47 protein-coding genes, 1 tRNA gene and 2 pseudogenes are annotated in these 54,720 nt (G+C 68.0%); 29 read left to right on the forward strand and 21 right to left on the reverse strand.

What is annotated here, in order from left to right:
- The 5 genes from AC08OU_RS01865 to AC08OU_RS01885 form a co-directional block, all read left to right on the forward strand.
- A partial coding sequence (locus AC08OU_RS01865) for a sigma factor-like helix-turn-helix DNA-binding protein (protein ID WP_476604160.1) occupies positions 1-1,997 on the forward strand: 1,997 nt, incomplete at its 5' end.
- A gap of 89 nt (positions 1,998-2,086) precedes the next feature.
- Positions 2,087-4,135 carry a DEAD/DEAH box helicase family protein gene (locus tag AC08OU_RS01870; protein WP_476604161.1) on the forward strand — a complete coding sequence of 683 codons (2,049 nt, stop codon included), beginning with the start codon at positions 2,087-2,089 and terminating at the stop codon, positions 4,133-4,135.
- 26 nt (positions 4,136-4,161) lie between these two features.
- On the forward strand, positions 4,162-4,344 hold the full coding sequence (locus AC08OU_RS01875; RefSeq protein ID WP_476604162.1) for a hypothetical protein: 183 nt from the start codon (positions 4,162-4,164) through the stop codon (positions 4,342-4,344).
- On the forward strand, positions 4,341-6,401 hold the full coding sequence (locus tag AC08OU_RS01880; protein ID WP_476604163.1) for an AAA family ATPase: 2,061 nt from the start codon (positions 4,341-4,343) through the stop codon (positions 6,399-6,401). Before AC08OU_RS01875 ends, AC08OU_RS01880 begins: the two co-directional genes overlap by 4 nt.
- The gene (locus AC08OU_RS01885; RefSeq protein ID WP_476604164.1) at positions 6,398-6,865 is read left to right on the forward strand and encodes a DNA phosphorothioation-associated protein 4; all 468 of its coding nucleotides are present in this window, start codon (positions 6,398-6,400) and stop codon (positions 6,863-6,865) included. Before AC08OU_RS01880 ends, AC08OU_RS01885 begins: the two co-directional genes overlap by 4 nt.
- Here the strand turns inward: AC08OU_RS01885 and AC08OU_RS01890 are convergent.
- From AC08OU_RS01890 to dndB, 5 genes are read right to left on the reverse strand one after another with little or no spacing between them, the layout of a single operon-like run.
- Positions 6,846-8,309: a DNA phosphorothioation-associated putative methyltransferase gene (locus AC08OU_RS01890; protein ID WP_476604165.1), complete on the reverse strand. Its 1,464-nt coding sequence runs from the start codon at positions 8,307-8,309 to the stop codon at positions 6,846-6,848. The two genes, AC08OU_RS01885 and AC08OU_RS01890, sit on opposite strands and share 20 nt — an antisense overlap.
- A complete protein-coding gene (gene dndE / locus AC08OU_RS01895; RefSeq protein WP_476604166.1) occupies positions 8,306-8,698 on the reverse strand; it encodes a DNA sulfur modification protein DndE in 393 nt (130 codons plus the stop codon). The genes AC08OU_RS01890 and dndE overlap by 4 nt, the downstream gene beginning before the upstream one ends.
- 5 nt (positions 8,699-8,703) lie before the next feature.
- Positions 8,704-10,671, reverse strand: a complete 1,968-nt coding sequence (gene dndD, locus AC08OU_RS01900) for a DNA sulfur modification protein DndD (protein ID WP_476604167.1) — start codon at positions 10,669-10,671, stop codon at positions 8,704-8,706.
- Between the two features lie 2 nt (positions 10,672-10,673).
- Positions 10,674-12,218 carry a DNA phosphorothioation system sulfurtransferase DndC gene (gene dndC / locus AC08OU_RS01905; protein WP_476604168.1) on the reverse strand — a complete coding sequence of 515 codons (1,545 nt, stop codon included), beginning with the start codon at positions 12,216-12,218 and terminating at the stop codon, positions 10,674-10,676.
- Positions 12,215-13,369, reverse strand: a complete 1,155-nt coding sequence (gene dndB, locus AC08OU_RS01910) for a DNA sulfur modification protein DndB (RefSeq protein WP_476604169.1) — start codon at positions 13,367-13,369, stop codon at positions 12,215-12,217. The genes dndC and dndB overlap by 4 nt, the downstream gene beginning before the upstream one ends.
- Positions 13,370-13,473: 104 nt before the next feature.
- On the opposite strand from dndB, the gene dndA reads away from it, so the two are divergent.
- Positions 13,474-14,673: a cysteine desulfurase DndA gene (dndA, locus tag AC08OU_RS01915; RefSeq protein WP_476604170.1), complete on the forward strand. Its 1,200-nt coding sequence runs from the start codon at positions 13,474-13,476 to the stop codon at positions 14,671-14,673.
- Positions 14,674-15,560: 887 nt separating this feature from the next.
- Positions 15,561-17,084, forward strand: coding sequence for a tyrosine-type recombinase/integrase (locus AC08OU_RS01920; protein ID WP_476604171.1), 1,524 nt, complete (start codon positions 15,561-15,563; stop codon positions 17,082-17,084).
- A 68-nt stretch (positions 17,085-17,152) separates the two neighbouring features.
- Here the strand turns inward: AC08OU_RS01920 and AC08OU_RS01925 are convergent, their stop codons facing one another.
- Both AC08OU_RS01925 and AC08OU_RS01930 read right to left on the reverse strand, forming a co-directional pair.
- Positions 17,153-17,992, reverse strand: coding sequence for a hypothetical protein (locus tag AC08OU_RS01925; protein ID WP_476604172.1), 840 nt, complete (start codon positions 17,990-17,992; stop codon positions 17,153-17,155).
- 374 nt (positions 17,993-18,366) lie between these two features.
- Positions 18,367-19,605, reverse strand: coding sequence for a helix-turn-helix domain-containing protein (locus AC08OU_RS01930; protein ID WP_476604204.1), 1,239 nt, complete (start codon positions 19,603-19,605; stop codon positions 18,367-18,369).
- Positions 19,606-20,153: 548 nt separating this feature from the next.
- On the opposite strand from AC08OU_RS01930, the gene AC08OU_RS01935 reads away from it, so the two are divergent.
- The gene (locus AC08OU_RS01935) at positions 20,154-21,506 is read left to right on the forward strand and encodes an HAD family hydrolase (protein WP_476604173.1); all 1,353 of its coding nucleotides are present in this window, start codon (positions 20,154-20,156) and stop codon (positions 21,504-21,506) included.
- A gap of 27 nt (positions 21,507-21,533) precedes the next feature.
- Here the strand turns inward: AC08OU_RS01935 and AC08OU_RS01940 are convergent, their stop codons facing one another.
- Together AC08OU_RS01940 and AC08OU_RS01945 are read right to left on the reverse strand one after the other, a co-directional pair.
- A complete protein-coding gene (locus AC08OU_RS01940; RefSeq protein WP_476604174.1) occupies positions 21,534-22,001 on the reverse strand; it encodes an NUDIX domain-containing protein in 468 nt (155 codons plus the stop codon).
- A gap of 92 nt (positions 22,002-22,093) precedes the next feature.
- The gene (locus tag AC08OU_RS01945) at positions 22,094-22,807 is read right to left on the reverse strand and encodes a DUF5919 domain-containing protein (RefSeq protein WP_476604175.1); all 714 of its coding nucleotides are present in this window, start codon (positions 22,805-22,807) and stop codon (positions 22,094-22,096) included.
- A 2,084-nt stretch (positions 22,808-24,891) separates the two neighbouring features.
- Here AC08OU_RS01945 and AC08OU_RS01950 point away from each other — a divergent pair.
- From AC08OU_RS01950 to AC08OU_RS01980, 7 genes are all read left to right on the forward strand, one after another.
- Positions 24,892-26,466 (forward strand): nucleoside 2-deoxyribosyltransferase, encoded by a 1,575-nt coding sequence (locus AC08OU_RS01950; protein WP_476604176.1) that lies wholly within the window; start codon positions 24,892-24,894, stop codon positions 26,464-26,466.
- A gap of 61 nt (positions 26,467-26,527) precedes the next feature.
- Positions 26,528-27,385 (forward strand): hypothetical protein, encoded by an 858-nt coding sequence (locus AC08OU_RS01955; protein ID WP_476604177.1) that lies wholly within the window; start codon positions 26,528-26,530, stop codon positions 27,383-27,385.
- 22 nt (positions 27,386-27,407) lie between these two features.
- The gene (locus AC08OU_RS01960; RefSeq protein WP_476604178.1) at positions 27,408-28,778 is read left to right on the forward strand and encodes a DUF6271 family protein; all 1,371 of its coding nucleotides are present in this window, start codon (positions 27,408-27,410) and stop codon (positions 28,776-28,778) included.
- Positions 28,768-29,784: a GNAT family N-acetyltransferase gene (locus AC08OU_RS01965; protein WP_476604179.1), complete on the forward strand. Its 1,017-nt coding sequence runs from the start codon at positions 28,768-28,770 to the stop codon at positions 29,782-29,784. Before AC08OU_RS01960 ends, AC08OU_RS01965 begins: the two co-directional genes overlap by 11 nt.
- The gene (locus tag AC08OU_RS01970) at positions 29,781-30,812 is read left to right on the forward strand and encodes a DegT/DnrJ/EryC1/StrS family aminotransferase (protein ID WP_476604180.1); all 1,032 of its coding nucleotides are present in this window, start codon (positions 29,781-29,783) and stop codon (positions 30,810-30,812) included. Before AC08OU_RS01965 ends, AC08OU_RS01970 begins: the two co-directional genes overlap by 4 nt.
- Positions 30,809-31,993, forward strand: coding sequence for a DegT/DnrJ/EryC1/StrS family aminotransferase (locus AC08OU_RS01975; protein WP_476604181.1), 1,185 nt, complete (start codon positions 30,809-30,811; stop codon positions 31,991-31,993). The genes AC08OU_RS01970 and AC08OU_RS01975 overlap by 4 nt, the downstream gene beginning before the upstream one ends.
- Positions 31,994-32,055: 62 nt before the next feature.
- Positions 32,056-33,108, forward strand: a complete 1,053-nt coding sequence (locus AC08OU_RS01980) for a histidine phosphatase family protein (protein WP_476604205.1) — start codon at positions 32,056-32,058, stop codon at positions 33,106-33,108.
- Here the strand turns inward: AC08OU_RS01980 and aspS are convergent.
- Positions 32,995-34,101: pseudogene (gene aspS / locus AC08OU_RS01985) on the reverse strand (aspartate--tRNA(Asn) ligase); the annotation flags it as partial. The gene AC08OU_RS01980 and the pseudogene aspS sit on opposite strands and share 114 nt — an antisense overlap.
- A 626-nt stretch (positions 34,102-34,727) precedes the next feature.
- Here aspS and AC08OU_RS01990 point away from each other — a divergent pair.
- On the forward strand, positions 34,728-35,507 hold the full coding sequence (locus AC08OU_RS01990; RefSeq protein ID WP_476604182.1) for a class I SAM-dependent methyltransferase: 780 nt from the start codon (positions 34,728-34,730) through the stop codon (positions 35,505-35,507).
- A gap of 96 nt (positions 35,508-35,603) precedes the next feature.
- Entirely contained in the window at positions 35,604-35,975 is a 372-nt protein-coding gene (locus tag AC08OU_RS01995; RefSeq protein ID WP_476604183.1) for a nuclear transport factor 2 family protein, read from the forward strand.
- A gap of 168 nt (positions 35,976-36,143) precedes the next feature.
- On the opposite strand, the gene AC08OU_RS02000 is transcribed toward AC08OU_RS01995, so the two are convergent.
- From AC08OU_RS02000 to AC08OU_RS02010, 3 genes are all read right to left on the reverse strand, one after another.
- On the reverse strand, positions 36,144-36,605 hold the full coding sequence (locus AC08OU_RS02000; protein WP_476604184.1) for a PPC domain-containing DNA-binding protein: 462 nt from the start codon (positions 36,603-36,605) through the stop codon (positions 36,144-36,146).
- Positions 36,606-37,000: 395 nt separating this feature from the next.
- Positions 37,001-37,085: transfer RNA gene (locus tag AC08OU_RS02005), tRNA-Ser, on the reverse strand.
- 55 nt (positions 37,086-37,140) lie between these two features.
- A complete protein-coding gene (locus tag AC08OU_RS02010) occupies positions 37,141-38,637 on the reverse strand; it encodes a tyrosine-type recombinase/integrase (protein ID WP_476604185.1) in 1,497 nt (498 codons plus the stop codon).
- Positions 38,638-39,078: 441 nt separating this feature from the next.
- Between AC08OU_RS02010 and AC08OU_RS02015 the strand changes: the two genes are divergently transcribed.
- On the forward strand, positions 39,079-39,357 hold the full coding sequence (locus AC08OU_RS02015) for a hypothetical protein (RefSeq protein ID WP_476604186.1): 279 nt from the start codon (positions 39,079-39,081) through the stop codon (positions 39,355-39,357).
- A 2-nt stretch (positions 39,358-39,359) separates the two neighbouring features.
- Entirely contained in the window at positions 39,360-39,641 is a 282-nt protein-coding gene (locus tag AC08OU_RS02020; RefSeq protein ID WP_476604187.1) for a hypothetical protein, read from the forward strand.
- On the opposite strand, the gene AC08OU_RS02025 is transcribed toward AC08OU_RS02020, so the two are convergent.
- Positions 39,619-39,771, reverse strand: coding sequence for a hypothetical protein (locus AC08OU_RS02025; protein ID WP_476604188.1), 153 nt, complete (start codon positions 39,769-39,771; stop codon positions 39,619-39,621). The genes AC08OU_RS02020 and AC08OU_RS02025 overlap by 23 nt on opposite strands.
- A 622-nt stretch (positions 39,772-40,393) precedes the next feature.
- Between AC08OU_RS02025 and AC08OU_RS02030 the strand changes: the two genes are divergently transcribed.
- Together AC08OU_RS02030 and AC08OU_RS02035 are read left to right on the forward strand one after the other, a co-directional pair.
- Positions 40,394-40,813, forward strand: a complete 420-nt coding sequence (locus AC08OU_RS02030; RefSeq protein ID WP_476604189.1) for a hypothetical protein — start codon at positions 40,394-40,396, stop codon at positions 40,811-40,813.
- A 47-nt stretch (positions 40,814-40,860) separates the two neighbouring features.
- The gene (locus AC08OU_RS02035; RefSeq protein ID WP_476604190.1) at positions 40,861-41,247 is read left to right on the forward strand and encodes an ATP-binding protein; all 387 of its coding nucleotides are present in this window, start codon (positions 40,861-40,863) and stop codon (positions 41,245-41,247) included.
- Positions 41,248-42,500: 1,253 nt separating this feature from the next.
- Here AC08OU_RS02035 and AC08OU_RS02040 read toward each other — a convergent pair.
- The 3 genes from AC08OU_RS02040 to AC08OU_RS02050 all read right to left on the reverse strand — a co-directional run bounded on the left by AC08OU_RS02040 (position 42,501) and on the right by AC08OU_RS02050 (position 44,898).
- Complete coding sequence (locus tag AC08OU_RS02040; protein WP_476604191.1) at positions 42,501-43,805, reverse strand: RDD family protein; 1,305 nt, start codon at positions 43,803-43,805, stop codon at positions 42,501-42,503.
- 240 nt (positions 43,806-44,045) lie between these two features.
- Entirely contained in the window at positions 44,046-44,552 is a 507-nt protein-coding gene (locus AC08OU_RS02045) for an SRPBCC family protein (protein ID WP_476604192.1), read from the reverse strand.
- Positions 44,536-44,898: an ArsR/SmtB family transcription factor gene (locus tag AC08OU_RS02050; RefSeq protein WP_476604193.1), complete on the reverse strand. Its 363-nt coding sequence runs from the start codon at positions 44,896-44,898 to the stop codon at positions 44,536-44,538. Before AC08OU_RS02050 ends, AC08OU_RS02045 begins: the two co-directional genes overlap by 17 nt.
- Positions 44,899-45,009: 111 nt before the next feature.
- On the opposite strand from AC08OU_RS02050, the gene AC08OU_RS02055 reads away from it, so the two are divergent.
- The 4 genes and pseudogenes from AC08OU_RS02055 to AC08OU_RS02070 form a co-directional block, all read left to right on the forward strand.
- Positions 45,010-45,243: a hypothetical protein gene (locus AC08OU_RS02055; RefSeq protein WP_476604194.1), complete on the forward strand. Its 234-nt coding sequence runs from the start codon at positions 45,010-45,012 to the stop codon at positions 45,241-45,243.
- Positions 45,244-45,275: 32 nt separating this feature from the next.
- The gene (locus AC08OU_RS02060) at positions 45,276-45,710 is read left to right on the forward strand and encodes an ArsR/SmtB family transcription factor (RefSeq protein ID WP_476604195.1); all 435 of its coding nucleotides are present in this window, start codon (positions 45,276-45,278) and stop codon (positions 45,708-45,710) included.
- Positions 45,707-46,600 (forward strand): cation diffusion facilitator family transporter, encoded by an 894-nt coding sequence (locus AC08OU_RS02065; protein WP_476604196.1) that lies wholly within the window; start codon positions 45,707-45,709, stop codon positions 46,598-46,600. Before AC08OU_RS02060 ends, AC08OU_RS02065 begins: the two co-directional genes overlap by 4 nt.
- 173 nt (positions 46,601-46,773) lie before the next feature.
- A pseudogene (locus AC08OU_RS02070) lies at positions 46,774-46,914 on the forward strand (IS1380 family transposase); the annotation flags it as partial.
- Positions 46,915-47,123: 209 nt separating this feature from the next.
- Here the strand turns inward: AC08OU_RS02070 and AC08OU_RS02075 are convergent.
- Positions 47,124-47,882 (reverse strand): hypothetical protein, encoded by a 759-nt coding sequence (locus AC08OU_RS02075; protein ID WP_476604206.1) that lies wholly within the window; start codon positions 47,880-47,882, stop codon positions 47,124-47,126.
- An 838-nt stretch (positions 47,883-48,720) separates the two neighbouring features.
- On the opposite strand from AC08OU_RS02075, the gene AC08OU_RS02080 reads away from it, so the two are divergent.
- Entirely contained in the window at positions 48,721-49,125 is a 405-nt protein-coding gene (locus tag AC08OU_RS02080) for a hypothetical protein (RefSeq protein ID WP_476604197.1), read from the forward strand.
- A 20-nt stretch (positions 49,126-49,145) separates the two neighbouring features.
- Here the strand turns inward: AC08OU_RS02080 and AC08OU_RS02085 are convergent, their stop codons facing one another.
- The 3 genes from AC08OU_RS02085 to AC08OU_RS02095 all read right to left on the reverse strand — a co-directional run bounded on the left by AC08OU_RS02085 (position 49,146) and on the right by AC08OU_RS02095 (position 53,381).
- Complete coding sequence (locus tag AC08OU_RS02085; RefSeq protein WP_476604198.1) at positions 49,146-51,101, reverse strand: hypothetical protein; 1,956 nt, start codon at positions 51,099-51,101, stop codon at positions 49,146-49,148.
- Entirely contained in the window at positions 51,098-52,858 is a 1,761-nt protein-coding gene (locus AC08OU_RS02090; RefSeq protein ID WP_476604199.1) for a DEAD/DEAH box helicase, read from the reverse strand. The genes AC08OU_RS02085 and AC08OU_RS02090 overlap by 4 nt, the downstream gene beginning before the upstream one ends.
- Positions 52,859-53,039: 181 nt before the next feature.
- Positions 53,040-53,381 (reverse strand): hypothetical protein, encoded by a 342-nt coding sequence (locus AC08OU_RS02095; RefSeq protein WP_476604200.1) that lies wholly within the window; start codon positions 53,379-53,381, stop codon positions 53,040-53,042.
- Between the two features lie 163 nt (positions 53,382-53,544).
- Between AC08OU_RS02095 and AC08OU_RS02100 the strand changes: the two genes are divergently transcribed.
- From AC08OU_RS02100 to AC08OU_RS02110, 3 genes are all read left to right on the forward strand, one after another.
- A complete protein-coding gene (locus tag AC08OU_RS02100) occupies positions 53,545-53,931 on the forward strand; it encodes a hypothetical protein (protein ID WP_476604201.1) in 387 nt (128 codons plus the stop codon).
- A gap of 76 nt (positions 53,932-54,007) precedes the next feature.
- Entirely contained in the window at positions 54,008-54,196 is a 189-nt protein-coding gene (locus AC08OU_RS02105) for a hypothetical protein (RefSeq protein WP_476604202.1), read from the forward strand.
- A 122-nt stretch (positions 54,197-54,318) separates the two neighbouring features.
- Positions 54,319-54,579, forward strand: a complete 261-nt coding sequence (locus AC08OU_RS02110) for a hypothetical protein (protein ID WP_476604203.1) — start codon at positions 54,319-54,321, stop codon at positions 54,577-54,579.
- Positions 54,580-54,720 lie beyond the last annotated feature (141 nt).

Genomic DNA, 54,720 nt, shown 5'->3' on the forward strand with positions numbered 1-54,720 from the left:
ACGCCCGATTGTCCATGGCCACTCGAGCTCGCAACGTGCTTGAACGCGGCAACTACTACTTGGCGGGGGACCTTCAGGGAGAGGAACTCGGCGACATCCTTGACTGGCCCCAAGTCGGCGTTGGCACCGTGGACTCGATCCTCCGCGCTCTCGCCGACGCCGCGACCGCGTCGGCGGCTCCCGTACTTATGCCCATCCGCGAGCGCGAGCGCGGCCGTCACCGCCAGCCGTCGGTGGTGGAAGACGACCAGGAGCCGCGCGAGGCTGGGCTCATCCGAGACCTGCATCTGATCGCCAACTGGTTCGCTGCACTCGGCCAGCCGAGCGCAACGCTACTCGGCGGCGACCTCCCGACCGATGCCCCGGCGCAGATCGTTGAGGCTCGACATCGCCTGGAGCTAGTGACCGCACGCGACGTACTCGATCATGACCGGGCAGACCTGGACGTCGCCGAACTGCTGCAACTGTCGATCAGTGCACTCGACGAACGGGCCCAGGAGATCCTCGCGCGGCGGTTTTTCGCAGACCGTCCGGAGACCCTTGACGAACTCGGGCGGTCAATGGGCGTCAGCCGGGAGCGGATACGCCAAATCGAGGGCAAAGCCCGCGCGAACATGGTCGACTTCCTCGAACCCGGCGACACCCTGCTGGAGCCGCTGAGCACCCTCAGCCTGGTCGCCTCCTCGGTCCGGGACGCGGTCGGCACCGTGATTCCGTTGGATGACCTCATCGCCCGATTCCCCTCGCTCGTTCAACGGGTGAAGGCTGCCGCCCAGCCGGCCTGGCGCGTGCTCGACCGCCTCGATGGCACTTACGAGATCGAGGATGAGTGGTGCGCCTCACCGACCATCGCCGGCGCACAAGCTCTGACTTTGACCCGGCTTCAGGAAGCGGCTGACGAACACGGCGTGGTGCGCCTCGATGATGTTGAGGCGTTGAATCCGTACCGGGTCGATGACAGCCCCGAGCCCTTCCTCAAGGACTGGCTGACGTACTGCGGGTATCAGCTGCACGGCGACTACGTGTTCACCCGGACGTCGTCGGTCGGAGACTGGGCGGCGTCAATTCTGTCCGTTATCGGCTCACCGATCTCCTCGCAGGAGATCTTGGATCGGATGGGGGTGGAACGGACGCTCGGCTCGCTCAAGAACGCGATGAGCGTTGACGAGCGGTTCGAACGAGTCGACCGAGATCAATGGGCACTGGCATCCTGGGGGCTCGACTCCTACACCGGAGTGAGGGCGCTGGTCCGGGAAGAGGTTGCCCGGAGCGGCGGACGCATCGAAGTCGACCATCTCGTGGCCCGCATCACCGGCAAGTACAGCGTGACCGCCAGCAGCGTGGTCGCCTACGCGAGCGCCGCACCGTTTCGGATCAAGGGCGGCGTCGTCACTATGGACGCGGGTGGCGGCAACGTGCGCAAGACACCCGCGCGAACGAGGCGCCTGTACCGACGGCCCTCCGGATGGGCCTATCGGCTGAAGATCACAAAGGAGCATCTGCGCGGTAGCGGGTTCGTGGCGCCGATGGCGATCGCCGGGCTGCTGGGGATGCAGCCTGGTCAGACGCTCATGCTTGAGTCGGGTCTCGGTCCCCAGTCGGTTAACTGGAACGGCAACCAGCCGTGCTTCGGCAGCATTCGGCGGTTCTTGATGGCAGAGGATGTTGCCATCGACACCGAGGCCTTCTTGGTCATGGGTGACGACCACGGCTTCGGTGTTGAAGTCATCCCACCCTCAACAGGTGTGGCCTTGGCCGACGCCCTGAGACTTGTCGGGGCGCTTGAAAACGACGCGCGCGAACCGAGGCTGCTACTGGCCCAAGCTATCGGCCTACCCGAGGACTCGCCCGCGTCGAGCGTCATCGGCGGCTATCGGGAGCGTGGCGACGCTGACGTAGCCGACCTGCTCCTGACCGCCAAGAGCCAACTCGAAGATGGTGGCGTCGAGCGACCCGCCGTGTCGGCTGACATCGACGAGATCATGGATCTGCTGTGAGCGCGCAGCCGATAGCCCGGGGATTTCGATCCCTTTCCCTGACTGGTCGGTATCGGAGCGACCGTCAGGATGTCGTCCAGGAGTTCTATGTGCCGACCCTGACCGTGGCGCGCACCTACGCGCGAGCGGTGGGCTACTTCACCTCGACCAGCCTGGCGTTGTTCTCGCGCGGCATCGAGGCCTTCTCCCGTCAGGGCGGCGCCATGCGCCTCATCGCATCCCCGCACCTCAACGCCGACGACATCGTTGACATTGAGCGTGGATACGACGTCCGAGCCGTCATCGAGCGGGCAACGCTGCGCGAGCTTGAGCGCGAGGAGCGCGAAGCGGTGCTTACAGGTCTCGGGACGACGGGCCGGCTCATCGCCGAAGGTCGGCTGGACATCAAGCTGGCATTCATAGAGCAGGCCGGTCGGGTGGGGCTGTACCACGAGAAGATCGGCGTTCTCCGGGACGGCGGCGGGGACCTCGTGGCCTTCACCGGTAGCGCCAATGAGACGCTCGGTGGCCTCCTGGCCAACTTCGAGTCCATCGAAGTCTACCGGGGCTGGCTTGATGGCGACGGTGAGCGAGCGCTCCGCATCGAGGCAGACTTCGAGGATCTCTGGAACGACCGCACCCCCAACTTGCGCATCGAGCCGTTCCCGGAGGTGGCGAAAGACCGACTGGTCTCGATGAGCGGCCGACGTCCAAAGGTTGACCTGCCCGGCCGCGACGACGCGCTCGATCCGCCGCGTGTTCGGACGAGCGAACCGGCGCAGCTGGCGATCCCGGAGTGGCTGGGAGTCCGCGGCTACCAACGCGAAGCTGTCCAGGCGTGGCTGGGGAACCGTGGCCGCGGCATCGTCAAGATGGCAACTGGTACTGGCAAGACCAAGACCTCCATGATCGCCGCCTGCCAGCTCGCGCAGGTGCTCCGTCAACGCGAACAGCCGCTGGTCGTCCTGGTACTCGCCCCCATGCAGCACCTTGTCGACCAGTGGATCACCGAGGTTGAGGGTTTCGGCGTACGCCCAGTGGCGGTGTACGAATCAAGTCAGCGTTGGCTCCCTGTCGTCGAGGACCAGCTCGCCGAAGCGCGCCTGGGCCAGCGGCCCGTCGTCGCGATGGTCGCTACCAACGCGTCGTTCGCCGGCGAGCGGTTCCAGGCCGTCTTGTCGCGGATCACTCAACCGCTGCTCGTTATTGCGGACGAAGCACACAACCTGGGTTCGTCAAACTATCGATTGGCGCTGCCGCAGAACGCCACCTACCGGATGGCCCTTTCTGCGACGCCCGAGCGATGGTTCGACGATGAGGGGACCGACGCCCTCGTCGATTACTTCGGACCCGTCGTCTACGAGCTGGGTCTTGGACAGGCGATCGAGATGGGCGCCCTCTGCCGGTATCGGTACGCGCCACGTCTGGTGGAGCTCACGCACCAGGAGAACGAGCTCTACATCGAGCTGACGACGCAGATCGCAAAGCGATTGGCCGCCGGTGACAGCCTCAGCGCCGACGATCCCGACTCGCCGATGGGGTATCTCTTGCGCCGTCGGGCCGGCGTACTCGGGCATGCCGAGGGCAAGCTCGATCAGCTGCGTGATGACCTCGGTGAACGGCGGGAGTCGTGGTTTCAGCTCGTTTACTGTGCCGAGGGCAATCAACCAACGGAAGCAGGCGAGCCACCCGGGCCGAACCAAATCGCACAGGTCATGGACCTGGTCGGCAACGAACTGCACCTCGCTGCCCATTCATATGTGTCGGAGACCCCTCGACCAGACCGGCGGATCCTCCTCCGTCGCTTCGGCACCGGTAACGACCTTCGGGTGCTCGTTGCCATGCGCTGTCTCGACGAAGGCGTCGACATCCCCGACGCGCGGATCGGCTACCTCCTTGCGAGCAGCAGTAATCCTCGGCAGTTCATCCAGCGACGAGGCCGGATCCTTCGGCGAGCCGAGGGTAAGACGATGGCGGAGATCCTGGACTACATCGCCGTGCCGGCCGCTGGCACGCCCATCAACTTCGAAGTCGAGCGAAGCCTCCTCAGCCGCGAGTTGGAGCGGGCTAACGAGTTCGGCAAGCTGGCCGAGAACTACGAGGCGACGTTGGAGTTGCTCCGCCCGCTGAAGGAGCAGTACCAACTCATGCACCTCTGACATCACAATAGTGATCATCATCTGGAGTGAAGGAGCACGACGACGTGGCAGCCGCTCATCGCACTGAGCAGGAGGTGCTTCAGGCACTGTCTAACGAGGAGCGAGCGCTGCTCAAGAAGGTCCTCGAGATCGAACGCGCGCGCCTGCATGCGAGCGCCGCTGATCCGACCGAAGATCTTCTGGCGGCTGTGAAGGAGATCCTTCCGTGAAGATTCATTCGATCACGCTCAAGAACTTCCGACAGTTCAGTGGCGAGCAGACGTTCGACCTTCGCTCTGACGGTATCCGGTCCGTCTCCTTGATCTTTGGTGGCAACGGTGCGGGGAAGACGACGTTTCTCAACGCGTTCATGTGGGGCCTGTACGGCACGATGACGGAGGACATCGAAGAGCCGGACAAGATGATCACTGATGCGGTGTGGCGCGCTCTGCCGACGGGATCGACCGCCGAGGTGTGCGTCGAGTTGGCTTTCGACCACGAGGGGCACGACTACCGGCTGCTGCGACGGGCCGAGCAGCGCAAGCAGTCTGACGCTCAGCAGCGATGCAGCCCTCAGGTGCAGCTCTGGCGGACCTCAGCTGACGGCTCATCGGAGATCATGGAGGCACCCCAGGAGAAGATCTACAGCATCCTCCCGGAGGGCATCAGTCGGTTCTTCTTCTTCAACGGTGAGCGCATCGAGAAGCTTGTGCAGAAGGGTGCCTACAGTGAGGTCCAGCAGGACATCAAGGCGCTGCTCGATCTGAAGCAAGTGGAGCGGGCTCTGGAGCACCTACCCCGTGTCGATCGACGGCTGACCGCCGATCTGAAGAAGCACGGCGGTGAGAAGGCCAGCGCCATCCAGACCGCCATTGACGATCTGCGTGAGGCCGAAGCAACCGGCCGCGAAGAGCTGAAGGTTCTTGAGGGCGACTTGGCAACGCTCCGCGAGGAACGCGAGAGCGTCGTGGAGCTCCTGCGCCAACACGCGTCCGCGGCACCGATCCAGAAGCAGCGCGATGAAGTCACCCAGGAACTCGACGAGGCGCGCAAAGCGAGGGAGGTGGCAACGTTGGAGCGGGCCACGCTCGTCGCCTCACGCGGCTTCCTGGCGTTCACCGACGACCTGGTGAAGACAACGACCGCCGCGGCCAGTTCGCTCTACCAGCGTGGCGCCTTGCCGGCGCCACTCAAGCGCGAGTTCGTTGATCAGCTCCTTGACGACAGGGAGTGCATTTGCGGCACACCGCTGCAAGAGCCCGGCGAGCCCTGGAGGCACGTCACGGAGTGGCGGCAGCGCGCCGGGCTGCAAGCGGTCGAGACTGGATGGCAGCAGCTCAGTGGCCAGATGGCACCCATGGCGGGGGCTCGCTTGGAGCTGCAGGAGGCTCTTCAGGCGATCTTGCGGCGGATCACGACCGAACGCGACCGTGTGACCCGCCTTGAAGAACGGAAGTCCGAGCTTGACGGCCAGCTCCGGGGCAGCCGGATGGAGGGCGTGCAGGAGTTGGAGACCAAGAACATCGATCTCGACTCGCGGATCGGCGTCAAACAGCAGCGCATCGGCTCCGTCAAGACGTCGCTGGAGCAGGTCCAGAAGGAGATCACCCAGAGGACCACGGACCGCAGCAGGGCCGAGGTGACTGACGAGCTGGCCGACAAGGCCCGAACTCGGTCTGACCTGGTGCAGTCCGTGCGGCGTGCTTTGGAGGAGATTCTGACTATCCGGTCAGAAGACATGCGGCGTCGCCTCGACGCCGAGCTCAAGCAGGTCTTCGGGAAGATCACGATCAAGCGGTACGTCCCACGGCTGAGCGAGGGTTTTGAGCTGACGCTGTTTCAGGACGTCAACGGCGTCGAGCTGGCGGTCCCGAAGTCGACGGGTGAGAACCAGATCTTGAGCCTGTCCTTCGTGGCGGCGGTGTCCAAGTTGGCTCGCGAGAATCGCAGGGAGCGGCGCGCTGAGGGTGAGCTCCCTCCGGACGCCGGCACCTACCCCATCGTGATGGACGCCGCATTCGGCTCGCTCGACGAGAACTACCAGCGCGAGGTAGCCAGCGCGTTGGCTCAGATCGCGCCTCAGCTGGTCGTCTTGGTCAGCAAGAGCCAAGGGCTCGGTCAAGTGGTAGGGCAGCTCATGCCGTACGTCAGCCACCTCGGTGTCATCGTCACGCACACCAGCGCCGAGGGCGATGTGAGCGAGGACATCGAGCTGGACGGCGTCAATCACCCCTACATTCGTTCCTCAGCCGAGTCCGACCACGCAGAGCTGCAGGTGATCAAGTGAATGCCTCGGTTGGTGACGTCCGAGTCCGGAGGCCGCATCACCATGAGGCGCTAATGGTGGAGCTGCGGGACGAGGCAGCTTTCTCGACCTTTCGGGACACGCTCCTGTTCGCTGCCGCGGTCGGGGCTTACTCTCAGCGCCGTACACCATTCACGACCGCCAGCGGAGATCCCATCCGTTACGAGACGTTGACTGTGCCGGGCTTCTCCGAGGCGCTGGTGAGCATGATCGCCGCCCATGAGGTCGAGGACCCGGAGATCATGGACGACGCTCGCCTCGAAGAACGGGTGCGGATCTTCGAGGAGTACGCGAACGGCGGACTCAACTACATCCAGGAGCAGGTCAACGTCCGCCACCAGCCAGCCGACCAGGTAGTAACGGCGTTGGTGACCGAAGCGTTGTCTCGAAGCGGCGGAGCGGAGCCGGTGTCGGTGGAGGAACTGCTCAGCGGGGTGAGTTGGTAGGGAGCCGTTCGAGTCGATGGCCGCGAAGTCGCACCCGAGCGTGTTCCAGGGTCGCTTGCCATCCTTGGAGGCTGCCAATGCGTTCCGGGCGAGCGTAGAGTCCGGCGCGCATCTCGGCGCGAGTCAGCCGCGCGTAGAGGTCGCGTCGCAGATCTTCTCGACCAACGAACTCCTCCTTGCGGTGCAGCAGTGGCGGGTTATCGGAACAGCTGTAGTCGCGCCAGCCGACCGTGAGCTTGGTCAGGTTGACGGTCACGGCTGAAGCCAAGGTCGGATGAGCGTCACGATCGAAGCGCGGATAGCTCAGGTAGGAGACCTGAGGTTGAGTCACCGAGAGCTTGATCATGTTGGCCTTGTCCACCGTCCCCGACAGGACCCGCGCGCAGCCCTCGTAGACCTGCAATAGCGGGGGTAGCTCCGCCAGGGCGCTGCGGTGCACGTACAGGGCTGATGGCGTTTGCTTGCCCACCGGTGAGCTGCGTGCCGACACATACACCATCGCCTGATCGCCGCAGGCGAGGAGCAGCCGATCAGCTTGGAGGCAGACCTCCCGGTATGTGCCGAAGAGTGAGCGAATGTCAGCGGCCAATGTCGCCCTCAGCTCGTTGAAGCGCGGTCGCCGGCCGAAGCGCGACAGCGCGACATAGACCAGCAGCTCCGCCCGACGCTGCGCCGCGACCCGCTCCCAGAAGCTCGCCCCCGTGACTTGGCGAATGAGTTGGGTCGCGTTGCCCAGGCTGCCAAGCCCTTCGCGGATCTCAGCCTCGGCAAGGGTGTCGAGCTCCCCGCCTCGGGGTGCCCGGGCATGTGCCGTCAGGAAGTCAAGGAGTGGTGCGAGCCGGTCGCGGTGCGCCTCGTAGACCTCGTGCGGGTCGATGTGAACACGGGGTCGGTAGGTGTAGACACGGTTGACGAGGAACTGTTGGGCAAGTCCCGGATCACGTAGCACGTAGAAGATCCCCGGGGCAGCGGCGTGCGGGCGGACGCCGAGCGTTTCTTCGATCCAGGACGCAAGCTCGGCTTGCTCGTAGAACTTCTGGAAGGTGCCAGTCCTCGTCAGGATGCCGTCACCGAGCGGACGGCCGACCAAGCCCCGAGCCTCCCACGTGAGCCGCACCGACACGATCAGGACCGACGTCGCGAGGTCCCATGCGCTGCGCAAGGTATCGGCACGTTCAGCGGGTCGCTCGATGACATTGATGACGTAGCCGAGATTGACAATGTCGGCCGACGCTCGGTCAGCATTCGGCCGATGCGTGGGATCCCAGCCGTCGGCGGCATAGCCGAGCGTCCTCAGATGGCGGAGATCATCACCTCGGCCGCAGCCGTAGTCGAAGACCGAGTTGTCCGGTGTCAGGAGATCATCCGCGAGGGCGGTAGCAAGAGGGCGCGAAAGGGCGGATCGGGTCAACGCGGTCCGGTGGCGCGCGACCTCGGTGGTCATGCGGCTGGCGGCTCAGCAAGAGCGAGGCTCGCTAGCCCGGGAAGGTCGGTGACTCTCGGATCACCGAAGAGGTAGCCGACGCCGCGGTGGAGGTGAAGTCGGAACTGCTGGGCAAGCGTCTCCTCGTCGAGTGGGAGTCCGTCGACGTGGCAGCGATAGCGCGTCAGTGCCCAGAGGGTGTCGCCCTGTTCGCCTGCGAACACGCGCCAGGTCATCTCCACATTGCTGTCGAGGGTGAGCTTCAGGATGGGCGGAGGTGCAGGTTCTGCAAGGGACCGGCAGAGCGCCCAGCGACACAGGACGTTCCAATGCGGGATGCCCGTCCGACGCTTGAGCGTGATGAGCTGGTCGCGGGCTGTCTGGGACAGACGGATGTGTTCAAGCGGCATGGCTTTCACTCCCAGAAGTAGCCGGACTCAACGGTGGTGGCGTTCGCCCGCGTATCGAACTCCAGCCGATACGAGTGCCCGACGTAGGTAGCGATGCGGTCGTAGGCCTGCTCGTCGATCTCGGTGTCGGTCGACAGGAGGATTACCTGATGGCTGGCGTGCGGGAAGTAGCGCTTCAGGAGGTGGTCGCGGTGCGAGCCGTCGAGTCGCCCCAGGGGGGTGTCGATGACGATGGGCAGCGGTTGACCGGCGGCTCGGGCGAGCCCCCAGAGCATCGCCACCGCGAGAAGCTGCCGCTCCCCCGCTGACAGTTCCTGAGATGGAAGTAGCCGACCATCGATACCAGTCAGCTCGACCGTGTACGAGTCCGGGTCGATGCGCACGCCAGTGATGAGCCTGTCCTTGCGGAGCAGCTGACCGAGCGCTTCGAGGATGAGCTCGGAGATCCGGTCGAGGTGACGGCGAGTCGCTGCGCCGCGCAAGCCCTCAAGCGTCGTCCGCACCCGATCGATGTGCTCGATGAGCCGACGGTCGTCGTCGGCGGCCAGATTGGCCTGGGCGGCCTTGTCCAGCGCCGTTTCGTAGGCGGCGTCGGCCCGAGCGCGTTCCTGGCGCAGGGCGATGAGCCTCTCATCAGCGTGGGACGCCGCTGCCTGCAGTCGCGTAACCTCAGCGGCAATCTCTGCACGGGCCAACCGCAACGGCGCAAGTGACTCGGGGTCTGGGATGGCGACCACGACGCGTTCGGCTTGGTCGAACTTGGCGTGCGTCGCCTGCTGAAGTTCCAAGAGGCCGCGCACACGACGCGTCGCGGCAGGCAGCGTTGAGGCCATGAGCAGATCGATGGCACCCGGGTCGGCCAGGCCGGTGACATCAGCGATCGCTGCGGCAGCGTCCCTTTGGGTACGGTCAGTGGTCAGGAACTGCTCGATGCTTGCGATCGTGGCGGCGCGGACCTTCGATGCCTTCAGCCGTTCAAGTAGAGCCGCATCTCGACCAGCGACCACCTCAACGACGACACGCTCCCGGTTGGCCGTGGCCTCCAACCGAGCCTGTTCTAGGAGTCCACCGAGCAGAGAGGTGACTTGGAGCAGAGGAGCGGCATCTGCCATCTCATCGCGGAGTTCTTCCTCTATCCGAGCCAGCTCGGCCCTGAGCAAGGTGACGCTGGTTTCGGCCGACTCTCGCTGCTCAAGCAGGTCACCGCCGGCCGACCGATAGCGCTCCGTCAGTTCGAAATGCTGCTTCTCGGCTCGCTCAAGCTGGACTCGCAGGCTGGCTGCGGCGTGAGACGCGGTCTCTTCGGCCTGCCGGATGGAGGTAACCGTTTGCTGACGTTCCTGAACGCTCTCGCGTAGCGCGTCAGGGACGTGCTCGCTGCGGTGACGTCTGCGTAGGACGGCGAGGTCGGTGGTCAGACGCTCAACAAGGTCAAGACCGAGCAAGGCCGCTAGCGCGGATCCGAGTACCTGGCGAGACCGGTCCATGTCCGCCAGGGCTTCGATCTGCTCGCCGTCGAAGAAAAACAGACCGGCGATCCCGCGCGGCAAGAACGTCTCAACGTGCTCGTTCCAGGTCGACGCCAGCGCAGGCTCAGGCTTCCCGTTGACGGAGACGAGGAGGATCTCCCTGATGGACGCTCCAGTGCTGCGCCAGCTGCGGCGCACCCAGTACTGCCGCTCTGTGCCTTCCTGGTGTGCGTGGAAGCGCAGTTCGATTGCTGCGCCCTCGGTCTCCGGTACTCCACGGTGGATCAGGCCGCGGAGATAGCTGTCGTAGGTACCGGATCGACGGCCCGAGAGCTGCGCCAGCGAGCCGTAGAGGGCGAGGTGAATTGCCTCGAGCACTGTGGTCTTGCCCGCGCCGTTGAGCCCGCCGATGAGCACGATCGGCCGCTTGGATGAAGGCGGCGTCAGTTTGATGAGGTGGCGTCCGGCGAAGGTGCTCACGTTGTGGAGGACGAGTTCGTCCAAGATCACGGAGCGGCCTCCACGTCGACAAGCTTGATGTAGCCGTTGGCCAGGTCCAGCGGGTCCGGTTCGGACTCGTCGTCGGTCGGCGCAGAACGGTCTATGGCCGACCGGCGATGGTGCGCCCGGGCTGTCGCGTCAGCCTCGTCGTCGTAGAAGCCGCGCTTGAGCGCCTTCTCCAGCGAATCGAAGAGGCCCGCTCGACGGGCTTGAGCGCGGTGGCGCTGCTCGATGTCCAGGAGCTCTCTGACTAGCTCGAAGTGCAGCCGATCGTCACCGACGACACTGCGCAGCACCTCGACCGTCTCGGGCCCGAGCGGAAGGTGCTCATCGAGGGCACGGCCAGGATACGGCTCACCGATCGCTGCGACATAGATGCCCGGTAGGTGATCTTCAAACTCGTGCTTGTCGACCACCCACAGGCGTCGGATCTCTTCGAGTTCGGCCAGGGTTACGAGCTCAAGCCGCTTGACGTGGTGAGGCCCGTTCGTCCGGATCCAGGCTTGGGCCTCCAGGAGCCGACGGAGCCACTCCTCGCGCGCTTCCTGAGTATACGGACCGGGGATCGGGCGGTCGTGGAAGAGCTGGACCGAGCCGTTCATGCGCCGGAAGTCACGCAGGTGCCGGTCATCCGCGACGTCGAGCGCGTTGCGGAGTTCGAGGAGTGGAAGCATCCACTCCTTCTCCTCATCGTTTTGGATCATCGCCGACATGGACTTGTCCTTGTCGACGAGCGTGCAGGTCCAGCAGCCGAATCGGCTATCACCACAGCTTGGAGTGGTGGCATCGACGACAAGAGGGCACTCGCCGTCGGGCGACGCCCCCTGGTACATCGTGAGCAGCTCCTTGTTGGAGTAGCCCCAAGGGTTGGGGCTCTGCATGAGGAAAGTCCATACGTCATCGTTGGACCAGTTCTCGACCGGCGAGTACACCAGGCAGTTGGGCAGTGCGTCGTTGGGACTCAGGAGATCCCGGACCCGGCGCGACTCCAACTCACTCATGCGGTGCGAACGACCGGCACTTTCGGCCTTGCGAGTACCGAGCACCAAGATGGCCTCGCCATGCGATCGCACCATCTCGCGGATGAAGGTGTTCGACGGCTTGATCTTCAAACGCTCCGTGCACCAGCGGAACTTTGGCCGAGGAGCTGGGTAACCACGCCCAATGAGGTTGACCCAAAAAGTGTCGGTGACCGCGGGAGTTAGACGGTGCGGCTTGATCGGCAGGCTCTGATTGGTGGCGGCATCCTGAAGCACTTCGAGCGAGTGGGTGACCCAGGCCGCGACGACCGGGTTCTCCACCAAGGTGTCCGTACTGATGACGTGGACCTCCTTGGTGCGCTTGTCAGGAGCGAGCCCTGCAAGCGTCATCCAAACCAGCTGCAGGACAGCCGTGGAGTCCTTGCCGCCCGAGTAGCCAACGACCCAGGGCACACTGTCAGCGAGGTAGAGAGCCTGCGTCTGCGCCACCAGGGCGTCGATCGTGCCCGCGAAGCCGGCGTCATCGAACGCCGACCGGATGCGGGGACGAATCGGCAGGTTGCGGATCATTTTTCTCCTCGGTTGAACGCGTCTTCGGCTCGCTGCTCCTCGGGGGGCAGCGGTAGGCCAAGTGCCGTACGGATAGCGGCGGTGGTGAGCAGCACGTTTGCCGCACTCTTGCTGACCTTGCCCCCCAGGATGGCGCGCCCTTCCCAGGTCGTGGCGTTGGCGCGATGCCAGTCCAGGTCGCACAGCTTCCGAAGCGTTCGCTGCCAAGTGACGGAGGACTTCTTGGCGATCAGCAGACTGTTCCCGACCCTACCGAGCGCATGGAGGACGATCCCGTGGCTGTGGATGAAGTCGCGACGGATCTCGCCAGCGCTGACCTCGCGGTTGCGTACCTGATGCCACTCCGGGAACTGATCTGCCACGAGGTGCCAGAACTCTGTAGCCAGATCCACACGACGCTCGAGCGAGTCTGGTTCAACGCCGTCGAGCAGGGCCTTGTCTGCGTTGTAAAAGGCAGACAGCGTGAACAACTTGCGAGAGCGCGCCGCCAGGTTGCTCGTCTCAAGCTCCGTGAGGTCGTTGAAGAACGTGGAGCGGAAGATGACGAGCTTGGCAATAGCTGACATCTCGTCGCGGTGGTCGTACAGGACGCCGATCGACTTGGAGGGCCGGATGGCATAGCGGTTGAGGTCGGCAAACATCTGCTGGCAGCGGTCGAGACCTACGTCTAGGAACATGACGATGGCGATGCTCTCGTCGCCCAGCTCGGAGTTGTCAATCAGGGCTTGCTGGATGGCCGCTCGGCGGTGCTGGCCGTCGTTGATGACGAACTTGGCCGACATCGGGATCTTCAGCGTGCCAACTCGGTCTGCAGGGCCACCCCCGCCCCCAAGCGGCTCGAAGTCGACCTCGGAATCCACGGAGGCCGTGAGCGCCGAAAAGACATAACTGTCCGAGTTGTCTAGTATGTAACGGGTCATCTCGGGGATGCGCGCCTTGTTGAGGCTCCGCTGAGCGCGCATCTCGGGAGCCAGCTCCTCCTCGTCGAAGACGAAGAGGCGCGGGATGAGCCGGAGCGGGCACATCGTCACGTAGTACTCCCGACCAGCCTGAACCCCCCGGATGGCTGGGAACACGTACTCGAACACGCCGGCCCGTAAACCGGCAGAACGGGCATCTACCCCGCTCCTTTTGATCTTGGTTTGCGCCACCATCTACCCTTACCAGTTCCGGTCACCCGTACGGAAGGGGAGGTCCGTACTTTGGTCGGTGATCCTCCATACTCATGTCCGAACCTACGCGTACGATCCTGGGTATGACGGTAGCGACACCCACCGACGTTCCCCCCGCGGGCGACGCCGAGACCGGCCCGGAGCGGCCGATCTACCTCGACTGCAACGCCACGACGCCGGTCGATCCGCGGGTCCAGGCGGAAGTCATGACCTGCATGGCCCAGGAGTTCGGCAACGCCGGCAGTCGGACCCACATCTACGGGCAGTCGGCCAAGGACCGGGTCAACCGCGCACGTCAGGAAGTGGCCGACGTCGTAGGGGCCAAGCCCGAAGAGGTGATCTTCACCAGTGGCGCCACCGAGAGCGACAACCTGGCAATCTTGGGTCTAGCCGCCTGCGGCGAGAAGACCGGCCGACGCCACATCGTCAGCACTCAGATCGAGCACAAGGCGATCCTGGAGCCACTCGAGGAGTTGGCGCGGCGCGGCTTCGAAGTGACGCTGGTCCCCCCAACCCCCGGCGGATGGGTTGACCCTCAGGCCATCGCAGCAGCACTGCGTCCCGACACGCTGCTGGTGTCGATCATGGCCGTCAACAACGAGACCGGAGTCATCCAGCCCCTCGATGAGATCGCCACAGTGCTCGCCGGTCATGAGGCCTACCTGCATGTGGACGCCGCGCAAGGCTTCGGCAAGATCATCGAGCCGCTTAGGAACGCGCGTATCGACCTTCTGAGCGTCTCCGGGCACAAGATCTACGCACCCAAAGGCGTCGGCGCACTCATCGCCCGACGCCGCGGTTACACGAAGGCACCGCTGCAGCCACTCATGTACGGCGGTGATCAGGAGCGAGGCCTGCGTCCTGGCACGCTGCCCGTGGCGCTCATCGCCGGGCTGGGGTTGGCTGCCCGCCTGGCACTCAAGGAACACGAGATATGGGCGAAGCGCTGCGAGGCGATCAAGAGCGACGCCATGGCAGAGCTGTCGTCTCTCGGGGTGGTCATGAACGGCGACCCGTCCCGCACGATCGCGAGCACGATCAACTTCTCGGTACCGGGGGTCGATTCAGAAGCCGCCATCGTGGCGCTCAAGGACGTTGTGGCGATCTCTAACGGCTCCGCCTGCACGTCTCAGAGCTATGAGCCAAGCCATGTGCTGACCTCGGCGGGATTGCCCGAAGCGCAAGTGGCCGGCGCGCTGAGGGTGTCCTGGTGTCACACCACCCCGACTGACGTGCCATGGGATGCAGTCTCCCAGCGGCTAGGCAGCCTGGCGCGGCCGTAGCTCGCTGGCCCCATCTCACACCTGCGCTGCCGCATGAGGCCAACGAGTGGAGAACTCCTGTACCGACGTACGCCGCTGGGCTGGTCGCCGCATGCCTTTGCGTCAGGGAAGTCATCCAACACGAGTAGCGGTCAACGCTGCGGCAGGCCTCGCCGCGACTGGCACCCAGTCAGGCTGATCGGGACCTCCGGCACCCCCTTCGGCGCTGGAGGTCACCGCCGTTGAGAGGTTGCCCAACGCCGGTTGGCAGGTCGCGGTCCGCGCGGACTTCGATCCTGCCGGGCTGGCCCACGTGCGCGCGGTACTGTCCGCCTGCCCGCAGGCCGTGTATCCGCAGGCCGTGCCGTGGAGGGATGAGCGCACGCGCGGGGGACCGAGGGTGACGTGTTGAGCCGGCTTGAGGTCTTGGTAGTCAACGACGTGGAGTGAGAGGACGTCGTCTCGGTTACCTTCCGGCGGGACACCGTTGAGGTGTGGACGGATCGGCGCTCTTGTGGCGCGTTCGAGCGCGAAGAGCCGCGCGGGTGGCGGGCTGAGCCGGCCGGCAGCATCCGGACGGATGCTGCCGGTCTGAGCGTCCTTCCGGCGCGCGTGGCGCTCGACGTGGGCGACATGGTGTCGTCCTGGGCGCTTGCACCGGGTGTCCTGTTCAAGCTGAGGGACTCGAACCCCTGACCCCCTCCATGCCATAGGCGTAATCGCGTCTTTCTTTCCCCTGCCTATTGATCTTTGATTCTACTAAACTGCAGGTCAGAGGCACATTTCAGTCCGGCAGGGAACGGCCGGGTTCGCCGGAGTCCGGCAGGGTTTGCTGACCAGCTGCTGACAAATGATCTGGGGAGAATTACATGGGTTGGGTTGTCGCGAAAGAAGGAAGAGACGGGAAGGTGCGGTTTCGCGCCAATTATCGGGATCGTCGCGGACGGCAGCGTTCGGCCGGAACATTCACATCCGAGCGTCGGGCCGAGCGGGCATGGCAGCGTGCGGAGCGTGACCAGGAGGCCGGTCGGATCGGCGACCCGAACCGGGGCAAGCAGCTCCTGCGGACCTATGTGGAGCAGGAATGGTTCCCCAACCACGTGATCGAAGCGACGACACGGGAGAACTACAAGTACGCCCTGGACCGGCACATCCTTCCCGAACTGGGCGACTACCGCATCGGCGACGTCCTGCCCAACGACCTGCGGGAGTGGATCGGCCGTCTGACCGAGACGCCGGGCGTGAACCCGCCCACGATCGTGAAGTGCAAGCTCATCGTGGACGCGATCTTCACGACGGCGCTCAACGACCAGGTCGTGTTCTTCCACCCCGGCAAGGGAGTCAAGACCCCGCCGGTGGCAACCCGCCCCCGCCGGATCATCAACGCCGAGCAATACGGGCGGATCCACGCCGCGCTCGGCGACGACGTGATGCGCCTGCTCGTCGAGACGGACATCGAGTCCGGGCTGCGCTGGGGCGAACTCACCGAACTACGGGTCAAGGACCTCGACGTCGCCACCGGCATGCTGACCGTCTGCCGGGCGGTCGTCCAACTGACGGCCAAGGACCGCCCCGACGGGATCCGGTTCGTCGTCAAGGACTACCCCAAGGACAAGGAGTGGCGCCGTCTGCGCCTCGCCCCGCAGCTCGTCACGAAGATCGCCGACCACATCGAGGAGCACGGGCTCGGGGCGGACGACCTGCTCTTCTCCATGCCCGACCAGACCCGGCACCGCCGCTACACCGTCCCCGAGACCCTCCCGAACCCCCAGACCCTCGGGTGGACCGAACCGAACGACAAGGGCCGGACCTACCGCCACGGCACGACCAGCGCCTACGGACCCGGCGGGTGCCGGTGCCGCCACTGCAAGAATGCCGTCGCCGCCTACCGCGCCGCCCGCCGCGCCGCAGGCAAGGACAACCCTCGCACCCCCAAGCGAGTGGACACCGACGGACACATCGGACGCGGCTGGTTCCGCAACAACATCTGGCTCAAAGCCCTCGCCGAAGCCGACCTTGGCTTCCACGTGACCCCGCACGGGCTCCGGCACGCCCACGCCTCCTGGCTGTTGGCCGGCGGGGCCGACCTCCAGGTGGTTAAGGAGCGACTCGGTCACGCCTCGATCACCACGACCGAAAAGTACCTTCACACCCTCCCGGACGCCGACGACGCGGCTCTGGACGCCCTGAACAACATCCGCACCATCAGCGCCCCAGCCACTCCCCCATCCCGCGAAACCACCACCACAACGGTCCAGACGTCTACCCCCGACCACGCACCGGAGGCACCAGCCGCTGCCTCCGTCGCACCGGCCCCCGAAGTGGACCTCGCCTCGGTGGTCCAGGGCATGGACCCCGACACAGTCCGCCTGCTGCTGACCGGCCTGCTGCAACAGACCCGCAACTCCGACAGCAATGTCTCACGCGACTGATCGACACCCGACGCGACGGGCGCCCGCCTACCTCACATCCGAGGGCACCCGTCCACTGCGATGGAGGTTCAGCGGCCTGGGTCGAAGGAGCGCAGCCAGGCCGAGTCCCCGCCACCGGCTGCCCGCACGGCCCCTGCCGCTAAGTGGACCATCGAGGGCAGCAGACCCCGGTCCAGCAGGCGGGCAGCCTCGTTCGTGTCGAACTCCCGCCCGCTGCCTTGAAGCAGGACGTCCGCGAGAACGGCGACCTGTTCCGCCGATGTCGGACCGCGGTGCGCTGAGGCCCACCGGGCCGCTCCCTCGACCACAGCCCTGTCCTGCTCGCGGATCCCGACCAGCCAGGCGTCAAGGACCTTGAACAGCGCTTCGATCAGCAGACCGGAGGCCGCGGGGTCGCCGCTGGCGTCCGCCGCCGCCAACTCACCGTCGACCACCTGACGTGCCCAGTCGTCATCGGCCCCGACCAGGATCTCCTCGATCACATCACGCAGCCGATCGGCCACCCCCGCCACGACATGGGGCAACCGCAGGTCATCCGCAGCGACCGCGTACGGGTCCGGGACCTCCCCGGTCCCGTCCCATTCCAGGCCCTCGGTCCCGCTGGGCATCGGGGTCTGGTGGCTCTCGACGGCGTCCAGGAACGCCTCGACCTCCAGAGCGGTGAACAGGTGCCGGTTCCGGTCGGTGACCAGGTAGCCGACGTCCGCGGCCCCCAGCGCATAGGCGGGATCCTCCCCGCGCTCAGCCAACCGACGGGCCAGCGCCGACCACATCTCAGCGGCCTTCTCCAATCCGAATCGGCGCGGGTCGTCCGCCTCCGGGTCGAAAGACACCGGATCATCCGGACCAGGCTCACGCCCGAACTCCACCCGGAACGCCTCACGCAGCACAGCAAGGTGTTCAGACAAGGCTTGCCCGGCCTCGCCGGCCGGATCCCAGACCACACGATCGTGGCCTGCGCCATGCCGCCTCTGGACGTACCGGGGGTCACCGGTGCGCTCGACCACAACCCGAGCATGTTCTTCACGCTCGGCCGCACGCTGAGCCACTCGATCGGCCCCGGGCCCGGAGAACGCAGAACCGACCGCTGGCTCCTGACCGCCGTTGCCAGCGCCCTCGGATCCGCCTTGGTTCCTCTCCGCCACCCCTCAACGGTAGGGGGTGCCGGAAGGAGACGCCCACCCTCCCCACGCGTGGGCAGGCCCCACACGTTCGGTCAGTACGTCACGGTGTTCTTGCTCCTGGGGCCGCCGTTGAAGCGACCGGTCCGACACGTGCGTCGCTACACAAGGTTCATCGCGCGCTGGAGAGTGCCGAGACCCGCCTCGATGGCGCTCGGCTGAGAACGGCGCCGCAGTTGGGTGACCAGCGCTCGGGCCATGGGGTGGTTGTGGACGTAGTGCGATGCCACGCTCGCCGCCGAGGTCAGCGCACGGACGGCGTGAGCGTCCTGATCGACCTGGCCGTAGGCGCGGGCGATGTCGATCCCGTGGTGGACGACCCGCTCGCGGGACATGGAGCGAGGCAACCTCAGGGTCCGAGCGCGCTGCAGAGCCGTGTCAGGCTGTTCCAGCTCGACAGCGATCTCTACCGCGTGGATCTGAACGTTGGTGGGCCCGAACACGGTCTGGAAGTCGTTGCGATCGGCGCCCAAGCGGGCGGCAGCGGTCTCCGCCTCGGCCAGGTGCGCCCACGCCGTCGTGCTGTCGTGGCGGCGCGAAGCGGCGACGGCGCAGCGCAGGTGCAGAGCGCCCCACATGGACAGCTCCTGCGGTGAGGGTGTCGCGGCGGAGATTCGGCTTTCGAGGTGACCCAGCGCCGTCTGTGCGACCGCGGCGGTCTCGCCAAGTGACCCGGTATGCAGCAGCACGCCGCACCGGTCCCATGCCGAGGATGCCTGCACGAGCGGATCACCGAGGCGGGCCGCCGCGGTGGCGGCGTTCTCCACGGCGCTCCAGGCCAGGTCGTGGTGGCCGAGCTGATTGAGGACCATGCGCGCGATGTGGCTGGTCTCGACCACCAGCGCATGGGTCGCGTCGAGGTCTGCCCCGGTGTTACTCAGCAGGGCTGTGTTCAGGCCTTCGGCCAAGTCAGGCAGGCCCGCCATCACGGCGGCCAGGTCAGCGGCCTGCCGCAGCCGGGTCAGGGAGTCCGCTCGGCGCCGCAATTGGGTCAGCGGCATCGGGCGAGTGGTCGCAGGCAGGCCTGGATGCCCGGAAAGGATCAAGCTGGTGCGCCTGATAGCGGTACGCATCACAGGGACCGCGCGATGCCCGGCGTCCTGATCGGGAGATTCGGGGGTGTAGGGCTGGCCCAGCAACCAGGCGACGTCGACCTGCAGGACGTCGGCGAGCCGGTCGATGACGCTGTGACGATCCAGGGCCAGACGCCCCTTCTCCACACCCCGAACCCAGGATTCGGAGCGATCTGCCAGAGTGGCGAGCTCCAGCTGGGTCAGTCCCTGGGCGCGACGCGCCAACCGGATCCGGTTCCCGACGTCCGAACCACCAACCCCGCCCATGCTGTCCACTCCAGACCGTCTGTCGCTCGATCCCCGGCACCTCGCAGCCGCCCTCAGCGCGCAGAGGAGATCACTTGCCGGTACGCGGGCCGGGGAGGAAGTCCTCGGCCGCATGTCTTCATGAACTTGATGGTAGGCCAGCGATCGGGGAAGTTGCCCGAACCGTCAGCTTCGTGACGGTCCTGACCGCACGCGCCTCACAGGCCCTGTCCGTTCTCGGCAGGAATCGCGCTCGGGCTGCCTCCAAGTCCTGGCTGCACGCGAGGCCCCGGACGTCCGACTGTAGCCACGAACTGGGCCCTGTGCCGAGCCCCAAAGCATCTCCCCCTATCTGTTCGACAACAGCGTCATGGTCGAGTGCTCCGGCCAGGCCGACCCCCTGCGAGACGTCCTCCACACGTCCCTCCCGGGGGTTTCGCCACCGGAAGACGTTCGATGAGATGGACGCCAACCCACGCATCTCCGGCCGAGATCGAGCGGCTACCCCCACGCCGCGCCACAGGGCGAGTGGATGCGGGAAACGCCGGGCACAAAGGAGCTTGATCATCGTGGGAACTACTGCTGGCACCCAGGCGCTCGTCCTGTGGGACATCGATCACACGCTCATCGAGAACGGCGGCATGAGCAAGGCGACCTACGCCCTTGCGCTCGAACTGCTTACCGGTCGTCGCAACGACGGGCCCGTCGTCACCGAGGGCCGGACCGATGCCACGATCATGGCGCGGCTCCTATCGGGCAACGGGCACTCCGACGGCCGGTTCACGCTGTGGCAGATCTGGGATGCGCTGGTCGAGGCCGGCCTGCGGAACGAGACCCGGCTCCAGGCGAAGGGACGGGCGTTGCCGGGGGCTGCCGACTGTCTTCAGAGGCTGGCGGCCAACCCCAACATGATCCAGTCCACGCTCACCGGCAACATCGAGACCAACGCTCACATCAAGCTGCGAGCCTTCGGGCTGGACCCGTGGATTGACTTCTCGGTCGGCGCCTACGGCGTCCTCCACGATCGGGCACTCCTGGTGCGCGTTGCTCAGCAGCGGGCGGCCGAACAGCACGGCTTCGACCCGCGGTCGCAGACGACGGTCCTGATCGGCGACACGCCCGCCGACGTGGAGGCAGGGCTGTTCGGCGGTGCCCGCGTCATGGCGGTGGCGACCGGCTCGTACAGCGCAGCACAACTGCGAGCCGCCGGGGCTGACGCCGTCGTGTCGAGCCTGGCCGATGCGCCCGAAGTGCAGCGGCACCTCAACGAGTTGATCAAGCAAGGTCCTCCCGGCGTACGGTCAGGCAATCCGAGCGATCAGCCCGCCGGTACCGCTGCGCAAGCGGAGTTGCAGGCCGGGATCCGGTGGGCACGGTCGATTGCCACGCACTTCCTGGATGTCCCGGACCTGCGCGAGCGGCGCTGGCTGCACGTCCAAGCCGTTGCGGCGAAGGCGCAAGCCATCGCGGCTGCACTCGGACCGGACGGCTGCAGGCTGATCCAGGCCGCCTGGTTGCACGACATCGGCTACTCGCCGACGCTGGCCCGCAGCGGCTTCCACCCTCTCGACGCCGCCGACTTTCTCAAGTCCGCCGGCGCGGAGAAGGCTCTGACATCCCTGGTCGCCCATCACACGGGGGCGGTCTACGAGGCCGACGAACGCGGGCTACGGCCCGACCTTCTAGCCCGCCACCGCGACGAGGGCAATGCCATCCGCGACGCCCTGTGGACTTGTGACCTCACGACAGGGCCAGATGGCACACCCGTGACGCTCGCCGAGCGCCTGCAGGAGATCACCATCAGATACGGGCCGGATCATCTGGTGACACGAGCGATCCTGGCAGCCAGGCTGGAGCTCGAAGCCGCGGTCGATCGAACTCGGATGCGGCTCCGGCGCACTGGTGGATACCCCAGCCTGTAACCGGGCCAGGGGTTCGCGAACTTCATCTCAGTCGATGTGGGGGTAGGTTCCCTGGAGGTAGTGATCGAGTTGGCGCCACTGAGTGGGATGGATATCCAGCTCGCCCAGCATCTCGGGCTGGAACCAGGCGACCTCGGTGGCCTCGTCATTCGCTGCCGGGGCACCGTCCACCGGTCGCCCCAGAAGGATCACCTCGTACTCCTGGCGGGTCTCTCCATCGCTGTAGGCGACGATGTGCCCGGGATCAGAGAAGATCCCCAGCAGGCCCGTGGGAACGACCAGAACCCCTGTCTCCTCCTGTGTCTCACGGACGGCGCACCGGGTCGGGGTCTCCCCCAGTTCCATCTTCCCCATCGGGATAGCCCACTGACCCGTGTCACGGCGGCGCTGCAGCAGGATCCGGCCCTCGTCATCCACTGCCAAGACCCCGCACGCCGGAACCAGACTGTTCGGCGCCGGCGCATCCGGATCGTTCCAGTACTCAATCCTGCCCATCGGTCATCCTCTCCTGCCACCCCTGTAGGTCCAGCGAGTGGGACCTACAGCCGTCGGCTACGCGCAGATCACAAGCGGTCGAGGCACACCCACTACGACCAACCCGACCAGGGCAAGGCGCCCTCCCACACGCGCTCGAAGGAGTCAACGTAGTGCCGCGCAACTCGTGCGCCATCCAGCATCCGCAGGTGAAGCGTGGGGTTCGCCGAGGCCGGCTGGCCGTACGCATGCGGGTTGGCCAAGACCTCGTCGTCGTAGCGGAACAACGAGGCGTAGAGGGTGGTCGCGTGCAAGCGCACTTCGCATCCGGGGACGTCGAGAAGCGGCTCGTAGTACGTCAGCGCCGACCGGATCTTGGACGCGAGAGTACCGGCGATCCCCTCCTCCCGGTCACGGATCGAAACCGCCTCCGACGCGGGATTACCGAAACACAGTCTGACGGCGGCACCACGGCTGGCGGCGTCGGTTAACATCCGGGCGACCCGGGGCTGGGTCTGCGCGAAGAAGGTTCCGCTGAAGACCAGCACGTCGACGTGCTCCTGCGCCTCACTCAACAGTCGCAGCCACACGTCACGAGGAACGGAAGCTCGATCCGGGTAGATCTCCAATAGCTCCGACTGGGTGGCGTCCCGCTCGCGAGCAGGACTCCTCGTCAGCACCTGAGGCCACGGGTAGGACTCGTCGACCATCAGGTGCCTGGCAGTGCTCCAGCGGTGGCGTCGATGAGGCACTCGGCCCAGGTGCAGCCAGCGCTCCACCGTCTTGACGTCCACCCCGACGCAGTCGGCAAGGTCCTCCGTGGTCACCCCGGCCCTGATCATGGTGGTCCTCAAGCGCTCATTCACGACGATCAGCACACCGGACGCCGAGGGACGTTTCAAGGCCACCTTAGGACGTTTTGTCACCAAGACGTCCCACGGAGTCCGCGCCAGCCGTTCAGCAATCACCCAAAGTCACAGGGAAGACCAATCTCCGCACCTCGCACTCCGCGCCCTCACAGCGCCCGCGCGGCCGAACGGCAGGAAGCACGCGGCGGAACCTGACGCACGGCAGGCACGGAGGGCCTGGAGACCCACCGGCCGCGTGACCGCGAGCGAGCACGTCTCGGGACGCCGCCGGACGTTGAGGACGTCCCCGATCGTCCCTCCAGGCGGTTACGCCGTCCTCTTCAGGGCGATTGCATGGGCATACACCCAGTTACCGACTCGTCATCCGGGGCTCCACACGCCTACAGCCCTGCAACTTGGCGCCACGGGGCCCTCGCCGCGGAGCCGGCGGCGCCGATCATCTCGTTCGCCGTCGGCTCCACGATCCGCCCACAACATCGCTCGCACTCCGAGGGGTCCGTCCTGATGACCGCACCACCGCCATGTCCAACCCCGCGACGGCACCGCACGAGAAGGAGCTCGGCCTTGGCGGCACACAGCATCCGATGTGGGACCAGCACCATTCCGCCCTCCTCGGCACTTCGCAACCGCGACGCTACGGCAGGGACCAGGGCGCACGTTCGGCTTGTGTCCGACCCCTCAAACCACCACGTGAGCCCCTACGGCAGCGCGAGGAGGGGGCGGAATAGCGGCTCCACCATCAGTCAATATGCCCAAACCGTCATCTTCGTGACGGTCTTGACGGCCGCACCCACGTCAAGATTCCGATCATGACAGCAGCAAGAGGCCGCGAGCCAGGCATGCAGGGGCAGGCCCCCAGGCACTCGGCAGGCTCACCGACGACGGCTGACGTCGTCCGGCGCCCCACCTCGGCGGCGGCGTCGCTGCTCAGAATGGCGGCCCCGCGCAAGGTCACGCACCGCGGTTCAGCCGAACGCCATCACCGTGGAGGAGCGGGGCAGGCCAGGCCTCAACGAGAGCACCCCGGCCGGTCACGGCGCACTCCTGCTCGACTAGGCGCCGGGCATCAAGCCGGCGGGTCCGGCGGTGCAGGGTTCCCCCCACCCCGCCGCCGGCCCCGCCTTCCACACCTTCAGCGGGAACCGGTGCGAGCGGTCGACGCGCTACGGCCCCGCCAGGACTCGCCCGATCCGCATCGATGCACGGCAAGGAGACGTTGATGCACCCGTCATTCGGGCTCGCACTGGGATACCTGCTGCTACCCGATGGCGCCGATGCCGAGGCCTTGACCAATGAGGCCGCCGAGACATTCGCCGGGCATGCCCGTCGTCGAGGCTACGTGGTGGCCGGCATGTTCACGGACACCATGGGGCGGACCGACCACGGCCTCTACGCACTGCTCGGAGCCCTACGGGTGGGTCGAGCCAGCGCGGTCGTGGTGGCATGCCTGGACCACCTGACCCATCATCCGTGCCTCGCCAGCGCCGATGAGCGCACCATCACCCGCTACCTGCGCGCCCGCGTCCTCCCTCTGGACGCCGATGATCCGAGCCCCCGGGCACGTCACCGAGCTGCCCACCGGACCCAGCCGCCACCTCTCGCCACGACGCAGCCACCCGCGCGTAGCCCCCCCCCTGACCCCGCAGCCACCTCGCGACCGCGGCCCACACGCTCTCCCCCAGCCAGCGAACGACCCTCCGCCCCAGGCGGGCAACACCGCCGTCTCCACGAGAGTCTCGCGGATCGGTCGCCCCAGAGTCAGCGCCAGCGCAAAGCACGCAAAACGAACGGGCCCGCGTACGATCTTGTCGGGCATCAGACCTACGCAGGAGTGTTGGATGGCAGCAAGTAAGGCGATCTCGAAAGAAGCTGGCGAGGCACCGACAGGGACGAGCTCATCCGGTATCGGTCCTGACAATGACGCTGCTTCGCGGGCGGAGATCACGTCCCCCGCGGACAGTCTTGGCGACGCAGGCCTCCGGCGCCCCAGGGTTCTGGTCGTTGCGGGGGAGTTCGGCTGGGGAAGCGCCGGGAAACTCCAGATGGTCCTCGAACAACTCCCCGACATCGACGTCCTCGTCCTGGGCTCCATCCTGGGAGGAAACCTTCTCGGAGGGCGGCCGAGGCAGGCCCGGGACGTTCCTTCGACCGTGGCCGAGACGCGGCGGCTTGTCGAGGCGCATGACGTCGCAGCCGCCTTGGTCGTGGGCGAGCCCGTCGCGGCGCAGCGACTTGTCGAGGCTGGCTGCCCCACGGTGTTCCTCGACAGCCTGCCGTTCCTGTGGACGGAGAACGATCCGGTGGCCACTTGCGCCGACACCTACTGCGCGCAGCGCAGCGTCCCCGAGCCTGCGTGGGACATCCTGCACCGTGCCCGCCGGCTCGTCTGGGTGGAGAGCGTCGTCCCCACCATTTCGGGCAGCTCTGCAGCCAACGGCGCTTCGACGCAGCGTCACGGGGTAGTGATCAACATGGGTGGCCTCCACAGTCCCTTCTCGGGCGACAGCGGCCACCACTACCTTCGCGCCGTCCTCCCGCCGGTCCTGCGCGCGGCAGACAAGCATGGCCTCGACGTCAAAGCGGTATGCGGGAACCTCTCGGACGACGACATCGACTGGGTGCGCGGCGAAGTGCCCCGCCTCGCACACGTCGGACCCGCGCGACCCGACCGGTTCGACGCCTTGGTCCGCACAGCAGAACTGCTGATCACTTCGCCCGGGAGCACCACGCTCCTGCAGGCCAACCAGGCGTCGACCCCGGTCATCACCCTGCCACCGCAGAACCTGAGCCAGGTGATCAACGCTGAATGGTTCAACCGCGACCGCCCGGACAGCGCGGTCGGCTGGCCCGAGACCCTCGCGGACCCGGAAGCCTTCGACGCCCTGCGAGAGAAGGGCGAGGAGGCGGCCATGGTGTTCCTGTACGAGGCCATCGCGTCGGCCGCGAACGACACCGTGCTGCAGGAAGCAATGGAGCAGCAGGTCGGCGATCTTCTCGAAGAGTTGGACAGCATTCCGCACTCCAGAGCCCACGTCGACCGCCTCGGCCACCAGGGCGCCCAACAGGTCGCCAGCGAAGTCCTGCGACTTGTGAACAGAGGCCCGGACCGCGTTCTGCGCGAGCGGAGTCCCCAACTGCGCATCTACGTCGGCGGGCCCTTCCAAGCACGTCTGGTTGACGGTGAACTGAAGGTGGACGACGAGTATCGCGCGCTGTACGAGGACCTCATCGACTGCTTCGAGGACCGCGGTTGGCGCGTGTTCAACGCCCACCGCAGGGAGGCGTGGGGCGCTCAGATGCTGCCGGCCCGCACCCTGACGTCGATGGACTTCCAGGATGTCAGCTGCTGCGACGTCTTTGTGGCCACTCCCGGTGCCGACCCGATGTCGCCGGGAACTCACATCGAGATTGGTTGGGCGTCCGCACTGGGGAAGAGGATCTTCCTGCTGACCGAGCATGGCCGCGACTACGCTGCGCTCGTCACCGGCCTGCCCGCCGTGTCGGACGTGACGTTCGTCCCGTTCACGATGGGCGGCCCAGTCGGGACGGAAGTCAGCGACTTGATCGAGCAGGCCGCCAGCCGCCCCGGCGGCCAGTGCTCAGAGGACGCCGACTGACGTGATTACGGTCGAGTGGGCGGACCGATTGCCAGCGGCGCTGGCCGACGATATGACGCACATGGTCGAGACGAGCCGCTGCGCCTACCCGCACAGCCGGATCCTGGTTGCGGCACGTCGTCGGGGCGTCGCGGGGGTGTGGGTCGTGCCCACTGACCACGATGGCGAAGGATGGCATGCTCGCCGCGCCGACCGGGCATTGCCCTACACGGCCCCGGTCCTGCTGGAGAGCCATCCGCAGCGCCGCCGTGACGTCATGGTGCAGATGCTGCGCCTGCTCCAGGGGACCTTCACCTCTCTGGAACTGCCGATGACCCCAGGGTTCCGCGACGCCACGTGTTGCCGTCAACTCGGGATAGCCGCCGAGTGGCGCCACACCCACATCCTGGACCTACGAGGCCCCTGGCGGGAGGGCTACTCCCCGACGATCAAGCAGCATCTCCGGGCCGCTGGCGCCTCGGCCACCTGCCGCAGAGAGGAGGTCGACGCCTTCCACTTCGACCGGGCCCTCGTCGCGCAACCAGAGAGTCAGCGCCGTTCGCGCCGGGAATTCGCCGCCCGAGCCGCCGCCACTGGAGCCGTCACCTGCCTGGCCGCCGTCGCGGACCACGACGTCGTCGGGCAGGCCCTGACCCTGCGCGCGGCGGACACCAGCATCCTGCTGCACGCCTGGTTCGAGCGCTGCGGCCCAAGAGGAATACCCACCCTCTTGATCGACGCCGCCGCCGACAGCGGGCACCGCGACGGCCGGCGCCGACTCGACCTGGAGGGCAGCGTCTTGCCCGGCGTGGACTACTTCATGAGCGGCTTCGGCGGTGAGACAGTGCCCTATCCGTACCTGTACTGGCATCGCGATCCGCCCCGGCACACCGCCCTGATCATGGGCGGGATCGCCGCCGGAACGGAGCCGAACCAGTGAAGACAATCACAGGAAAGAAGCCATGACGAGGATCCTGTACATCCCCACGAACCGACCATGTCTACCGGCCATCGGAAATGGCATGACCGAGTGCTCCCTAATGGCCGAAGCGACAGGCGAAGAGTACGTCTTCGTCCTCGTGGAGCACGTCGACTCGCCGCACGTCCCCGACCATGCGGCCGTCCTTGCCAAGGAAGCCGCCGTCAGCGGGATCCCGGCCCTGCACCTGACCGTGGATGCCTGGGAGAGGATCCTCGAACGGATCCTTCACAACGCCGGCTTCGACGACGGCGACCGTGACAAGGCCCGTGAGCTCCTCACCCGGCAGGGGGTCACTTACGCGTCCGGGCCGAATAAGGCCTTCCTGACCGCCGCAGCACTGGGCGTGGACACGCTGCACCGGCGCGACTCCGACCACCTGCCCGACGCCGAGGAGGGCACCGCTCGGTTCCCCGGAACCATGGAGGTGCAGGCGATCGGACGTCGGGTCCGCGACGTGGCACCGCTGCGGTCCGCTGGCTCCCTGGCACCGCAGGAACTCGACCAGGAGATCCTTTTCGTCGGCTCCGGGATGTTCGGCGACCCCGCGCACGACCGGCGTGAACTCATCGCCGCAGGCGAGGAGTTCGGGGTGCGGATCCTCGGCCTATCGAGCCCGTGGCTCTCGCATGAGAAGCGGCTTCGCGACGTGCGCGGCTACTTCACCAGCGAGGCTTCTGTCCGCTATGAGGAGGACTTCTTCCAGGTCGATGACAGCGGACGCACCGAATTGGGTGTCTCTTGTCTGCGCCGCGTCTTCCTGGATCTGCCCGAGATGCCCATCCCGGACACCCTGGGCTGCGACTACTTCCAGAAGAACCTGCTCTACCAGCTGTCCCGGCCGGTGATGTTCCAGTCCCGCAAGATGCGCCACGACCACGACAGCGAACGTCGGCAGAGCACGATGGCCCAGTTCGTGGACTACTCCCTGCGCGACCTGCGGTACATCGTGCTCTGGCCGATCTGGTCACGGCACAACGAGAACCTGCGCAACGCCCCACCCACCTTCGTCCGCGCCGACGGCTCCCTGGACACCGCCTGGTACGCCGGGTCCTTCCGGCAGGCCCTCGCCGAGAAGAGTCTCGAAGCCAAGGGGACCGCCCGAGGCTTCGCCCAGGTGTTCCGGGACGCTTCGCGCCAGGGCACCGGCGACTCCGCGACTCGGCTGAGCGCCGTCGCCGACGCCGCCGACGAACTGGGCGACAGGGTGGTCGACCAGGTCGCCACTGGCATCGAGGAGTTCTGCTGGCTGATCGAACGCTGGCATGCCCTCGTCGAAGCGGCCCGTTCGGTTGACGACACCGTGGCCTCACTCCTCGTGCGACCCGACCCCTCCGGTGCTCATGGGCATTGACGCACCCACGACGACCTCCCGGGTCCTCCCGCTGTCTGAGATCCCCTCATGGCTCGAGACATGGTGGGCCGGGGAGTCCTCGCCCGGCCCCGTTCAGCAGTTGCCCGGCTACGCCCGAGCCGTCGCGCGTGCCCACCCGGACCGCCGCGTCGACATCGCCGTCCACGCCGGGCTGCTCAGCGTCTTCCTGATCGACTCGGACCGGGCGACCTGCCTGTTCGCGGGCATCCCTGCCCTGGGCGGCCCGGCGGACGAGAGAGTCCGCGAACTGGCGGACCTCGTGCGGGAACAGGCCCGCGTCCCTCTGGTCTACTTCCCGCACGTCACCTGCCCGGCCCCCGGTGGCCTGCCGTCCTGGCAGCGTCTGGATGGACCGCTCGTCCGTTGGTCGGACCGCGGCCGGACTCTGGAGGAGCGCGTGCGCACCCGGTACGGCTCACGAGCCGCCCGGCAGTGGAAGAGATTCGAAGCGAGCGGACTACACATCGCGCCCGCGACCGGCGACGAGGCCGTCGACGCCCTGGCCACCGTGGAACGCCGGTCTTGGAAGGCCTTCTGCGGGCAGTCGATGCACCATCGGGACAACCAGTTCGACCTATACGCCAACCTGCTGCGCCACAGCCTGAGCAGCCTCGACGTGGTCTGGAACGCCACCAGGCCCATCGCCTACCGCCTCGACGCGCACTTCGGCAGGACCGTGATGTGCCTGAAGTGGTCCTACGACGAGGAGTACCGGCGATGTTCTCCGGGGTTCTACCTCCTGACCAAGCGGCTGGTGCAGCGATGGGGCGACACCGATCTGGACAGCATTGACCTCTTCGGTAGCCCGGACCGTCTGAAGGATCTGATCAGCACCGACAGGGTCGCCCGGTTCGATCTCGCCTGGCCACCCGGCCCCGCTGTGGACGCTCTCAGGGCCGAACGCACCGGGTTCGACCGCCAGGTTCGCGAGAACCATCAGGCCGGCCGCGGCGTCCGCCATCTCTACCAGACGCGGGCATCATGAACGTGGACGAGGCACAGGACAGTCAGTCTCAGGCCCTGCTCCGGTTGGGGGCTCAGTACGGGCGTACGTACGGCGTCCTGACAGCCAGCGGCGCGAGTGCTCTTGAAGCCGCCCTGCGCCACCTGGGCGTGACGGCGGGAACAGAGGTGATCCTTCCGGACACCGGCTGCTACAAGATCGGCGCGGCGGTCCTGCGCGAGGGCGCCGTACCGGTCTTCACAGCCGTAGGACCCGGTCTGGTCCTCAGCGCGGACGCGGTGGCCGCCGCCGTGACCTCCAGGACCCGCTGCGTCGTCGCCGTGCACCAGTACGGGCTGCCCTGCCCCGTGACCGATCTGCGGACCGCGCTGCCCGACGGCGTCAGGATCGTCGAGGACGCCGCGCAGTCCTGGGACACCCTCGCCGAGGGCCGGCCCGTGGGCAGGGACGGCGATGTGGTCGTGGCATCGTTCGGGCGGACCAAGCCGGTGCCGTTGGGGGCCGGGGGCGCGGTTCTCGGTGACGAACCGGGGCTAGCGGATCTGATGGCCTCCGACAGCCCCTCTCACCGGAACCTGGCCGTCCCCGGTACCACTGCTCCGTTTCCGCTGCCACTGGCAGGGGACCTGCTACCTCTGCTGGCAAGTGCCGGTGCCCTGACCCGCAGCCGCCGTGAATTCGTCACAGCTCTCGCGCCGCTCTTCCGCGACGGCCGGTACACCCTGCCCTTCCTGCGCCGAGGCGACCTGCCCTCTTGGCACCGCGTGCCCGTCCGGTGCGCCACCGAACTCCACCGGGACCACCTGCTGGCTGCAGCCGGACACGCCAGCCTGCGCGCCCAGCCAGAACACCCGGTCCGTCTGCCGGACCTGCCCATGTTCCGCGACCGTTGCCGGACTGTGAACCGGCCAGGACCCGCCGGCGCGGACGACCGGGCACAAGGCCCGCTGGTGGTGCTTCAACCCGACGGGGACCTCGCCCAGGCCCGACAACTCGGCGCCGCGCTGTTGCGCGGCTGCCACCTGACGGACAGGAATCTGAACTCGTGACGACCTATCCGATCAATCCGAACGTCTTCGGCGCACTCGGTGTCGATGGACGTCCACGGCTGGCCGCACTGAGGGTGTTGGCCGACCAGGAGCTCTTCCGATACCGCAGCGACGCGCGGCCGTCATGGAACGACCGCCTGGAGCAGGCCCTGGCCGACTGGTCGCGCTGTCCGGCCGCCGTCACGGTCAACAGCGGAACCACAGGTCTGCGGGTCGCCCTCAAAGCAGCTGGCGTGAGTCCAGGCGACCACGTGCTCGTCTCGGCGTACACCTTCGTGGCCACGGCGATGGCCGTCGCCGCCCTCGGTGCTATCCCTGAACCGTTGGACACCGACGACGTCCTGGGCGTCGATCTCGACGACCTCACGGCCCGGCTCCACTCAAAGATCCGGGCAGTGGTGGTGGTCCACGTCCAAGGCCACCTCGTCGACGTGAGCCCCGTCAAGGCTCTGCTCAAGCCGCAGGGGATCGCCGTCGTCGAAGACGCTTGTCAGGCCTTCGGCGCGTCGTCGTTCGGACGGCCCGCAGGAAGCATGGGAGACCTGGGGGTCTTCAGCTTCCACCAGGCCAAGCAGATCGCCGCCGGGGAAGGCGGAGCCATCGTCTCTCAGGACCGCGACCTGACGGCCGCATGCGCACGACACGTCGACATGGGCGCCTCACGCGACGCAGCGGGATGGCCGAACTGGGACGACGACACGGCGACTCTGGGCGAGAACTGCCGCCTGAGCGAACTGCAGGCCGCCGTGCTGTGCGCCCAACTCGAGGAACTCCCCGGGGCACTGACGCGCCAGCGCACGATCCGCCGACGGATCGTCGACGTCCTGGGGCACCACGGCGTGCCGGTCGCCAACAGTGCCGACCCCGACGGCGACAGCGCCTCGCACCTGCTCGTGCCCGCCCGCACCCCCGAGCACGCCCGCGCGATCATCAAGCACGCCCGCGAACACGACGTATTGGCCCGGCTCGTCTGGGACCGCCCCTACTACCGCCACAGCGCCTTCCACCGGGCCGGGCTGACCCCCGAACAACTCGCAGTGGCCCCCGCCACCCGAGCCGAGGCCCTCGCCCCCAGGCTCCTGAGCCTGCCGATGCCCGCGTCGCTACCCGCCGAGGCCGCAGAACACGTCGCCGACGTGATCGCCGCCGCCTGGCACGTTGAGTGGAAGGAACAGCAGTGACTCCCCCGCAACGCGGCCAGGTCATCATCCTCAGAGGACTCCCCGGAGTGGGCAAGTCCACCGTGGCGGACGCGCTACGGGACAGGCTCCGCCCGGCCGTACGGGTCAACGAGGACACCATCCGCTACCTCGCCCTGCCGCGGGACCTGACCGACGAAAGCGTCGGACGGGCCCAGAACGCCTGCGCCGAACTTGCCCGGGTCTACGCCGCATCCGGCGCCACGGCGATCATCGACGGCGTTCTGGCCGACCGGACGTCGGTGGAGGCGATCGTCGGGCGCCTCAACTCTTCCGGCCTGGCTTGCCGGGCTTTCACCCTGTGGGCCCCCCTGGAGGATCTGCTGCGGCGCAACGCCGCCCGCGACCCGCTGGTGCGCCTGCCCGACGAACGCATCCGCCTGCTCTTCACCGACTACGACCACGAGGTCGGCGAGCGAATCAACACCGGTGGCCTCGTCGCCGAGGAGACAGCGGACAACATCCACCAGCTTCTGGCCGCTGGACCACGGCCGAGCCCGCGCCCCACCGGACTGATTCTATTCCTGCGCCATGGCGCAGCGGACGTCGCCGCGAGCCACTACCCCGACCACGCCAGCCTCGGCCTGTCCTCGCAGGGACGTACACAGGTCCTGGCCATCCGCGACGCCATCACCCGCCTGGCTCCCACTGCCGTGATCAGTTCACCGCTGCCCCGCGCCCTGGAGACGGCCCACTTGCTCGACGAGAAGCTCGGACTCGGCGTCACCACCGACCCACGCCTCGTGGAAAGGACGTTCCCCCGCTACTACGGGCGCCGCTACTCCGAGATCGCCCAGGAGGTCGGTCCCGACGAGGCGCAGCGGCTGCTGACGGACTCGGACGGGATCACCATAGACGGCACGGAGAGCCTCGAAGAGGCGCGGGACCGTGTGCTGGCCGCGAGCCGGGACTGGCGCGAACGCACCGAAGACCGCCTGCTGGTGGTCTCCCACGGCGGACCCCACGGCTGGCTGCTCTGCGACCTGCTCGAAGCTGCGGGTCCGCTCGGGCCGTTCGGGGTCGGGGTGGGTGTAGAAGGGTCGTTTGACGGTCGGGTACCCGGTGACGAACAAGAATGCGCTGCCGTGCTTGCGTAGGGCCCACTCGGACAGCCAGCGTTCGTCGCCCGGGGCGAGGTCGGGTTCGCCGCGGGGGTCGGTGTCGGTGTTCGCGGCGATCAGTTCCTGCGCCTGACCGAAGTCGAGCTCGGGGATGCGGTCCGGCACGGCGGGCAGGCTGATCCCCAGGCGGGCGACGGCGTCCGCAGCGCGCTGCTGGACGGCGTTCATCATGCCGGCCAGGGCTCCGGTCAGGACGTCCATGACGTCGTGGTGGTCGGTGATGAACCCGAGTTCGACGTCCAGGCTGGTGTACTCGGCCAGGTGGCGGGCGGTGTCGTGGGGTTCGGCCCGGAACACCGGCCCGACCTCGTAGACCCGTTCGAACACCCCGACCATCGTCTGCTTGTAGAACTGCGGGGACTGGGCCAGGAACGCCCGCTGGCCGAAGTAGTCGATGCCGAACACGTTCGCCCCGGACTCGGTCGCCGACCGGACGATCTTCGGGGTATGGATCTCGGTGAACCCGACGCCGTCGAGATGGGCCCGGAATCCCGCGACGGCAGCCGCACTCAGCTCGAACGGAGCCCGCAGCAGCGGGTGACGCAGCGCGGCCCCGGCGTTGTCCAGGATCACCGGCAACCCGGCGACCACGGTCGGCCGGTACAGGTCGAACGGCGGCGGGATCGCCGGACCGGACAACGCAGTCAGGGTCGCGTCGGTGATCTCGGCCCCGCCGGGGGCCTGCTCGTTGGCGACCGCCACGCCGTCGACCTGGACGACGGTCTCCTCCGGCACGGTGTCCAGGGCCTGCGCGGCTGGCCCGGTGAGCACGACCTGGGCCAGGCCGGTGCGGTCACGCACGACGAGGAAGGACACGGACTTCAGCTGTCGACGTCGGTGCACCCAACCGGCGATCGTGACCGGGCCGCCGACGTGGAGGGGGAGGTCAGCTGCGAGCACCCGAGAGGCGGGCCGCTGCTGGTGACCGGATGGGACGGTGGGCGCCACAGAGGGCGCGTGCTGCTTCATCGGGGAGGGGAACCCTTCGCTGGTCCCCGGGCCTGGTCTCCTGCCAGGTCGTCACCCCGGGGAACGTGGTCCCTTGGGGCGCGGGCGAGAGGGGACTCGCGGTGCCACCGCACCTTCGCCCCCAGCAGGACCGGTCAGCGAGTGCGCCGGGCCGTCGAGGGCCTCTTTCGTCGTGCAAAGGCTCGGGAGTGTCTTCCTCCAGGACGCGAGGCCACCATCACAGCAACGGTGGCTCTCTCGGCTCGCGCAGCCCTGGGCTACTTGGTTCCGTCATCGCCTGGGCTCAGGCTAACCCGGCCAGCTACGCCGCGGAAACGCCATTGCTGATCCCCGGCGGGCAGATCCGGGCGACAGCGAAGCCCGTGACCGCCGTCCAAGGTCGTCGATCCCGGTCTCGGGATCGCCTGGACACCGCGACCTGCCCACCGACGAACGAAGCGTCCGGGAGAGTGATCGAACGCAGCGGCGGCGTCCTGGACAGCGCCGACCAGCGGGTCCTGCGCTACTGGATGCCCGCCTGTTGACGGCAGCAGGCCCCAGAGGGGTGGCGGCCGCTACCCATCGGCCACCGCCCGCCCGCGCAATCCTGTGGCGGCGTAGCCACGCGCCGTCCGAAACTGGCGATCATGGACATTGGTGCGGTCGAGGCCGGAGACGAGGACGCCCGCCTGGGACTGGCCCGCAACCGGGTGGAATGGCAACGCACCTGCGACCTGCTCACCCGCTGGCTACCCCCGGCGCCCGCGCGGGTCCTCGACGTCGGCGGCGCCTCGGGCCGTTACGCCGCCTGGCTGCAGCAGGCTGGCTACCAGGTGCAGGTGGTCGACCCGGTGCCCGGGCACGTCCGGCAGGCCAGGGCCCGTGGACTGGCCGCGCAGCTCGGTGATGCCCGAGCGCTGCCGTTTCCGGACCACAGCGCCGACGCGGTCCTCGTGCTCGGCCCGCTTTACCACCTGCCCGCCGCCCCCGACCGTGCCCAAGCCCTCACCGAGGCCGTCCGGGTCGCCGCCGCAGGCGGCGTCGTGATCGCCGCCGCCATGTCACGGTGGGCCAAGCCCGCCGAACGAGCGGCCCTCGGCCAGCTGACCGACCCCGGCATCGACCGGCATCTGATCACGGTGCTGCGGCACGGCCACGACGATGTAGGAGATGCCTTCGACCGCGTCTCCTACAACCACGACCCCGCCGAACTTCACCGCGAACTCGCGGCCGCCGGGCTCGACGCGGTCGAGGTCCTCGGCGTGGAAGGACCGCTCGGATCCTTCGCCCGGCACAACCCCGACCTGGGCGACGTCGCCCTGGCCGCCGCACTGCTCGCCGAGCAAGCCGCCCCGCACCTGTCCCTGCACCTGCTCGCCCGCGGCCACCCGCAGCCAGCCACCCGAACCCCGTCAAACCCAGGATGACCACCAGGCCTGCCCGCGGTCGATGACCCGCCCCCGCCGAAGGGCAACACCATGCAGCACGACACGAGTCAGCCCCCAACCGCATCCGGACAGCAGATGGCGGAACCCGACGCAGACCTCACCGAGGTACTTCGCCGCGAGATCCTCCTCCTGCAACCGCACATCCGGACCGACGCGCGGGCTGTGCTCGCCCTCCTGCATCCCGACTTCGTCGAGTTCGGCGCCTTCGGCGGCGTCTGGGACATCACCACGGTCACGGCCGGCCTCAACCCCGCGCGGATCGACGCCACGCAGTCGCACGCGGCCCGGCTGGCGTCCGAAGTCGCCCTGGTCACCTACCTCTCCCACCACCCGCCACGGCCGGACTGCCGACGGTCCTCGCTGTGGATCCGTCACGACGACCGAGGCTGGCTCCTGCGCTTCCACCAGGGCACCCCAACGTCGGTGACTCCGGGCACCAGCCGGTAGCGCCGACGACGTCGATCGTCCACTCCACAGCCAAAGGGCGAGCACGACGTCAATCCCCTCGGCGGGAGCCGGTGACAAACCACAGGAGTCCACCCGGCGGCGCACTTCGCAGCACCCGGCGGGAAGTCATCCGCACCCGGTCACCACCGACGCCCGCTCACACGTTGATCAAGACCGGAAGCCGAGCAGCGGCACGTCGTACAGGTCCGGACTCCTGCGGCGCAGCAGGGCGGGTTCGGTGACCTCGACGACGACCATCTCGACCAGGAACTGGACCTTGGCGCCGAGTAGGTGGCTGGTGTGACCGACAGCGGAGTGTTCCTTGAGCCCGCAGGCGACGTGCAGGTGAGGCATCAAGGTGCCGCTCTCCGGGTCACGCGCCAGCGTCCCTCCCCCGACGGCTTCGACGTTGCTCAACTGAACGGCGTCCCAGACCGGGGCTGCCGGGTCGCCGACCCGCCTGCAGGTGCCGACCAAGTCGACCGACTCGAAGCCAGCAATGAACATCGGCAGGTACGCGCTGGAGACCCGCTCCGCATCACAGAAGGCCTCCAGCGTGGGGAAGAAGTCGTCCCCATGCTCGAACACGACCACGAAGGTTCGCCCGGCCTGTACCTGACGCGCCTGCATGCACCCAACTGTCCCAGACGAGCACCGTCCCCTCGGCGCCCGACCAGCAAACCCGAAGCCCCGTGCGACGCACGCCTCGACGGGCGCGACCGGCCTCGCCGTGAGCGAGACAGCTCACGGTGGCAGCCACATAGACCACACGGCGGCGCCAGGCCGCCCGCGCCACCCCAGCTGCGCTACGCACAGTCACAGCATCCATCGGGGCTTAGTGCTTTTGTCATGGTTCGCCCGCTTCCGCGCCGCACCACCCGGCAGCACGTTCATGTGACATGCAACACATTGGTGCCCGCCAGAATCCGGCCAAGTCCGGCGAAGTCTGCTGACATTCTGCTGACAAACGATCTAGAGGCTCACTCTCGATCTTGAGAGCGAGCCTCTGACCTGCGGTTTTGTTGTGGAGCTGAGGGGATTCGAACCCCTGACCCCCTCCATGCCATGGAGGTTGAACGCACAATCGGCGTCGCCGCAACGTGCACCTCCCACCCTCCGGGGGCCGACCCTCAGCCTCCGACGGCCCATGCATCGATCAACGTTGTCAAGCGCTGTCGCGGCGTGATTCTACGAATGCCTTGAACTCCTTGAACATCTCGCGCATGTCGTCCGCCTCGATGGGGTTCCGCTTCCGCTTCTTGGCCTTTTTCTTGACGGCCTTCTTCGTGGTCTTCTTGGCGTCGGCTGCCGCCTTACTCTCGCCACGCTGGCCACGGATCACGTCTAGAGCCGCCAGCGCGGCGGCATTCGCGGTCGGCAGGGTGTGCAAGTACCGCTCGGTGGTGGTGATGCTGCCGTGGCCGAGTCGTTCCTTCACGACCTGAAGGTCGGCGCCGCCGGCCAGGAGCCATGACGCATGGGCGTGCCGCAGGCCGTGCGGGGTGACGTGGAACCCGAGGGCGGCGACCTTGAGGGCCTTCTGCCACACGTTCCTGCGGAACCAGTCGTTAGGAATGTGCCCGTCGGTGATGACTGTTCGACGCCGGCGCGGACTGTCCTTGCCGGCGCTGCGACGCTGGGCGCGGTAGTGGGCGACGGCGTCGCGGCAGTATTGACACCGGCAGCCCGCAGCCTGGTAGGCGGTCATGGTCCCGTGCTGGTACTGGCGTCCCTTGTCGTTCGGCTCCGTCAGTCCCAGCTTCTCTGGATCGGGCAACGTCGCCGGGCGCTTGCGCCGAACCGGTTCGGTGGGCTCGGGGAACGGGAACAGCAGGTCACCGGCCCCCAATCCGTGGTCAGCAACGTACGCCTTAAGCTTCTCGATCAGATGATCGGCGAGCTGGAGCTGCCGCCACTCGCTGTCCTTCGTGTCCTTGACCAAGAAGCGTTCGTCTTCAGGCCGGTCCTTGGATTTGAGATGCACGACCGCTCGCGACACGGTCAGGGTTCCGGTGTCGAAGTCGATGTCTCCCGGCCTCAACTCAGTCAGCTCACCCCAGCGCAGGCCGGACTCGATGTCGGTCTCCACGAGCAGGCACATCACATCGTCCGCGAGCGCCGCGTAGATCGTGTCGAACTGCTGGGCCGTGATGATGCGCCGGGTCTTCTTGACCACCGCAGGCGTCTTGACTCCTCGGCTGGCATGGATCACGGCGGCTTGGTCGTCAAACGCAGTGCTCAGCGCAGCGTCCACGATGACCTTGCACTGCTTGATGGTGGGCGGCCTCGCCTCGTGGACCTCCTGAAGCCTGGTCACCCACTCACGGATGTGGTTCGGCATGATCGCCCGTACCGGGAGTCCACCCAGCTCGGGAAGGATGTACCGATCAAGCAGGTACCGGTAGTTCTCGCGGGTCTTCGCCTCGATCACGTGGTTGGGGAACCAGTCCTCCTCCACGTAGTCCCGGAACCGCTTCTTTCCCCGCTTCGGGTCTCCGATTTTCCCGAAGTCGATGGCCATCTCGGCGCGGCGCCACTCGTCGTCGGCTTCATCCTCGGTGGCGAACGTCCCCGCAGACCGACGCCGGCCATGGATGTCGGTGTAGTAGGCGGTGTACCGGGATCGCCCGTCCTTGCCGATCCGTCTGCGCGACTGTCCCACCACAAACCTCCAAGATCATTTGACCCTCAGCTGACCCTGGGACGCCGCGAACCGAGACGTACCCTGGCGGCATGCGCCGATCCAGAAAGGTGCCCCTGACCAGGGATTATACTGAGATCTAGGCGTGGGTGATAGGTATCAGATGGACCAACGAGCCGTCTTCGGGACGAAGAGGCCGCAGGTTCAAATCCTGTCACCCCGACCCAGTTTTCCCAGGTCAGAGGCGGGTTCCCGGCTTCGGAAACTCGCCTCTAGATCGTTTACGCGCCTCTCGGGAGAAATCTGGGAGACGATCTTTGCGATTGGGCTCCGCGCGACCACACCGCCATCGACCTCTACCTGGCTGAAGCCCGCGACCTCGAGCGCGCCCACTACCTCGGCGGCGAGCTTGTCCAAGAACTAGAACGAGTTCGATTGTCCGTCGCAGGGGGTGAAGAGCCCGTGAGCGCGGCGCCCCGCGGTGGTCGGGTGGCGCGGCGTCCGGCGCGGGTGGCGTTGCGGGTGAACCGGTTGGCTGTTCGCGGCTTGTCGCCGGCTGCGCGTGCGCTGTACGGCGAGGAACTGCTGGACGAGGTGTACGACCTGGCCGATCAGCACGCTACGCGCCGGGCTCAGGTCGCGTGCGCGGTGCGGCAGTTGGCCCGGGTCCGGCAACTGCGGGTCGCCGACCGTGCCGCCTCGTCGGCCCGGACCACGACGAGTTCAGCGGCGGGGGAGTGACGATGCGCCTCGCGGCGAGCGTGACCGGCGCCGGCGGCGCGCTCACGGCCCGGGCGGCCGCGGGATGGCTCGGCGCCGTCGTCCCGATCGCCGCCCTCGCCGTGCTCGCCGGCGTCGTGTGCTGGGTGGTGAACGACCACGGCCGTGCCCAACGCCTCGCCCTGATCATCCGGACGTGGCGGGCCCTGCCGGGTGGTACCTCCCCTGGCGCGCCGTTCGCGACGGCGCGCCAGGCCGTCTCTCAGGTGAGCCCTCGGACCGTCAGTAAGAGTCCAAGACGATGACGGGCGTCTGGGCCTGCGGGGTCCCGCTGCCCTGGATGCCCTGGACGGCCGCCACGGCGACGCCCGCCGCGGCGAGCATCAGGGCCACCACGAGCCGGAAGGTGCCGGCGGACACGGCGTTGGAACGCATCTCATCTCCTTCGTTCGGCTTCACGACGCCCCAGACGTTTACCGGAGCCGCTGGACACCGCCCGTCGCGTATGACCGCGTTGATGACCATGCTGGCCAGCACGCTACCCGGGACCGGCAAAACGGGCAGTCGCGAAGATCAACAATCTTCTCATTTTTCCCGTCGAGCGCCAAGAGTGTGGTTTTGTCCGCGCTGCCCCGGCTTTGCAGGGGCAGGGGCGAGGTGCTCCTGAATGAGATTGCCGCCCATCTGGATCGGGGCCTCGTGACCAGCCTCGGGGCAAGGGTCCGGGGTCCCCTCACTAGATCGCGTATGGCACGCGACGCAGTGCTGTCCACGAATTGGCCACAACAGGTGGGTCAGCAACGCCTCGCGGGTCGTGGTCACTGCCTCTTCGATCCGTTCGCCGAGCCGGAGGTCGGCCTCCGCGGCGACACGGCCAGGCCCAGGACCCCGCCGCCGTCGTCCCAGCGCGGGACGAGGAGGGCGAAGGCGGCGACCGCGGCGACGAGCAGGACGACGACGGAGCGGACCCTGTCGCGGAGCGCTGCGACCGGCCGCGCGGAGCAGGAGCCGATGGCTCCACCACGCCAGCGCGCAGACGACGGCGACGAGTGCGGCGGTGAGAGGCACCGACGTCGAGGTCGAACCCGCCCGCGGGCCGGTCCTCCGTCACCCGAACGGTCAGCACGCCGGTGTCCAGCTCGTACAGCTGCCATTCGACCCGCACGGCCCGGTCCCGGACATACGGGACTTCCAGGCCGACGACCTCGCCCCAGCGCATGCCGGTGTAGCCCATTGGGACGACTGCCACGAACTCGTCGTCGCCGCCGGCCAGCAGCGCCGCGCGTTCGGCCAGCAGCAGGATGCCGAGCGCCGAGGTGCCCGGCTTCTCCGGTCCCCTGCTGCGGCCCGGCCGGAGCGCCGTCCGCGACCGCGGCGGCGTGCCGCGGGATTGGAGTCCCGCAAGCCGTCCTCGACGGCGTCGGCCATCATTAGGTGCAGGGTGCCGCGCCAGGTCTTTACGCTGGATGCGGCGTAGCCGGCAGTGAGCTCCCGCGCCTCCCATGCGTTGACGTCCGACGCGCGATGTCCGCGACCGGGGTGTCCTCGAACGGCCAAAGCCAACCCGACCAGCCCGCCGGGTCAGCGGCGACGCCGAGGTCCGGCTCCGTTGCGGGACCGGCGTCCCCTGCCGGCCGGGCCGGATGGCCCGACCCGTTCGCGTCGCCACCGCCGACCGGAGACCTGGCGCTTCTGCCCGCCAGTCATCCGAGGCGGCGCGTCCTGGAGATCGCCGCCGTCGGTGGGCACCAACTGCTCCTGCAAGGACCACCCACCGCGGCAACGACGTTCCTGGCCACGTGTCTGCACGGCTGCTGCCGCCCGACGCACCGCTGCCGCGTCGCTAGTCGGTGCCTCCGGCCTGTCCGGGTGTGCCAGAGTGACGTTTTGGTGATCATTTGCAGTAAATGATCACCAAAACGTCACATCGTGGCCGGCTGCGAGCGAGCCGCGGCGCGAGCGAGCACGGCGGACCCGCGCGCCCGGTGACCGGGGCCGCAAATCAAGTCGCCGTCTCCATCGGGGACGCCGACGCCATCCTCGTCCACGTGGTCCGGCGGTTCCACTACGAGGTCGCCGAGATCGGCGACGGCGGCGTCATCGGCTTCCGCAAGGCGGACGGCCTGAACGGCACCAGCTCAACCACGCCTCCGGCTCGGCGGTCGACATCCTGCCCGGGCACTACCCTCCGGGCGTCAAGGGCCGGTTCTACCCGCACCAGCTCGCCGTCGTCCGCGACGTCCTCGCCGAGTGCCGTAGCGTCGTCACCTGGGGCTGCGACTTCGCGACCCCGGACGAGGGCCACTTCCTGCCACCACGGGAATCCCAACGGGAGCCTTCGCAAGCTCTACGCACGGCGTCCCTGGTCAGGAAATGCGCCCCTGACCAGGGCCGGAGCTGTGGAGCGGGCGACGAGAGTCAGCCCCCGGATCTACGACTGGGCCCTGGTCACCGCCACCGACCCCGCCCTGCCCGACCCGGAACCTGGCGAGTCCCGCACGCGCACCGGACAGGCCGCACGGAGATTCACAGACTCAGCCTGAGTCGTCTGAGCGATCGGAACAGGTGGATCCGGTTGTCGTCGCGCTGATGCCAGCGGCGGGGCGAGCTGCGGACGCTTTGGAACGTGAGGGACGACGGGTGTCGCAGCACGCAGTGGCACGAAGCCTCCGGAGGGAGGGACACGCGGTGTCCAATGCGCGGGCATCGGCGCTGCTACGGGTCGTGCGCGCAGACCGACCCTCGGTCGTGCCGTTGCGGCCGGACCAGGCCTTCCCCGGCCCGCGCGGGGATGCCTACGGTTGACGTGCGCGACGACGGAGGTCCGGCATGCCGCAGACACTTCCTTTACCGGTGTGGACTCTTGTCGTCGCCGCGGTGTTGGTCTTGATAGTGGTTCCGGTGCGCTGCGCTCATCCGATCAGTCAACCGCCGTTCCGCGGCTGCCGCGTCTTCGTCCACGGGCTGCTGGGACGGTGCCGCCACCACGGTCGCCGCCCGGGCACTCGCGTGATCACGGCCCTCGGCGGGCCGGCGCTCGGACAGCGCCGAACGTGCAGCAAGTGTGGTCACCCGAGCGTGTTCGGCCGGTTCCCCGACACCGGTCGGCCGTTTCTCGGCTGCGCGGGGCACCCCACCTGCAAGAATCCCCGCCCGCTGGGCACCTACCGCTTGTGATTCCCGGCGGCCCGGTCGGCGATCACGAACGACTTGGCAAGCCGGTCGTGCCAGGGCTGACGCGCCGGATCCCACAGCAGCCAGGCGAGACTGCGCACGGCCAACGGCGGCAGTAGGAGTTCGGCATCGACGAATAGGGCGCGGCGGAGGGAGTCGGCGCGACCCAATGGCCGGCTGTCCCAGGTCGAGATGGCGTCGATTCCGAGGAGTCGCTTGCCCAGTGTGCCTCCGCGTACGGCCGCCACGGGTTCGTAGGCCAACACGCCAACACCGGCAATGAGCACGGCCCAGTGCGGAGCAAGTCCGGCGGCATGCGCCGGGAGGCTGATGACCGCAGCGATCACTCCAAGGACAAGAACGTCGACCGCCCGGGCTGCGAGCCGGTGACCTCTGGGGGCAAGATCGGCCCAGCTAGCTCGCCAACCCTGCATCGCTTCAGTGCGGACGGCGCCGAGCGGCTCCATACCCAGCGACGACAGCGAGGCGACGATCTCAACGTCGCGTTCCCGAGCACGTTGCAGTTGGTGACCGGTGGCGAAGGTGTAGTAGTCGCTGCGGCTGTTCCTGCGCCGGGTGAGATAGAACAATTCGTCCCGTCGACAGTCGGTGCACTCGTGTTGGATGCAGAAGGGCGTCAGGTCGACCGCGTACTCCAACGTGCCGCCGCAGAACGCGATCACGCTGCCTGGCTCGAATGGTCGCCGCGAAGGCAGCCGGCGGGCAGTGGGCGCCTCGGCGTAGCCGGTGAAGACGTCCAGGTCGACCCCGTAACCGCCCCGCCGGACCGGGACGCAGTGCTTGACGACCGCGGTCTGCACACCGGTCAGCGGCTCGATCGCATCGATGAGCGCCCCAAGGCGATCGTTCAGGTCCTTGGCTGCCTCCTCCAGTTCACTACGGACCCGTGGCTTGCCGCCGTGGGCGTACTGGTTCCGGGTGGGCGTGAAACCATTCAAGACCGGCAGGGCAGCAGCAATGGCCTGACCAACCGCACGTCCGAGCGGATCCCTCGCGGCACCGGTCATCGCGGACCGGACCGACTGCAACAACGCGATCCAGCCACCCAACGCGATGCCCTTACGGTCGACGGCGCTCTCCCACTTCTGTACCGCCTCCGACGCCTGCCCACGGCTGCGAGCCCACCCGAGCGCCAGGACGCCGAGCGTCACCGCGGTCATCTCGATCGAATGTTGGGTCCGGTCCAGCCGGTCACTCGGATCCCGCGCCGTGTCGACCAGGTGCGCCGGGTGCGCGATGGGGAAGGGATACCGGGCCAGCCGACCAGCAACCACCGAGACCTCCCCCGCATGGCAACGCCTCGCAGCGAGAACAACACGAAACGTTCACCCCGGGCAAGAGGCAGCAGAATTTGCGACTCCAGAATCCTGGCGGAACGAAGATTGACGTCCAGCTTGGACGGCAGAGCGGGCCCTGGACTTCTGCCACCTACCGGACGTCAATTGGCGGGCTACTGAGTTCCATCGATCTCCCGTCCAGCGACATCGACACGCTGAAGAACACCTTTCCGGCCATCAGCCGTACGCTCCCATCTGGACAATGTCTGTTACGTAGGCCGCCAGGTTGCGTAGCGTCTGCTCGCCGCCCTCGATCGCGTGGTACTTCTCCACGGCCTCGTCGCGGAGTTCCCTGGTGGGGAACACCGTGCGCATCACGATCAGGGTCCGCTCGCCGGCCGACTCGAAGGTCAGGACCGATTCGAAGGCGTTCGGGTCATCGCGGGACTCGCCGTGCAGCAGCGCGATCCGCTCCGGCGGGACGATCTCCCGCCACGTGATCCACTCCTGGTAGTCGGTGCCGTCCGGCCCGTGCATCACGAAGTCCCAGTCCCCGCCGACCCGGAACTCGAAGGACCGCGTCGTGGTGGTGAAGCCCTCCGGTCCCCACCACCGGGACAGGTGCCGGACTCGCGTGAACGCCTCGAACACCAGCTCGCGCGGGGCGCCGATCACCCGGGAGACCACGATCTCGCGGTCCGCGTCCGCATGCACAGGCTCACCGCCGCTACCGGTCGCCGCCATCGTGTGACCCCTCCTGCGTCGCCTGCTTCAACTCCTGCACGTACGCGTCCAGCCGGTCGAAGCTCTCGCTCCAGAACCGCTCGAAGCCGCCCACCCACTCGTGCACCGGCCGCAGCCCGTGGGCGTCCAGGCCGTACAGCCGCTGCTTGCCCTCCCCTCGGACCCGCACCAGCCCGACCTCCCGGAGGACCCGCAGGTGCTTGGACGCCTGCGGCTGGGTCATCCTCAGGTCCCGCGCCAGATCGGTCACCGGCCGCTCGCCGCCCCGCAGCAGCACCAGGATCTCCCGCCGCTGTGGTGCGGCGATCGCGTTGAACGCGTCCGAGGTCGTCGCCGCTCGCGCCATGACCCGCAATCATATGCCCATATAGGCATGTGTCAACGCTGCGACCGGCTGACCTTGCGAGGGCGGCGGCAGGATCGTCCTCGCTGACCCGGTCGGGTAGCCGGTTCGGCGATGACGATCACCAGCGCGGCCGGACGGACGGGGGTCGGGCTGTCCGTCACCGCCGCGCGAAAGTTGACCCATCCTGCAATGGAGCCCGGCGACCTGGCCGCCGCACTCGGGATCAGCGAACGCACCGCCGTCCGCTACGCCGAGGCCGCCAAAGAACTCCCTCGACCCATGAAACGCCAGCGCCGACCCCCGCGGCGTCCGGCCGCCGCTGGAAAAGTCGACCTAGACATTTAAGCGTTAGCTGCCGATATCATCGGCACGTGACGATGTTAAACGATGGTGCCACCGCGGACGACGTCACGACGGCGGCGCGCTTGTTCCGTAGCTTGGCCGACCCCACCCGGTTGGCGATCATCAGCCACCTGGCCGGCGGAGCGCACCGGGTCGGGGAACTGACCACACACCTGGGCCTGGCGCAGTCCACGGTCTCCCAGCACCTGGCCTGCCTGCGGGACTGCGGCCTGGTCGCCGCCCGGGCGCAGGGTCGCGCCTCCTACTACTCGCTCGCCCGGCCGGAACTGCTGGACCTGCTCCAGTCCGCCGAGCGTCTGCTGGAAGCCACCGGTGAACAGGTGGCCATGTGCCCCAACTACGGCCAGGACTCCGGCACCGGCACCCCACGTGAGGCAGTCCCCTTGCGGTCCGTCTCCCTCGTCATTGGCGATGCGGGCGGCGACCGGGAGGGAGAGCCAGCCCGATGAGCGACACCCCCGCCACATCGACGACCCAGCCGGCGGCGCACGCGACGGCACACCAGCACGCCGTGGCGCCGGAATCCGATCACGCCCGGCTCGGTCGGCGCGCCCGGCGGCTGGCAGCGGCCAGCGTCACCTACAACGCGGTCGAGGCCGCAGTGGCGATCGGCGCCGGCGCCGTGGCCGGTTCCACCGCGTTGGTGGCGTTCGGCCTGGACTCGGTGGTCGAGGTCTCCAGCGGCCTGGTGATCCTCTGGCAGTTCCGCCATGCCATCCCGGCCGAACGTGAACGGGTCGCGCTGCGGTTGATCGCCGTCTCGTTCTTCACCCTCGCCGCCTACGTCGTCCTCGACTCCGCGCGGGCACTGCTCGGCGCCGGCGATCCTGATCCCTCACCGGTCGGAATCGGGTTGGCGATCGCGTCACTGCTGGTGATGCCATGGCTGTCCTGGGCACAGCGCCGCACCGGCCGGGTGCTGGGATCGGGTGCCGTGGTCGCCGACTCCACCCAGACCCTGCTGTGCACCTACCTGTCCGCGGTCCTGCTGCTCGGCCTGGTCCTCAACGCCACCCTCGGCTGGACCTGGGCCGACCCCCTCGCCGGCCTGATCATCGCCGCCGTCGCCGTCCGCGAAGGCATCGACGCCTGGCGCGGCAAGAACTGCTGCCCACCGCCCACCACCGCCGGGAATCTCCACGCCTCCCGGGCTGACCGGGCTGACCGGGCTGACCGGGCTGACCGGGCTGACCGGGCTGCGTCGAGCCTGTCGATCGCTGCCGCAGCCCCAGCAGGTTGCACCTGCTCTGGTGGTTGCGCGGACGGCTGCTGCCAGCCAACGCCCGGCACGCGCTCGGACAGGGAAGCGAGTCCACGACGGGGGGCGAGTCCCTGGTGACCGTCGTGTCGCTCGCGGCCTTGGTCAGCTACCTGTCGATGCTCACTTGCCTGGGATGATCGATCTTGCTGAGGACCGGCCGACCAGTTGAAGGAAGCACCCGCGAGCTGCAATCGTCCCCTGCCGCGTTGGTCGCCGAGCACGTGGCGATCGTCGACGCGGTCAACAGCGCCGGTGCGAACCCGGCCGCGAAGGCGATGAGCTTGCTGGCAGGGATGGTCGCCGGGGCGGACTCGACCGATGACGTGGACCGGTTGCGGCACACCGGCAATGGTCTGCTGTCCGATCAGATCCGGGCACCTTCGACGCCCGGGCACGATCCTGTCCGGCGGGCAGCTGCAGCGGCTCGCGCTGGCCCGTGTGCTCGGGCCCCGCGCGAGCACGGCGTCACGGTGGTGGGGTCGACGTCGAAGCGGGCGGCGCTCGCCCAGGCCGACCCGGCCAGAACCCGGCCTCGCCCAGGCGTGTCGACCCCTCTCGAGGCGTCGACACGCCTGGGAGAACCGGTTGGGGAGGCTACGGGTCAGCCGGTGACCAGAACGAAGTCCTCCGTGCTTCGGGAGGCGCCGCTCACGTCGTCGCCCAGGTATCGCAGCCGCCAGGTGCCGGAGCGCTTGGCCTTCACCGTCGTGGTCACCGAGCCGTCGGCGCCCGTGTGGAGCGTCGCGAACTTCTTGTACTTGGACGAGGTCTCGGGCCGGAACTGCAACTCCACAGGGGCGGCGAAGCCCTCGAAGTCCGCCGAGGGCTGGGCGTTCCAGTTCACGCGGCTCAGCCGTCCGCCGATCGTGATTATCTGGCCCTTCTGCACCGGCTCCGGCGCGGCGTCGAACGAGGCCGAGAACGCGGTGGCGCGCTTGACCGAGATCGTGGACTCGAGGTTCATGTAGTCGCCGGAGTCCTCGCCGAGGAACGCCTGCCACGAAATCAGGTGAGCGCCGGTGAAGTCGTTCGAGCCGCGGTGCACCTCGGTGAAACCGTCCGGGGCGTACAGGTGCCTGGAATTGGGCGGCGGAACGAAGTTCGCCCGAAGCAGCCAGCCCCACGGGTTGGTGTCATCCGGATCCCTGATCGTCAGGTACCAGTTGACGTCCTCGTCGACGGCGCAGTCGGTTTCGACGTCGAACTGGATCGTCTTGGACGTCTGGGTCCCGAAGACGATCTCATGCGGGCTGAAGTCCTCGATCGAGCACCCGGACGAGTTGGCGGTCGCCGGTCCCGTCGCCACGACCGAGCCGGTCAGGAGCGAGCCGGTAAAGAGTGAGCAGGTCGAGAAGGCCATGAGGATCGGACGTAATCGCATGGGCGTGCCCTTCGCAGCCGGGTAGGAACGCCGATGACATCGCACCGATCATGGAAGTCGCTACACTCCGATCGCCATAGTTCACTCAAAGCTAGTAGGCATGGCTGGCCTCCGGGTCGCGTCGGCTGCTGGTCCTTGGATGACACGTGGGTTGAGGACCAACTGGCTGTGTTCCCGGCCGCGGGCCGGTGTGCCCGGCAGGCGAGGCTGTGCACGGCCAACGGCGGCAGGAGCAGTTCGGCATCGACGAACAGTGCGCGGCGGACGGAGTCGGCGCGACCCAGCGGCCGGCTGTCCCAGGCCGAGATGGCGTCGATGCCGAGGAGTCGCTTGCCGAACGTGCCTCCGCGTAGGTTCGAGGCGCCGGCCATCGCCTCGTCGTCGGCGGTTCCTGTGGTGTCGGACCGGGCGGCGAAGCGAGGCCCGGCCACGAACCCGTTCCGCCGCAGGTCGATCATCTCCGTGTCTCGCCCATTCCAGCAGGCGCACGATCTGCATGTCACCGAAGACGCCAGGATTTGTGCGGGCACCGGCCAGGCCAAGCGCGGCCGACAGTTCCCGAAGGTCCCGGTGGATCGGCAGGCCGCCCTTCGTCGCCGTGCGACCAGGTGCGGCCCAGCGCGCCAGCGCCACCACCCGATCCAGCAGCCGGGAGCCCTTCGCCGCCCGGATCACCTCGTCCCGCGACGGCACCGGCACCGGTCCGAATGCGACTGGTGCCGCCGGCACGCGGCGTTCGGGCCGTAGCAGGACGCTGCTGTCGGCCATCCGTTCGGCGCTTCCCGGCGCGAGTGCGGCCACGATCCCTTTCCCGGCGATGAGTCCGCTGCCAGCAACTCGGGCTGATCGGGGCGGCGTCGGCTTCACGCTGCAGGGCAGCGGTCCGGGCGCTGGCGGGGTGCATCCGGTGCGTCTCGTCGAGGAAGCGCAGGTACGCCTTGACGGCTGGGACGGCGTGCGCGACCAGGTCGCATCGCTCGGTCAGCCGGGTGGCGGCGAGGTCCAGGAGCAGCATCCGGACGTCGCTGCGGCGCCACAGGGTCGGATCCGGCCGGGCCTGGTAGTCGGCGCGTCCTTCGAGAAGTGCGTGAAGGCACTGATGGCAGGCGGATGCGCCGCTCTCGTCGGTCCAGCCGGTGAAATCGCGCATCGCGCGGCAGCACGCGTCGAGAATCACCCGGCCACGATAGGGGTTCCCGGCCGATTGAACCGGCCGACCTGAGTGCCCGGAATCCCGTCCGCTCACCAGACGACGCCAGGTCCCAACCGCAGTCGGGCCTTGAGATCGGTCTCCGCCGCCTTGATCTGGCTCACGGTCACCCCGAAGCGGGTGGCGCAGTCCGCTGTGGAGACCCTGGCTGAGCACCGCCATGACAGGAGCCGCAGGACGGCGGCTGCGGTCACGTCGGGGTCCGCGTCACCGGATAGGCCCGGGGTCTTGATCCGCCACCATGCGGTGAGGCAGCGGGTGAGCAGGGGCAGCCCTTCGGCAGGGAGGACGACGTCGGTGAGGTGCGCCGCGACCGGGTCGAGGACGACAGGCCGGCCGAGGAGCCGGTCGGGCCTCAGCCGCCCCGGGGTCAGGAATCGGGGATACGGCAGCAGGTCCGGGTCGTGGGCCGCAGAGGGGAGAATCTCATCGACAACCGCCTGATTCCCTCGCAGTCGCCAGACCAGGGCGAACGGCAACGACTCGCCTTCCCGGGTGCGCAGCACGCCTTCGCAGACGAACCGCGAGCCGGAGCGGGGAGACCGGGTTCCACCGGAGACGGACTCCAGGCGGGCAGCCGGTGGAATACCGACAGCGCACCCGAGCCCCCGCACACCGAACAGGCGCAGCGCCGTCGTCGCCGGGGAGTCCGGTAGCAGCCGCTGGGCAAGTTGCCGCTCGTCGTTCGCCACCGACTGCCAGAAGCTGAGCACCAAGCGGTCGCCGATGGTGAGCACCTGTTCCGGCGACGGCGACGGTGGCGAGGCGGCGGCGCGCGGCGACGCGGCTGCGGGCTTGGCCGTCGCGGATGCCTTGGCTTTCGGTGCTTTCGGTGCTTTCGGTGGCGGCTGGGCCTTGGTCTGCGACTTGGCTGGCGGCCGCTCTGCAGCGGCAGCCGGAGGCTCCGGCCGGGACAGGCACGCCTCGCAGCCGAGCCCTGTCTTTCCAGCCACGAGGGGGCGGTCGCTGCCGCAGGAGGGGCACGGCAGGGGGCGGAAGCGCCGGGCGGGCCAGATCCAAACAAGTTGCTGGGGGTACCTGCGGGAGCCGCGCATGACGTCGACGGGGAGCACTACCGCCGGGAGCAGCAACAGGTGCAGCCGGTAGGGAGTTAGCGTGTGTCGCGCCCGGTGCTTGTCGCGGATCTCGGCGAGCCGCCTGGTGCGCTCCTGCCTCGTCGCCTCGGCCCGGGCGTCCAGAGCGGCCCGCCGATCGGGCGTGGCCGCGGCGGAGCGGCGCTCGATGCCGGCGAGCACGTCGCGGTAGTAGGCCTCCGTGCGCGTGATCTCGGCCGTGCGCGCGTGCCGCCCGTCGTCGTCCAAGGCGTTCAACCGCTGCTGGGCGCGGGTGCGGAGCAGGTCCTGGGCGGCATCCACCGCCGGCCCGAGGTCGAACGGCAGGATGGTCGCCGAGTCCGGGGGCGACACCGCAGCCGGGTCGGGGGACGGGCTCAGCACGGGGTCGAGCATGGTGCGGACGGCGTCCGGCAGTTCCCGCCCGGTGGTTGCGTCCAGCAGGCACTCGGCGCGTTCTTGGAACGCCTCGTCGCCGGCGACCTGGTAGCGGATCATCGCTCCGGCGCGGAGCGCCGGCAGGCAGGCCCGGGACGGCGGCGCAGCCAGGTCGATCCGGCCGTGGTCGACGGGGAAGGAGTCACGGGCACGCTCGAGGAGGTCCGCTGCGGCTGGTAGCTGGTCGTCCGGCCAGGGCAGCGCACGGCGGCCGACGTCCCCGTCGGCGAGTATGGCCTCGGCCGACAAGGTGAGCACCGGGTGCCCGGCGGCCAGCAACAGCGCGCCGTCGTCCCGGGCCACCTCTGGGTCGCTGGTAACCGTGAGCGTTTCCGGGAGGCCGAGCTCCGCCTGCAACGGTTCGGGCAGCACCGCGAGGGCGCCACCAGGTCCACTGTCCGGACCGGCGTCGACCAGTCCGCCGCGGTGCTCGACGTACGACAGCCAGAACCGCAGCCCGGAATCGGTCCCGTTCACGCGTCGTCGCTGCCCACGAGTTGGTCCAGCGACTCGCGCACGTCGACGTACTGCCGGCGGGCCCGGGCCAGGGTGTCGCCGATCTCCGCCAGCCGCAGGTCGAACTGCCGGTCGTCGGCGGAGCCGACGTAAGCGTCGAAGATCCCGGCCTCCAGGTCGAAGTCCTCTTCGACCCGGCCGAGGATCATGTCCAGTTCCCCGACCACCAGCTCGAACAGATTGATCTTCGATTCGAGGACGTCCAGGACCCGTTCCTCGATCGTGCCGGCCCCCAGCACATTGGTGATGACGACGTCGTGCTGCTGGCCGATCCGATGCAGGCGGCCGATGCGCTGCTCGATCTGCATCGGGTTCCAGGGCAGGTCCATGTTCACCATGGCGTGACAGAACTGCAGATTGCGTCCCTCGCCGGCGGCCTCGGTGCTGACCAGCACGGGCACGTCATCGGCGAACCGTTGCACCGCGGCGTCCTTGGCGGCCCTGGTCATCCTGCCGTGGTATCGCGCTACCGGGACGCCGGTCGACTCCAGGCTCGTCGCGAGCCGTTCCAGCGTCGGGGTGAACGCCGTGAAGACGATCACCTTCTCGCCGCGCCGGAGGTGGCGTTCGACTCGTTCGACCAGCACCTCTTCCTTCCGGGACGAGGTGATCGATTCGGCCCGTTGGGCTAGGTCGTCCCATCCCGCCCTGCCCAGTCCAGGAGCCAGCGCGGCCGGGCTCGACCCGGCGAGCCGTGCGATCGAGCGCAAGCTCATCAGCCGGGATGGTCCGGCGCCGCGGCCCTCCGCGCGGATGCGTGCTGCGACGTCGGCGTACAACGTCGCCTCGGGTCCGGGCAGGTGGACCTTGACCGTCTCGGCAAGGCGTTGCGGCAGGATCAACGCCACCTCGCTGCGCCGGTGCCGGACCATCACCTCGCGGGTGCGGGCCTGCAGGCGCTCGACATTGCGCACGCCGCCGGTCGAGGTGCCGTTCGCGGCGGCGCCACCTGCGTGCTGCTTGCGGAACTCCGCCGCAGTGCCGAGCAGGCCAGGGGCGACCAGGCTGACCAGCTGGAAGAGGTCGTCGAGCCGGTTCTCGACCGGGGTCGCGGTGAGCAGGAGCAGGTGCCTGGCCCGGAGATCGCGGGCCAGTCGGCCGGACGCGCTGCGCGGGTTGCGGACGCGGTGCGCCTCGTCGAGGACGACGACGTCCCAGTCCTGGGCGACCAGCAGCGAACGGAGCGGGTCGCGTCGGGCCGAGGCCAGGGACGCCAGCACGACGGGGTGGTCGCCGCCGTCCGAGCGGAGCGCGTCCAAGGCCTCGGCCGCCGTGCCCGTCACCACCGCCGACGGCAGGGCGAACTTCCGGTCCAGTTCCTCCCGCCACTGGCCGACGAGGCCCGCGGGAGCGACCACGAGCGCCCGCCGCGCCAGCCCGCGGGCACGCAGCTCCGAGAGCACCAGCGCCGCTTCGATGGTCTTGCCCAGGCCCACCTCGTCGGCCAGGATCGCGCGACCGCGCATCCGCCGCAGCACCGTCCGGACGGTGGCGATCTGATGCTCGAACGGCTCGATACTGACGTGACCGAGCGACACGAGCGTGTCGAAACCGGGACGGCTCCACACGTCCAGCGCCGCGTCCACGAGCGACGACACGGCAAGGTCGACGTCCCCGGCATCGGCCAGCCTCGCCGTCAGGCGGGCGAAGGGGTTGGGGAAAGCGACGCCCGTGGACGGCGTGCCCTCCGCGGCGTGCGTCGGTGCGGCTAGGGTCATCGCCGCCTCACTGTAGCGACAGCGGCCAACGACGATCGGTGCCCCCGCCGGGACCACGGCTTCGTTGTTGCCGACCGCGCCGGCCGGAAGCGGTCCTCCCCGCGACCGACACCTGGTTGGGCAACCGGTCCTCCTCGCGACAGCGACGATGGCACGGCGGGAGTGCTCGCCACGGGTGGGCTCAGGGGTGGAGGGCACTGTGGACTGGGAGCAGCTCACTAAGTGGGCCGACGTAGCCGCACGGGTAGTCCAAGCCCGCGAGCGGGCGGGGTTCTCGCAGAGCGCGCTCGCCGAGCGACTCGGGTTGCGCATCCAGCGGTCTGGTCGTCCTCGCCGCTGTGTACCGGGTCTTGGGCCGGGCGAACCACTCCCGCAGCAGACCACCGACCCACGCCTCGCAGTACCGGCCGGCCAGAGCGGCGAGCGGGGCCATGTGGCGGACGCGGAGTTGCTCGATGAGGAACCGGCGGACCAGCAGCCGCGCGGGCGGTCGTGGACATCCGCTGCCTTCCTTCGGGAGCACCGACTCCGGGGACCCACGGACAGGACGACTCGGAACGGTAGGGGAACGCCCACCCCCGGGGCTCGGCGGGATCGGCACTGCGTCCGAGCGCCACCCCGGGGAAAGATTGCGTGATTTGATAGCTGGGCGACAGAATATAGAGCCCGCAGCGCGATATATGTGCATGCCACGTGGGTGCGACGAGGATGACGACCAGGCCCGCGGGACGGCGACCGTACTCGCGAGGGGCGGCGAGGAGGCCATCGCGGACGACGACGAGCCGTTCGAGGATCAGGACCCCGAACCGCGGATGCGCCGCTGGAGCCTGACCGGGATCCTGCAATGGATCAAGAGCGAACTGAGTCTCCCCAATCCGGCGCTGCTGGGGTTACTCAGCGTCGCGATCTGGAGGGTCGTCGACCACCTGCTCCCAGGCATACCGGCACTGGCGGTGCTCCTGGTGAGCGCCGTGGTCATCGTGCCCTACGTGCTGCTTCTGATCTTCGTGGTCAGGTCGGCGGTCGGGTTCACCTTCAGGTGTTACGAGTGGTGGAGCGAGCGCCGGGAGTAGCGCGCGCGTCGCGACCTCCCGCGCCGCCTGCGAAGATCAGCCGGAAACGCGGGCACAATGGGCGGCGATCGCCGCTGTGGAGCAGGCGATCCAGGCCATCGACCACGCGCTCGCGCTGATGGAGAAGGCGGCAGGCGGCGGGCGCCACGAGCAGTTCCGGACGGCTCGTCGCACCTTCGGCCTCAGCCGCCGGCGCCTCGAGGTCGTGAAGCGGATGTTGCACGAGGCGCAGGAAGACACGGACGAGTACGCCGCCTTCTTCTGAGCCCAACTCGATTTCCTGACTTGGCGCCCTGATCCAGGACCGCACGCCACAGCATCACTCCGACCGGTGAGAGATTCGGGAGAGTAGCCCGGGTTGTGACGGTCTGTGGCGAAGGGGTGCCCGTGAGTGCCATCGGCGAGGCCAAGGCAGCGATCGCGTCGGCGTCCAGCGAGGCCGACCAGGCAATGGGCGCGGTGGGCCAGGCCACGCAGTCCGTGGACGAGGCGTTGACGCTGATCGGGCAAGCCGCCGAAGACAGCGGCTCGGACACGATCGACGAGGCACAGAACATGTACCGCCAGGCACGCGAGCAACTCGACGAGGTCCTGAACCTGCTCCAACAAGCGCAACAGACCGCCAACGCCTACGCCGCCAACCTCTGACCCCCACCAGGTCACCACGTGGTGTCACACGTCACCCGCGCCGTCGCACTGCTCACCCAAGCCGTCGACGCCGGCGACCGCGCCCAGGCCGCCTGCTCCACCGCCGACGAGCACGCCCGCATCATGCGGGACACCTACACC

This window comes from Frankia sp. CcMO1 (assembly GCF_977945845.1).

Excerpts from the sequence above, each read along its gene's own strand:
- AC08OU_RS02065 (WP_476604196.1), top strand. The coding sequence starts at position 45,707 with ATGAGCGACACCCCCGCCACATCGACGACCCAGCCGGCGGCGCACGCG.
- AC08OU_RS02090 (WP_476604199.1), bottom strand. The coding sequence starts at position 52,858 with ATGACCCTAGCCGCACCGACGCACGCCGCGGAGGGCACGCCGTCCACG.
- dndA (WP_476604170.1), top strand. The coding sequence starts at position 13,474 with ATGACGGTAGCGACACCCACCGACGTTCCCCCCGCGGGCGACGCCGAG.
- AC08OU_RS01960 (WP_476604178.1), top strand. The coding sequence starts at position 27,408 with ATGACGAGGATCCTGTACATCCCCACGAACCGACCATGTCTACCGGCC.
- AC08OU_RS01995 (WP_476604183.1), top strand. The coding sequence starts at position 35,604 with ATGGCGGAACCCGACGCAGACCTCACCGAGGTACTTCGCCGCGAGATC.
- AC08OU_RS02050 (WP_476604193.1), bottom strand. The coding sequence starts at position 44,898 with ATGGCGCGAGCGGCGACGACCTCGGACGCGTTCAACGCGATCGCCGCA.
- AC08OU_RS02045 (WP_476604192.1), bottom strand. The coding sequence starts at position 44,552 with ATGGCGGCGACCGGTAGCGGCGGTGAGCCTGTGCATGCGGACGCGGAC.
- AC08OU_RS01955 (WP_476604177.1), top strand. The coding sequence starts at position 26,528 with ATGGTCGAGACGAGCCGCTGCGCCTACCCGCACAGCCGGATCCTGGTT.
- AC08OU_RS02025 (WP_476604188.1), bottom strand. The coding sequence starts at position 39,771 with ATGCGTTCCAACGCCGTGTCCGCCGGCACCTTCCGGCTCGTGGTGGCC.
- dndC (WP_476604168.1), bottom strand. The coding sequence starts at position 12,218 with ATGATCCGCAACCTGCCGATTCGTCCCCGCATCCGGTCGGCGTTCGAT.
- AC08OU_RS01930 (WP_476604204.1), bottom strand. The coding sequence starts at position 19,605 with ATGGGCGGGGTTGGTGGTTCGGACGTCGGGAACCGGATCCGGTTGGCG.
- AC08OU_RS01940 (WP_476604174.1), bottom strand. The coding sequence starts at position 22,001 with ATGGGCAGGATTGAGTACTGGAACGATCCGGATGCGCCGGCGCCGAAC.
- AC08OU_RS02075 (WP_476604206.1), bottom strand. The coding sequence starts at position 47,882 with ATGGCCTTCTCGACCTGCTCACTCTTTACCGGCTCGCTCCTGACCGGC.
- AC08OU_RS02055 (WP_476604194.1), top strand. The coding sequence starts at position 45,010 with ATGACGATCACCAGCGCGGCCGGACGGACGGGGGTCGGGCTGTCCGTC.
- AC08OU_RS02060 (WP_476604195.1), top strand. The coding sequence starts at position 45,276 with ATGTTAAACGATGGTGCCACCGCGGACGACGTCACGACGGCGGCGCGC.
- AC08OU_RS01965 (WP_476604179.1), top strand. The coding sequence starts at position 28,768 with ATGGGCATTGACGCACCCACGACGACCTCCCGGGTCCTCCCGCTGTCT.
- AC08OU_RS01970 (WP_476604180.1), top strand. The coding sequence starts at position 29,781 with ATGAACGTGGACGAGGCACAGGACAGTCAGTCTCAGGCCCTGCTCCGG.
- AC08OU_RS01890 (WP_476604165.1), bottom strand. The coding sequence starts at position 8,309 with ATGACCACCGAGGTCGCGCGCCACCGGACCGCGTTGACCCGATCCGCC.
- dndE (WP_476604166.1), bottom strand. The coding sequence starts at position 8,698 with ATGCCGCTTGAACACATCCGTCTGTCCCAGACAGCCCGCGACCAGCTC.
- AC08OU_RS01950 (WP_476604176.1), top strand. The coding sequence starts at position 24,892 with ATGGTCCTCGAACAACTCCCCGACATCGACGTCCTCGTCCTGGGCTCC.
- AC08OU_RS02000 (WP_476604184.1), bottom strand. The coding sequence starts at position 36,605 with ATGCAGGCGCGTCAGGTACAGGCCGGGCGAACCTTCGTGGTCGTGTTC.
- AC08OU_RS02020 (WP_476604187.1), top strand. The coding sequence starts at position 39,360 with ATGCGCCTCGCGGCGAGCGTGACCGGCGCCGGCGGCGCGCTCACGGCC.
- AC08OU_RS01990 (WP_476604182.1), top strand. The coding sequence starts at position 34,728 with ATGGACATTGGTGCGGTCGAGGCCGGAGACGAGGACGCCCGCCTGGGA.
- AC08OU_RS02035 (WP_476604190.1), top strand. The coding sequence starts at position 40,861 with ATGTCCGCGACCGGGGTGTCCTCGAACGGCCAAAGCCAACCCGACCAG.
- AC08OU_RS02080 (WP_476604197.1), top strand. The coding sequence starts at position 48,721 with ATGAGTCCGCTGCCAGCAACTCGGGCTGATCGGGGCGGCGTCGGCTTC.
- AC08OU_RS02100 (WP_476604201.1), top strand. The coding sequence starts at position 53,545 with ATGCCACGTGGGTGCGACGAGGATGACGACCAGGCCCGCGGGACGGCG.